The organism is Chitinophaga niastensis, assembly GCF_003014755.1.
Classification (GTDB): domain Bacteria; phylum Bacteroidota; class Bacteroidia; order Chitinophagales; family Chitinophagaceae; genus Chitinophaga; species Chitinophaga niastensis.
Map to the genome: position 1 here is coordinate 173,014 of NZ_PYAW01000006.1, position 57,671 is coordinate 230,684.

At 42.5% G+C, this 57,671-nt stretch carries 45 protein-coding genes (2 of these 45 only partly in view); 27 read left to right on the plus strand and 18 right to left on the minus strand.

All coding sequences use genetic code 11. The features are described 5' to 3' along the window. Together CLV51_RS23470 and CLV51_RS23475 are read left to right on the plus strand one after the other, a co-directional pair. On the plus strand, nt 1-587 hold the 3' end of the coding sequence (locus CLV51_RS23470; RefSeq protein WP_211302095.1) for an ABC transporter permease. Its footprint begins 676 nt before the window's first position; the window shows 587 of its 1,263 coding nt (coding positions 677-1,263); its start codon lies off the left edge, out of view; it ends in the stop codon at nt 585-587. A gap of 3 nt (nt 588-590) precedes the next feature. Next, nucleotides 591-1,268: an ABC transporter ATP-binding protein gene (locus CLV51_RS23475; protein ID WP_106530538.1), complete on the plus strand. Its 678-nt coding sequence runs from the start codon at nt 591-593 to the stop codon at nt 1,266-1,268. A gap of 55 nt (nt 1,269-1,323) precedes the next feature. Here the strand turns inward: CLV51_RS23475 and CLV51_RS23480 are convergent, their stop codons facing one another. Continuing rightward, the gene (locus CLV51_RS23480; RefSeq protein WP_106530539.1) at nt 1,324-1,602 is read right to left on the minus strand and encodes a hypothetical protein; all 279 of its coding nucleotides are present in this window, start codon (nt 1,600-1,602) and stop codon (nt 1,324-1,326) included. A 371-nt stretch (nt 1,603-1,973) separates the two neighbouring features. On the opposite strand from CLV51_RS23480, the gene CLV51_RS23485 reads away from it, so the two are divergent. Continuing rightward, nucleotides 1,974-3,359, plus strand: a complete 1,386-nt coding sequence (locus CLV51_RS23485) for a hypothetical protein (protein ID WP_146151363.1) — start codon at nt 1,974-1,976, stop codon at nt 3,357-3,359. A gap of 351 nt (nt 3,360-3,710) precedes the next feature. Next, nucleotides 3,711-4,817: a ligand-binding sensor domain-containing protein gene (locus CLV51_RS23490; RefSeq protein WP_106530541.1), complete on the plus strand. Its 1,107-nt coding sequence runs from the start codon at nt 3,711-3,713 to the stop codon at nt 4,815-4,817. A 324-nt stretch (nt 4,818-5,141) separates the two neighbouring features. Here the strand turns inward: CLV51_RS23490 and CLV51_RS23495 are convergent, their stop codons facing one another. Beyond that, entirely contained in the window at nt 5,142-5,582 is a 441-nt protein-coding gene (locus CLV51_RS23495; protein ID WP_106530542.1) for a dihydrofolate reductase family protein, read from the minus strand. A 282-nt stretch (nt 5,583-5,864) separates the two neighbouring features. Here CLV51_RS23495 and CLV51_RS23500 point away from each other — a divergent pair, with 282 nt between their 5' ends. From CLV51_RS23500 to CLV51_RS23535, 8 genes are all read left to right on the plus strand, one after another. Further along, nucleotides 5,865-7,592: a TonB-dependent receptor gene (locus CLV51_RS23500; protein WP_146151364.1), complete on the plus strand. Its 1,728-nt coding sequence runs from the start codon at nt 5,865-5,867 to the stop codon at nt 7,590-7,592. 18 nt (nt 7,593-7,610) lie between these two features. Beyond that, nucleotides 7,611-9,857, plus strand: a complete 2,247-nt coding sequence (locus CLV51_RS23505) for a fibronectin type III domain-containing protein (protein WP_106530544.1) — start codon at nt 7,611-7,613, stop codon at nt 9,855-9,857. Nucleotides 9,858-9,861: 4 nt separating this feature from the next. After that, a complete protein-coding gene (locus CLV51_RS23510) occupies nt 9,862-12,726 on the plus strand; it encodes a hypothetical protein (RefSeq protein WP_146151365.1) in 2,865 nt (954 codons plus the stop codon). A gap of 5 nt (nt 12,727-12,731) precedes the next feature. Next, nucleotides 12,732-13,688, plus strand: coding sequence for a riboflavin biosynthesis intermediates N-glycosidase (locus tag CLV51_RS23515; RefSeq protein WP_211302096.1), 957 nt, complete (start codon nt 12,732-12,734; stop codon nt 13,686-13,688). Between the two features lie 44 nt (nt 13,689-13,732). Then, entirely contained in the window at nt 13,733-18,211 is a 4,479-nt protein-coding gene (locus CLV51_RS23520) for a hypothetical protein (protein WP_106530546.1), read from the plus strand. Beyond that, nucleotides 18,195-20,330 carry a fibronectin type III domain-containing protein gene (locus CLV51_RS23525; RefSeq protein WP_146151366.1) on the plus strand — a complete coding sequence of 712 codons (2,136 nt, stop codon included), beginning with the start codon at nt 18,195-18,197 and terminating at the stop codon, nt 20,328-20,330. Before CLV51_RS23520 ends, CLV51_RS23525 begins: the two co-directional genes overlap by 17 nt. A 23-nt stretch (nt 20,331-20,353) precedes the next feature. Then, a complete protein-coding gene (locus CLV51_RS23530; RefSeq protein WP_106530548.1) occupies nt 20,354-26,023 on the plus strand; it encodes a hypothetical protein in 5,670 nt (1,889 codons plus the stop codon). Nucleotides 26,024-26,390: 367 nt separating this feature from the next. After that, nucleotides 26,391-26,861 (plus strand): RNase H family protein, encoded by a 471-nt coding sequence (locus CLV51_RS23535; RefSeq protein ID WP_106530549.1) that lies wholly within the window; start codon nt 26,391-26,393, stop codon nt 26,859-26,861. 32 nt (nt 26,862-26,893) lie between these two features. On the opposite strand, the gene CLV51_RS23540 is transcribed toward CLV51_RS23535, so the two are convergent. After that, nucleotides 26,894-27,745, minus strand: a complete 852-nt coding sequence (locus CLV51_RS23540; protein WP_106530550.1) for an SDR family oxidoreductase — start codon at nt 27,743-27,745, stop codon at nt 26,894-26,896. 60 nt (nt 27,746-27,805) lie between these two features. Between CLV51_RS23540 and CLV51_RS23545 the strand changes: the two genes are divergently transcribed. After that, complete coding sequence (locus CLV51_RS23545; RefSeq protein ID WP_106530551.1) at nt 27,806-28,267, plus strand: winged helix-turn-helix transcriptional regulator; 462 nt, start codon at nt 27,806-27,808, stop codon at nt 28,265-28,267. 165 nt (nt 28,268-28,432) lie between these two features. On the opposite strand, the gene CLV51_RS23550 is transcribed toward CLV51_RS23545, so the two are convergent. The 3 genes from CLV51_RS23550 to CLV51_RS23560 are packed head-to-tail and all read right to left on the minus strand — an operon-like array spanning nt 28,433 to nt 29,571. After that, the gene (locus tag CLV51_RS23550) at nt 28,433-28,798 is read right to left on the minus strand and encodes a SnoaL-like domain-containing protein (protein WP_106530552.1); all 366 of its coding nucleotides are present in this window, start codon (nt 28,796-28,798) and stop codon (nt 28,433-28,435) included. Nucleotides 28,799-28,814: 16 nt separating this feature from the next. Then, nucleotides 28,815-29,138 carry an ArsR/SmtB family transcription factor gene (locus CLV51_RS23555; RefSeq protein WP_106530553.1) on the minus strand — a complete coding sequence of 108 codons (324 nt, stop codon included), beginning with the start codon at nt 29,136-29,138 and terminating at the stop codon, nt 28,815-28,817. Continuing rightward, nucleotides 29,119-29,571, minus strand: coding sequence for an SRPBCC family protein (locus CLV51_RS23560; RefSeq protein WP_106530554.1), 453 nt, complete (start codon nt 29,569-29,571; stop codon nt 29,119-29,121). The genes CLV51_RS23555 and CLV51_RS23560 overlap by 20 nt, the downstream gene beginning before the upstream one ends. Before the next feature lie 452 nt (nt 29,572-30,023). Here CLV51_RS23560 and CLV51_RS29960 point away from each other — a divergent pair, with 452 nt between their 5' ends. Continuing rightward, nucleotides 30,024-30,203: a class I lanthipeptide gene (locus CLV51_RS29960; RefSeq protein WP_211302097.1), complete on the plus strand. Its 180-nt coding sequence runs from the start codon at nt 30,024-30,026 to the stop codon at nt 30,201-30,203. A gap of 193 nt (nt 30,204-30,396) precedes the next feature. Further along, on the plus strand, nt 30,397-30,774 hold the full coding sequence (locus CLV51_RS23565) for a DoxX family protein (protein ID WP_106530555.1): 378 nt from the start codon (nt 30,397-30,399) through the stop codon (nt 30,772-30,774). 172 nt (nt 30,775-30,946) lie between these two features. Here the strand turns inward: CLV51_RS23565 and CLV51_RS23570 are convergent, their stop codons facing one another. After that, entirely contained in the window at nt 30,947-32,554 is a 1,608-nt protein-coding gene (locus tag CLV51_RS23570; RefSeq protein WP_106530556.1) for an FAD-dependent oxidoreductase, read from the minus strand. A gap of 134 nt (nt 32,555-32,688) precedes the next feature. Here CLV51_RS23570 and CLV51_RS29965 point away from each other — a divergent pair, with 134 nt between their 5' ends. The 3 genes from CLV51_RS29965 to CLV51_RS23585 all read left to right on the plus strand — a co-directional run bounded on the left by CLV51_RS29965 (nt 32,689) and on the right by CLV51_RS23585 (nt 37,518). Then, nucleotides 32,689-33,021: a DUF6660 family protein gene (locus tag CLV51_RS29965; RefSeq protein WP_425430498.1), complete on the plus strand. Its 333-nt coding sequence runs from the start codon at nt 32,689-32,691 to the stop codon at nt 33,019-33,021. 67 nt (nt 33,022-33,088) lie between these two features. Next, a complete protein-coding gene (locus CLV51_RS23580) occupies nt 33,089-35,257 on the plus strand; it encodes a TonB-dependent receptor (protein WP_106530558.1) in 2,169 nt (722 codons plus the stop codon). 146 nt (nt 35,258-35,403) lie between these two features. Beyond that, nucleotides 35,404-37,518, plus strand: a complete 2,115-nt coding sequence (locus CLV51_RS23585; RefSeq protein WP_106530559.1) for a copper-translocating P-type ATPase — start codon at nt 35,404-35,406, stop codon at nt 37,516-37,518. A gap of 69 nt (nt 37,519-37,587) precedes the next feature. On the opposite strand, the gene CLV51_RS23590 is transcribed toward CLV51_RS23585, so the two are convergent. Then, on the minus strand, nt 37,588-37,986 hold the full coding sequence (locus tag CLV51_RS23590; RefSeq protein ID WP_106530560.1) for a winged helix-turn-helix transcriptional regulator: 399 nt from the start codon (nt 37,984-37,986) through the stop codon (nt 37,588-37,590). Nucleotides 37,987-38,038: 52 nt separating this feature from the next. Between CLV51_RS23590 and CLV51_RS23595 the strand changes: the two genes are divergently transcribed. Next, complete coding sequence (locus CLV51_RS23595; RefSeq protein WP_245898923.1) at nt 38,039-38,884, plus strand: SDR family NAD(P)-dependent oxidoreductase; 846 nt, start codon at nt 38,039-38,041, stop codon at nt 38,882-38,884. 114 nt (nt 38,885-38,998) lie between these two features. On the opposite strand, the gene CLV51_RS23600 is transcribed toward CLV51_RS23595, so the two are convergent. The 7 genes from CLV51_RS23600 to CLV51_RS23630 all read right to left on the minus strand — a co-directional run bounded on the left by CLV51_RS23600 (nt 38,999) and on the right by CLV51_RS23630 (nt 47,241). Next, nucleotides 38,999-39,754 (minus strand): DUF4397 domain-containing protein, encoded by a 756-nt coding sequence (locus tag CLV51_RS23600; protein WP_158267128.1) that lies wholly within the window; start codon nt 39,752-39,754, stop codon nt 38,999-39,001. A gap of 58 nt (nt 39,755-39,812) precedes the next feature. Continuing rightward, entirely contained in the window at nt 39,813-39,995 is a 183-nt protein-coding gene (locus CLV51_RS23605; protein WP_106530562.1) for a hypothetical protein, read from the minus strand. Nucleotides 39,996-40,125: 130 nt separating this feature from the next. Next, on the minus strand, nt 40,126-41,199 hold the full coding sequence (locus CLV51_RS23610) for a DUF4249 domain-containing protein (RefSeq protein WP_106530563.1): 1,074 nt from the start codon (nt 41,197-41,199) through the stop codon (nt 40,126-40,128). Nucleotides 41,200-41,209: 10 nt separating this feature from the next. Further along, nucleotides 41,210-43,786, minus strand: a complete 2,577-nt coding sequence (locus tag CLV51_RS23615) for a TonB-dependent receptor domain-containing protein (RefSeq protein WP_106530564.1) — start codon at nt 43,784-43,786, stop codon at nt 41,210-41,212. A 78-nt stretch (nt 43,787-43,864) separates the two neighbouring features. Next, nucleotides 43,865-44,842 carry a FecR family protein gene (locus CLV51_RS23620; RefSeq protein ID WP_158267129.1) on the minus strand — a complete coding sequence of 326 codons (978 nt, stop codon included), beginning with the start codon at nt 44,840-44,842 and terminating at the stop codon, nt 43,865-43,867. Between the two features lie 48 nt (nt 44,843-44,890). Then, entirely contained in the window at nt 44,891-45,442 is a 552-nt protein-coding gene (locus tag CLV51_RS23625) for an RNA polymerase sigma-70 factor (RefSeq protein WP_158267130.1), read from the minus strand. A gap of 35 nt (nt 45,443-45,477) precedes the next feature. After that, nucleotides 45,478-47,241: an endo-1,4-beta-xylanase gene (locus CLV51_RS23630; protein WP_158267131.1), complete on the minus strand. Its 1,764-nt coding sequence runs from the start codon at nt 47,239-47,241 to the stop codon at nt 45,478-45,480. A 353-nt stretch (nt 47,242-47,594) separates the two neighbouring features. Between CLV51_RS23630 and CLV51_RS23635 the strand changes: the two genes are divergently transcribed. The 6 genes from CLV51_RS23635 (at nt 47,595) to CLV51_RS23660 (ending at nt 51,745) form a co-directional block, all read left to right on the plus strand. Continuing rightward, nucleotides 47,595-48,029, plus strand: coding sequence for a thioredoxin family protein (locus CLV51_RS23635; RefSeq protein WP_106530568.1), 435 nt, complete (start codon nt 47,595-47,597; stop codon nt 48,027-48,029). Between the two features lie 5 nt (nt 48,030-48,034). Then, nucleotides 48,035-48,961: an FAD:protein FMN transferase gene (locus tag CLV51_RS23640; protein WP_106530569.1), complete on the plus strand. Its 927-nt coding sequence runs from the start codon at nt 48,035-48,037 to the stop codon at nt 48,959-48,961. Beyond that, nucleotides 48,948-49,181, plus strand: coding sequence for a DUF4266 domain-containing protein (locus tag CLV51_RS23645; RefSeq protein ID WP_106530570.1), 234 nt, complete (start codon nt 48,948-48,950; stop codon nt 49,179-49,181). The genes CLV51_RS23640 and CLV51_RS23645 overlap by 14 nt, the downstream gene beginning before the upstream one ends. Nucleotides 49,182-49,199: 18 nt before the next feature. Then, complete coding sequence (locus CLV51_RS23650; protein ID WP_106530571.1) at nt 49,200-50,417, plus strand: DUF3570 domain-containing protein; 1,218 nt, start codon at nt 49,200-49,202, stop codon at nt 50,415-50,417. 73 nt (nt 50,418-50,490) lie between these two features. Further along, entirely contained in the window at nt 50,491-50,850 is a 360-nt protein-coding gene (locus tag CLV51_RS23655) for a DUF4180 domain-containing protein (RefSeq protein WP_106530572.1), read from the plus strand. Nucleotides 50,851-51,010: 160 nt separating this feature from the next. Further along, a complete protein-coding gene (locus CLV51_RS23660) occupies nt 51,011-51,745 on the plus strand; it encodes a hypothetical protein (protein WP_146151367.1) in 735 nt (244 codons plus the stop codon). 36 nt (nt 51,746-51,781) lie between these two features. Here CLV51_RS23660 and CLV51_RS23665 read toward each other — a convergent pair whose 3' ends face one another. Then, a complete protein-coding gene (locus tag CLV51_RS23665) occupies nt 51,782-52,285 on the minus strand; it encodes a hypothetical protein (protein ID WP_106530574.1) in 504 nt (167 codons plus the stop codon). 163 nt (nt 52,286-52,448) lie between these two features. Then, a complete protein-coding gene (locus CLV51_RS23670; RefSeq protein WP_158267132.1) occupies nt 52,449-53,408 on the minus strand; it encodes a GlxA family transcriptional regulator in 960 nt (319 codons plus the stop codon). Nucleotides 53,409-53,545: 137 nt separating this feature from the next. On the opposite strand from CLV51_RS23670, the gene CLV51_RS23675 reads away from it, so the two are divergent. Further along, nucleotides 53,546-54,247: an NAD(P)-dependent oxidoreductase gene (locus tag CLV51_RS23675; RefSeq protein ID WP_106530576.1), complete on the plus strand. Its 702-nt coding sequence runs from the start codon at nt 53,546-53,548 to the stop codon at nt 54,245-54,247. 174 nt (nt 54,248-54,421) lie between these two features. On the opposite strand, the gene CLV51_RS23680 is transcribed toward CLV51_RS23675, so the two are convergent. Next, entirely contained in the window at nt 54,422-56,440 is a 2,019-nt protein-coding gene (locus tag CLV51_RS23680) for a KUP/HAK/KT family potassium transporter (protein ID WP_342748480.1), read from the minus strand. Nucleotides 56,441-56,909: 469 nt separating this feature from the next. On the opposite strand from CLV51_RS23680, the gene CLV51_RS23685 reads away from it, so the two are divergent. After that, on the plus strand, nt 56,910-57,671 hold the 5' end (the start) of the coding sequence (locus tag CLV51_RS23685) for an alpha/beta hydrolase-fold protein (RefSeq protein ID WP_106530577.1). The gene runs 894 nt beyond the window's last position; only the first 762 of its 1,656 coding nucleotides appear in the window; its start codon is at nt 56,910-56,912; its stop codon lies off the right edge, out of view.

Consider the following 57,671-nt stretch of genomic DNA (forward strand, 5'->3'; position numbering starts at 1 on the left):
TCAATACCGTACAGCGTTTCATGGAAGTACCCGCCGCGCATATCACGGACATTAAAATCAAATTGCATGATATGGAGCAGGCGCCGGCCTTCTGCCAGGAACTGCAAACGAAATACGGATTTCAGGGGTCAGACTGGAGACAGGACAACGCCACTATCGTCGACGGAGATTCGTTCCGCAACTTTATGGTATATGGCGTTTCCATCACCATCTTGCTGGTAGCCGGTTTTGGCACCTTCAATATCCTCACGATGATGATCTATGAGAAGATGAAAGATATTGCCATCCTCAAAGCCATGGGTTTTTCCAATGGAGATATCCGCCGGATTTTTCTGATACAGGCAATTATTATCGGCACCATCGGCGCATTGCTGGGACTTGTATTCGGCTTTCTGGCAACTTATGGCATCTCACAAATGCCCTATAAAAGTGATGTGATGATCACTATGGATCATTTCCCTGTCAACTATTCTATCGTTTACTATATTAGCGGTTTTTCTTTCGGAATCATCACCACCACACTCGCCGGCTACCTGCCCTCCCGCAAAGCATCCCGCCTGGATCCAATCACCATTTTAAGAGGCTAAATCATGAACCTGATAGAAGTAAGAAATATTAATAAATACTTTCAGCAACCGGCAAAAATGCAGGTACTGAGCGACGTAAGTTTTGATATTGAAAAAGGAAAACTCATCTCCATCACTGGCAAATCGGGCAGTGGAAAATCTACCTTGCTATACCTGTTATCCACCATGGATACGGATTTCGAAGGTAGTATCCGAATCAACCAGGATGAGATGAAAGGAAAAAGCAATCCCTGGCTGGCCGATTTCAGGAACCACCATATCGGCTTTGTATTCCAGTTTCATTACCTGTTGCCCGAATTCACCGTACTAAAAAATGTGATGCTCCCGGCGCTTAAACTGGCTAAATACAGCCGGGAAGAAACAGAACATCATGCCATTGATTTGCTGAAGCTGCTGGGCGTAGAAGACCAGGCCCACAAGCGGGCATCGCTGCTTTCCGGCGGCCAGCAGCAACGGGTAGCCATTGCCCGTGCGCTCATCAATGAACCGCTGATCATTATGGGAGATGAACCTACGGGGAATCTCGACAGCTATAATTCAGCCGTAGTATTCGACCTGTTTAAAAAACTGTCGGCAGAAAAAGGACAAACTGTCCTGATGGTAACGCACGATGAAGATATTGCCGGCAGATCAGATCAGACCATTCACCTGGTGGATGGGAAGATAGATCATGCGAACTAAAATCGTGATATCCAACCATTTTCCTGATTTTTGTAAATAGTATCAGGAGAGATGATCACGATAAATGATATCTATGAAAACAATTGATAAATTTCAAGCAGCTGGAAGATTTATCTCCAGCTGCTTGAAATTCATTTTCGAGTTGCCTTAGCTGACGATCACTGTTATCTTGTTCTGTCATATGCCTTTCGTTATCCTGCACCTGCAGGTGAACAAGAAAAATCTCCAGCTGCTCATCTTTCAGAATTTCCTTAAAAGTTGTCAGCTCAAAGTCCAATCCCTCCCAGATAGAAAAAGCGTGTTCCTCTGAATAAGCGTCTTTATCCTCTATCATTGATGGTTAAAATGATAACCTTTAAACTGAGTCCTGTTTTTTCTTTTCACCGCTGAAATGCGAAGGCAATTTAAGAAAATCGAACAGGCTGTTCTGCCACCAATTTACAAAGATTATATAGGCAGCTCCGCTATCCGTATGCGATGATAAACCGGTCGGCTTCGCTATCCGGTTTCGGAAGTTAAATGGATTTTCGCTTGCGGTTATTAGTAGTTTTAATCATCGGAAGTAATGAAATTTTATTTTTTTTACTATATATTTATGTATCGTTTTGGAACAAAGCTGATGAGCAATCATGTGAATTACCCCATTCTCAAAATAACTTTTTTAATCCCTCTTCACAAATTGATTTAACCAAAATTCTACATGCTATGAAAAAAAAATACAGTGTTACGGGTGTTGTATTTACCCTATTTGTAATAGTTGTATTTACATACAACTGTACAAGCAACAAGAAAACAGATACTGATACAAAATCTGCCCTGGATGGTGCATTTATGAACCATCGGGATTCAGTTCCTTCGAAAAAACAGTACCCCGATTCGTTATTTTTACTCAGCCATGATTATCCGGCAACGGTGACACCTGTAGTAGATCCTCCGTGGCATCGTGCATTAAACGGGCAGCCAATTTCCGCTTCGAATGTATTTGCTTATATGGATTCATTAAAAAACTACATTGCTCCCCGCGTATTGCCATTCTTTACCAATAACTCATCCTGGACAGCCGCAAAATATGGCTGGTTTCACGAGCCTTGGCTGGGATCTCAGAGAGAGGCCATCCTGGGAACGTATTTAGGCAACGGAAACCCGGCCAATATGTTCAAGACCTTAAAAGAAGATGAAGCCGGATATGTACTTGTTTTATATGATTCTACTGCAGCATATACTGTAGGACAAATTTGGGGTAAAACCGGCCAGAAAGTTAATCTGCTGAATGATGCAACACAGTTTAAAGAAGGTAGTGTCATTGTAAAGCTGGCTTTTTCAAACATCAATGATCCTGACTGGTCTGCAATGGATGGTGCACAAACCTTCCACGTGTATGATACCATTCCAACAAAGGCTGATCCCAGAGTAGGATACCATATGCGTAAAGTCAGCTTTTTTCAAATGGATGTAATTGTAAAAGATAGCACAACATCTCCTAAAACCGGATGGGTTTATTCCACCTTTGTGTATGACAAACATGGGCTTGCCTCATCACCATGGGGGAAAATGGTGCCTTTGGGAGCAATGTGGGGCAATGATCCGGATGTAAATAGTCCGCTAACTCCTCCTTATCCTAAGCTGAGCGAAACCGTAATTAACATGAAGGCACCTGAATATAGCAAGGAAACGTTAGGTTGGGGTGGCAGATTGAGTGGCCCGAATGATGGTGCTGTTGCCCAGGAAGCCTTTGATCTTTATACGGGCAGGAAGTATACAAACCTGGCATTGTCGTCATGTATGAGTTGCCATAGCCCTGCACAGGATACCTTTAAGTCATTCCTGTTACCTGGTCCATTCCCGAATGATACATTATTTGTTTACACCCCTGGCAGTCCTAAGTGGAAACTGTGGTTCAGGGACAATTATGGCAATGTTCCTTTTGACTCAGGTCAGGTAGCAATGGATTATGACATGGTGATGGCGTTCAAATCAGTGAGCGCATTTGAAGCCGCGAAGTCTTCCGACCAGAACAAACTGCTTAGAAAGAATTTCGAAGCAGTTAGAAAATTCAGAAGACATCATACCAACAGTCGATTCTGGCATTAAACAGCAACAGACAAATAATTTGATTTGGGATCACGAAGCGTGATACAATTCTTTAATTACGAATTGCGAATTACGGAGTTGTGGGAAGATTAATATTATCTCCCCAGTTATCTCCTTACTAATCCGAGTATTGCTCTTTAAAAAAGCTTCACAGCAATGTGAGGCTTTTTTGTGCCCTGAAGTATCGATTGGGTGCATCTTTTTTACGGCCATGCTTGATCCAACTCAGTGATCATTTGTTAAACTTCCTTAAATACCTAAAGAAATATTTTACAATTACGACAATTTTCGTAGATTAAGCTCATGACAATAAATACCAGCATATTAAAATATTAAAATACCCTTCGACAAATGAAGAAGCATTACACATACAAGCTATTCTCCACCTTCCTGTTTTTATTAATTTTTGCCACTTCCTGCAACGCGCAAGACAAAATAAAGCAAACCCAATCTGGCATAAACGAACCAAAAGCAATTACTACCGGACAATCGAAAATTATCAAGACCCAAGGCACAGACCAGTATCAAAATGTTCATTGTGGGTTGCAGGACAAAGCGGGCAACCTTTGGTTCGGCACTACGGGGGAAGGGGTCTATTGCTATGATGGGAAATCCTTCACTAATTTTACTACGAAAGATGGTCTGTGTAATAATACTGTTTGGTCTATTTTAGAAGATAAAGCTGGGAGCATTTGGTTCGGCACTGCTGCCGGAATCTGTCGTTACGATGGAAAAACCTTTACCAGTATTCCAATCGCTGTAACCAATGGCAGCAATTTATTCTATAATTCACCAAATAATAATCCTTCCGTAAAAAATGCAGTGTGGAGTATTTTTCAAGATAATAGCGGAAAAATTTGGTTCGGCACAGATGATGGTGTTTATTGCTACAGTGGAACATTCTTTACCCGTTTTTTAGATAACAATACTATCATAAATAAGAATGGTCTTCATCTTAAAATGGTACAATGTATCTTAGAAGATAAAAATAGAAATATTTGGTTCGGGTCTGGGCTTAGTGCAAGTGAGGGGTTGTGCCGTTATGATGGTAAATCCATCACTGGTTTTAAACCGAATGGCGATGGGTGGGTTCGTTCTATTTTAGAAGATAAAAACGGAAACTTATGGTTCACTTGCAGATTCCACGGCGTGTGCCGTTATGATGGAAAAACCTTTACCAAATTTGCACAGAAAGAAGAGTTTAGTAAGACTGGCACTGGATCTATTTTAGAAGATAAAATGGGAAACATTTGGTTCGCCTCACTGGGTAAGGATGAGGACGGAGGGGTGTGGTGCTTCGATGGAAAATCCTTTAAAAATTTTACCACGAAAGATGGGTTAAGTAATAATTCAGTTTTTTGTATTGTAGAAGACAAGGCCGGAAATATTTGGTTAGGCAGCAGGGGCATGGGCTTGTGCCGTTACGATGGAAAAACCTTTATCAGCTTTTCGGAATAGAGGTCTAAACAATAAAAGCTCTTTTTGTTCCTGAAATCCTTGATAATAGAGTCTCTTAAACATTAACGCCCTACTATTGGCAATACTATGTTAGCTGTTGTTTTTCTGTCTGCATTCAAGTATTTTGTTGGAAATAAGCATTTTGTCAGCTGTTGATTTTGCAAGCAATATTATTAATGTGTTCTGCAAAAGTGAGGGGGATATATCGTTTTTCTTCAGACACGGCTATTGAGTATTATAATTAATCGGCACGTTCATAATGCAGAATAACCACGCCTGATTGAAGAACCTTTGTAGATTTTAGTTTCAAAAATTGGGGCGCATTCAATTTGATTTTGTCGAACAGGCGGATACTACCGCCACCAGCTGTTTTTCGGTGAGAGCCGCAACCAATCCCAAACTCCCAAAGGTCGGTAAACCTTTTTGATCCGCGTGTTTAAACTGGTTAATCGCTTCAACATTAATTGCTCTTACAATCGCCGAATTGTTCCAGGTGGTGGAGTTTAATCCTGATGAATACACCTGCTTTGGTATATCAGTGAGCGCTTGCGCCATTCTTACCTGCCACTCGGGCGTATCATTGTTTTCAAGCCTTGCCGGCCATACCTGCTGGAACAATTCAAAAGTGTTGCGGCCATAAGCAACGGTTTGTGTCTCAGCTAAGAGATCATGAATAAATTCAAAATATTCGATATCCGGAGTTACGTATTGACTATCAACAAATCCGTCCGGGGTTGTGTTGATAAAACTGATAACTTTCCCCATTTGTTTGAAATTTTAATTGTTAAAAACTAATGACGATTGAGTTTTTATAATTGGACAAATTTTTGAAAATATTTTTTTCGTCTGTTATGTTGGAATTTTCACAACAACACCGAGCGCTCAGCCGAATTTAGAAGTGATTTACATACTGGAAACAATTTATTTGTAATAATTATAATATTATCAAATATTTCATATATTGCATATACTGTTTGTGAGCTTGGACAATTTATTTAATCGCCTAGATATTGATACCCTTCCCATTGTACTTAAAACCTAGATTATTTGAATAGAACTTTACAATCCCTATTAAAAAGCCTTGGATGTTTTTTACCCTGTGTTTGTGTGGTATTATCTGCAAAAGCACAACGTTTGGACGCCATTGGCAAGGAGCCGCCACTAAAAGTGAATGGTGGTGTTAGCCTGGAACAAGTTGCCTATTTTTCATCCGGATTGGCCGAAGGCCGCCGTGACCCTTATAATTTCTTTTTCAATGGTAACCTGAACATAAGTATCTATGGATGGTCTGTGCCTTTCAGCTTCAACTACTCTAATCAAAGCAGGGTAGCTTTTCAGCAACCCTTCAATCAATACGGTTTAACACCTACCTATAAATGGATCACCGGGCATATAGGATATACCAGCATGAATTTTTCCGGCTATACACTGAGTGGTCATCTTTTTAACGGTGTTGGGGTAGACCTGGCGCCACCGGGCCATTTCAGGTTCAGTGCCATGTATGGACGCCTGCAGAAAGCAGTGGAGGCAGATACTGTACACCACGATACAGAGCCAGCGTATAAGCGTATGGGTTATGGCTTTAAGGCGTCGTATACAATGCAAAAAAATAATATTGATCTGATAGTGTTCCGCGCAAAAGATGATGATGGTTCCATTGCACCGCTACCTGTTGGTGCGGGCTATACACTTACACCACAGGATAACCTGGTTATTGGGGTAAATGCAACCAAGCAATTGTTTTCCCACCTGCTGATCAATGCAGAAGTAGCCTGGAGCATGCTTACCCGCGATACCCGCGCAATTTCCGACAGCCTTTCGCATACTTATCTGCCCACCCTGGGTCTTCTGCAAAAGAACAGCTCCACCGCCTTGTATCATGCTTATAAAACAAGTATTGCGTACGGGGGTAAGCGTTATACACTGGGCATTGGCTATGAATGGGTGGCACCGGAATACAAAACGTTGGGAGCTTATTACTTTACCAATGATTTTGAAAACATTACCGGCAATCTGCAATTACGCCTGTTAAAGGACCGGCTTACCACTGGCATCAATGCAGGTGTGCAGCGCAATAACCTGAAGCATGATAAGCTCAGTACCATGCACCGCTGGGTAGGTGCCCTGAATATGACCTATGCTGCCAGTAAAAAGTTGAACGTTAACTTTTCCTACTCCAACTTCCAGTCGTTTGTAAATATCCGGTCTGATTTTAATTATATCAACCAGCTAACGCCTTATGATAACCTGGACACACTTAATTATACGCAGATATCCACCAACGCTACCCTCGGGATTAACTACCGCCTTTCTCAGAGCAAGGAAAAGATGCAAATGATCCTGTGCAATGTTTCCTATATGCAATCGGCAGATATGCAGGGTGGCGTTAAGCAGGCCTCCGGTGCTGTTTTTTATAACCTGAACACCGCCTATAGCCTGCAATTTGTACCCAAGGATTTATCTGTTACCCTGGGCTTTAATGCCAATACCAATAATTCGGTGAACCTGCGTACGGTAACGCTGGGCCCCACATTTGGGGTAAATAAATCCTTAATGCAAAAGAAACTGCGTACAGCCGGTACCGTATCATGGAATGGCAGCTATACAAATGGGAAGTCTACCTCGCGGGTATTGACTACCAGGGTATCCGGTGCCTACTCTATTAAGAAAGCACACAGCTTTAACCTGAGTGTGGTAGGGCTGAACCGTACCTCGCAACGGGTGGCTACCATGTCAGAAGTAACGACCACACTCGGATATAACTATAATTTTTAAAATAAACAGTTAATAACGTTGTTGTATACACGCATAAAACATATCGCCATTCTGATTGGTTGCTGCCTGTGCCTCACAACAGCGGTCCTGCAGGCGCAGGTGAATTACCCGGTAATGACCAGTGTTCAGCTGAATCCGCCTTACAGCCTGTATCTTTCAGATTATGCAGCGCCTGATCTGCAACGCATGCAGGTGAGCCTGCTCATGAAAGACCTGACTGAAATCAATTTTAAATGCCGTCTGCGTTTGAAAATAGAGGGTTTTGGTGTAACCCTGCAAAGCAAGGCAGGCTTTTATACGCCCCCCATATTGCTGACCGGAGGAGAGATGCTAACATTGAGTGGTGCAGACCTGGCGCCTTACCTGAACCCTCAGAATCTGTTTATACAGGGGCTGGATAATAGTCAGTTCACCCGCAATGGTGCCAAGTTGCCTGAGGGCATTTACAAGTTTACCATAGAAGTGCTGGATTATAAGCGCAACAATGTAATATCTAATGCAGCCAATGCGCTTATATCCACTTTCCTGAGCTATCCGCCTATTATTAATTTACCGATGGCCAATACGAAAGTGGATGCATTGAACCCGCAGAATGTGGTGTTTCAGTGGATGCCGCGCCATACTGCTTCTTTCAATGCTGCATTTAATGTTGTGTACAAGTTCCGGTTGGTAGAGCTGATGCCCGCCAACCGTGATCCCAATGACGCCTTGCGTACTACCCGTCCACTGCTGGAAACCATCACACCGCAAACCATGCTGGTATATGGCCCCGGAGAGCCTGCGCTTACCCCTGGCAACAACTATGCTGTGCAGGTACAGGCTATAGAAACAGAGGGCCGGGATATGTTTATAAACAACGGATACAGCGAAGCAGTGCCATTCACCTATGGAGAAAAATGCAGTGTGCCGCAAAATGTAATAGCTGCTGTAACCGGTCATAACAGCCTGAAACTAACCTGGACGGGCACATCATCTCAACAAACTTTTTCCGTTCGTTATCGCGAAGCGGGTGACCATCCTTCACAATGGTATGAAGAAGATGCCTATATACCACAACTGACGATCACCGGTCTGAAGGAATCAAAAAAATATGAATACCAGATAAAGGGCCAATGCATCTGGGGATACGGCGATTATACACCCTCGCAATTTTTTACTATGCCCGATGCGAAAATGCAGAAGGGTGATTTTGTATGTGGCAGCTCCGGTGGAATAAGCACTATTACCAACCATGAAAACATTCCTCAATTGCAGGTGGGAGATACTATTACTGCCGGCGATTTCAGCGTAGTGATCAGCAAGGTAAGCGGTGGACAGGGTAGCTTCAGCGGTACTGGGGAAGTACTGGTGCCTTTCCTGAATTTCCTGTCGTTAACAGTTACGTTCAACAACATACATGTTAACACCAGCCGGCAAATGTATGAAGGCATTATACAGATTATGCAGGACGACCCTGGTAAGGTTACTGCTGCCCTGAAGCAAACCTTAACGGATATGCTGGACAAAATAGATAATGCGCTGCAATCAAATGACCTGGTCAGTTTACAAAACCTGGACGTCGCAGGCCTGTTGCAACAGATCAGTAAAATGAAGGACTGGCGTGAATTGTCAGCTGCCACCAAAGAAGACCTGACCAACCTGCAAAGCAAGCTGCAGGAAGCACAACAGTTGCTGCAGGATAATAACATGTCGCCGGAAGAAAAGGCTTCACTGGCACAAAGGATCGGAAAGGATATTAAGGACGTGGCGAATAAGATGAAGCAGGATTTGAAAGAGATAGGTGAAGTATTGAAAGAGTTGCTGGGGATATTCAGAAAAGCGGTGAATCAATTGAAGAGTGATTATAACGACGACAGGATGCAGCAATTGAAAAAAGATTATGATCAGAAAAAGAATGCTGCTGATCTCTTAATCAAAGATAATAACGATGCTGTTGGTCTTACCAAAGGAAATGGGCAGACAATGGAAAATGCAGGTGATATAGAAGAACTGGCGGATAGTGAAAGCGCAGATATACCACTGGAGCTTAAAGCGTACAGTGAAGCATCAGACAGTTTGAAGCAGGGAATAATAGTACAGATACTGGCGGCTAATACGGATGCACAGGTCGATGAACAGGTGGTAAACAAGTTGCAGGTGAATCAGCAATCCCTGAAGGAATTTTTAGATCAACAGAAGAAAGATAAAAAAGAAGAAACAGGTACTGTGCAACAGGTAAAAATGTCTATCCTGGATTGGATTGAGTCTATAATTGAAAAATTATGATAGCATGAGAAAAAGAATAATACTGTTAATTATTGCATGTTGCTGTCATTTCACCTTGTCATATGCAAGGTCAGTTGCTGTATACAATGATTATCATGAGAAGATCATACAGGAAGGAGTAGCCGCTTTGAATAAGCTGATCCGGGAAAACCAGTTGCATACACTGCACGGGGAATCGTATAAAAATAAATATGTACTGGTACTGGATGGGAACGAAAAATATATAGAACAGAGAAATGTAAAAGTAGGGAACCTCGTATACAATTCAATACTGAATGCCTCCCAGGAAGATTCCATCAATCAACAGCTACAAGCCATCAATACAAAAAAAGATTTTGGCATTTATGTGCTGGTATTTAACAGCTGGGTAATTGATCTGAAAAAAGAGATTCCTGAAAAAGCCGGATTGAAAGAGGTAATGGCATTACAGCCTTATACTAATGAGGATGTTAAAACAAAAGTATGGAATGAGGTAGATCGTTTGGGAGAAGATATATTATTACGGTCAGAGCTGTCTTCATTTGCTGCGCGTATTGGTATTGTATACGGCAGGGAGATCTGCTATCTTGGAAAGGGGATACACAAAGCATATGCTACCACTAACGCATATGCATCGGGTTTGGGGGAAGGAGAACTGAACAAAATAAACAATTCCCTCAAAGGTAAGCTACCCGCGTTGTCAAATACTTTTGCGTATTTAATGAACTTCCCGCAGGAGTTGTATAAAGCGTATCTGAAAAAGGATACCAGGAATCACATAAAACTGCAGTATAAGTTTAAACCCAGCCCTGGCGGTTATTTTGATAAGTTACAGAACAGGTTAGGAACCACAAAGTGTGATAATTGCCCTCCGCCTAATGATGCCTCCAACCTGGTATTTGACTATTCAAGCATTTTAACGCCCGAAGAAAAAGCAAAAATATTCAGCAAGCTTGGTTTTATTTCCAGGGAAAGTAAACGGTATAAACAAAAACTTTATATCACAGATTACCAGAATCCGCAACCCGTTTTGCAGGCCGTGCAGGACTATCTGGCCAATCCGGATGCCAAGGATATTATTGTATGGGTACATTTTAATGAGAACAAGGAAGTAGAGTTTAATTCCGCTTATGGTAAAGATGTGCCCAACCAGTCGGAAGCCAATGCTTTTGTAAAGTTTCTGGCAAACATATTACCTGACATAGGATTGGATTTTGATCCGCTCACAGCTATGCTGGATGGGTTGACTACCATGGTCAATGCACTGGAGATACCGGAAAGATATTACAATCCGGAACATATAGATATGACCACTGGTGAGGCGGATTACAATCCGCTTTTATACAGGGTATACCAGGTTTCCAGTGTCATAACCCTTAATCCTGTATTGCTGAATAATTTTATAACAATTGACGGCAAATACTCCCCGTTGCAGATTGAATTTGCCGCGACATGCGGCTTTTGGAACGGGTTGGTGCACACGGCTAGCGGGCTTCCTGCTTTTGTAAGCTGGGGTATAAAAATGATTGTAAATGAAAACAATACCCGGGCTGATTTTGTGCAGGCGATGCAAGGAATGTATGCACAGTGTGCACAGCAGCACATTGAAATAGCTATCCCCTTGCCGGAATTTCAGATGGCAGGATTGGGCAAATGTGCATGGGATAAGATTAGTCATCACTTTACCACCGGTAATGCCTGTGTGATTGCTGCAAAAACAGGAGAAGCCGTATTTAATGTAATAACACTTGTAATTGCTTTTACAAAAGTAGGTGCTCTGGCTAAGATCAGCGAGTTGATGGAGATGCTGGATCCTATTAACCTGATGATGAAAGGTGCAGGCGCAATTATCAGGACTGTTGTGCTGCCGGGTGGAAAAATAGCTTACCGGTGTGGTAAAGGAGCTATTGAAGCTGTATTGAAGGAAGGGAAATATTATCTGAGGATATATAACGAGGCCCTGAATGTTGTTGCAGAAATAGACTGGAGCAAGGTACTCAGTTGGGCAGAGATGGTAGACCAATACGGAAATAAATACCGGGTAGGTCTGTTAATGAGTGCTGATGAATTTAAGAATGCCGGTTATAAAATAAAGAAGATCGTTGCCGACGCCAGTGGTAAAGAGTTTGTTGATGGGAGCGGCCGTAAATTTGCGGTGTTGGGTAAGGAAGGAGATGAGGCATCCAATGTGGCTGCAGTGGTGGAGGATGCTGCCAAAAACTTAGATGCATTGGCGGAATATCTTTTGCAACAACAACCCATTCAGGAATCATTACAAATATTGAAGGAAAGTGATTTGTTATCTAAGGTTCCTGATCTGAAAGAATATGAGGCAGCAGCTATTCACAGGTATACCAGGAGTTCTATGGCCATGAACGGGAAACTATACACTGGTAAAGCTCTGAGTGAATATGAGCAGAAGTGGTTGCAGGCCATTAAAGAAGGATTGGCAGATCTTAGAAAAACTAAACTTTATGAAGGACGTCTGTTCAGAGGACAAAGCTTGCCGGAAGAACTTATTTTAGATAAATATGTAACACCTTTCCAAAAGGCTAAAGCACTGGGTGGGCCTGCCTTAGTAGAGGAAAAAGCATTGCTGAGCACCTCAAAGAGCGAAGGGATTGCTGATGAGTTCATAGGGAATAGCACAAATTGGAAAAATAATAATGTACCTACAGCTCGTCCGGCGAAATTTGTAATCGAATCGAAAAGAGGAGTGGATATTGATGATATATCTGATTACGGGCAGTATCTTGGCCCCAAAAACCATCCCGAGAGACTGGTACAACAGGAAGTGCTATTGGAAAATGGTACTTTTAAAATAAATGATGTAAAGATCATTGATAAAGGAGCATATAAGGAATATATTATTTTCTTGGAAGAATTTTAGGACTCATGAAACAAATTAAATATAACGAACTACCGGAAGTACTTACAGCAGAAATAGTTGCCATCCTGATGGATATGGAAAAGCAGCAGACATCTGAATGGCGTGAGCTATATCGTAGCATGTCCTTTGATGAAAAAAATAAATATTATGAATTGAAAAATATTCGTGAAAAAGAATTGCTGCAAAAAGAAAAAGCGGAAAAAGAAAAAAACATAACACAAGAGGATAGCGATAACGCATTCCGGAGTTTTTGGGTGCGTTACGTAAACCTTGATAAGCATCACTCAGATATAACATTTGAAGAGGAGTTGGAAGTTACAATGGACAAGGCTTTTTATACACCAGAGAAGATAAAAGAGTTATATAGCAATAAAGTGGTCAATAGGATATTGTTCAGGAGGGAATACCTGAATAATGAGGAACTGTTTACGTTCTTCTGGGCTACAAAATCTCCTTTCTCACAGTGGCATTCAGCACATTTTAAAGCCACCACTTTTATTGGAGCAGCAAATGAGGAAGCTGTAGAAAAATTATTAGCTGGTGCTTTCCCGGTCAGTGAGCAGCGATATTCGTCTGCAGAACAGTTTATGATGTATCATAAGGCAATGTTGTTTTTAGATAGAACAACAGCGAAACAAATTATGAGTACTAATGATGTTCGCAACATTAAAGAATTAGGCAGACAGGTGAAACATTTTGATGAGAATGTATGGAAATATCACCGCAGCAACATTGTTTACGAAGGCAATAAAGCAAAGTTTACCCAAAATGAAGCGTTGAAGGAAGCGCTGCTTGCAACCCAGGGCACAACGCTTGTAGAAGCGGCGCCTAATGATACTATCTGGGGAATAGGACTGACACAGGATGATGTGGGGGCTCAACGAAGGGAAACATGGTCAGGGAAAAATCTTTTAGGAGAAATTTTAACACAGATACGAGTGGAATTGATGGGGGAATATTAAAACAGAATGAATACATAGCCCAATAATCTATACCTGAAAATTCTATGCACAGATCCCTATACCGTCTTTTACTCTTACTCCTCCTATGTTTCTACACGCTGAGCACCACCGCTCAGGTTGCGGAAACTCCATTGGAGCAGCATATCCGTGCCGTATATAAATTACTCCAGGAGCGCAGGGCCAACCACAAGCTGCAGGGACAGGACCTATACGATCAGTTGAAAGATACTGCGAACTTTAAACTGCCTGTCGGTATCGGTGGCAACGATAATGGGCAGCCACCGGTGATCATAGATAGTATCCGCTTTTTGCCGGATCATGCAGAGGTGACGGCTTACCTGGTAGTACAGCTCCCTGGTACAGACCGGGAGCTGATGTTTGCCGCCAGCAGCATTCCCATTACACGCAAAGGCGGACTGGTAGGTACTGCAAGGCTGGAGCTGGTGAACGATCAGCCCCTGAACTTGTTTGGCGATAGCACGGCTGTGATCATTCAGCATGGAAAAACTTTTGCGGAGTTTGATTGTAACGGTTTCAAACGCCTGGGTATAGGTGCAGAAATACAGTTAAGCCCGAAATTGGTAAAGGGAAATGCAGATGGTACACAAAACCTGGATGAAAGGGTAAAAGGTTATTTTGAAACACAGGCAAGCGATCTGAATGATATTATAGCTACCGTAAATATAGAGCCTTTCCAGATAAGAGGTGCAAAGGGCGTTACTTTTACTGTGCAGGATGCAGTGATAGATCTGAGTGATTATCATAACAGCGCTGGTATGGTGTTCCCTGCTGAATACAACAAATTGTACAGCACAGCAGACCTGCCGCTGTGGAGAGGATTCTGCCTGCGCAACTTTACTGTTACCCTCCCTGATGAAATAAAAGATAATAAGCAAAAAGGTCAGCGTAAATCTTTCAGCGTGCGCAATGCGCTGATAGATGAAAGAGGATTCAGTGGCGAATTACTGGCCCGTAACCTGATACCGCTTGAAAGCGGCGATATGGGCGGATGGGCCTTTTCAATAGAAGAGTTTAGATTGGGTTTTGTGGCCAACCAGTTCAAATACGGTAGCCTGGCTGGCGGCATCAATGTGCCTATTACCGGCGACACTACACAGTTTGCCTACACTGCTCTTTTCCATCCGGGTGTGGAATATGTGTTTACTATTCAACCTTCAAAAGAGGTTAGCTTTGAAATATTCCAGGCAGCTCATGTAACATTGGAAAAATCTTCTTTCCTGGAAGTGGCGGTCAAAAATAAAGCGTTCCAGGTAGCGGCTAATCTTACCGGCACATTGTCTATTGGCGGCAGTGTGAAAGGGGATGATTCAACAGGCAGTGCGCAAGGCAGCAGCAATAATTTAGCAATACCTGATATCCGGTTTGAACAGTTGGTGATTTCCACGCAGGCGCCTTTTATTCATAGTGGTACCTTCTCGCTTAGTGGTAACACTAATCTGCCTAAGCTGGGTGGTTACACGTTAAGTGTAGATGCTATACAGTTTGTAAAAGATGGAGAAGAACGCGGTCTTGGTTTTGATGTGCATCTCAATTTGATGGGTGGTAACAGCGCGTTTGCAGCAGATGCTTCTCTTGCTATCCTGGGCAAAGTGAATAACAGTGATGGTCGTTATCATTTCCGGTATAGCCGTATCTGGCTAAGCCGTATAGCTATTGATGTTGATCAGGGGCCATTTGCGCTGAGGGGTAGCCTGCTGTTCTTTAATGAGAACAAGATCTATGGCAATGGTTTCCGCGGTGATATTGATGCCCGTATAAGAATTGGTAAAAGTTCCGGTGGCATCAGGGTGGGAGTTACTGCTTTGTTTGGCAGTGTAAATGACTCCCGGTACTGGTATGCAGATGCGCTGGCAGAGTTTCCCGGTGCTATACCTATACTCCCGCCGGTGATGGCCAAAGGATTTGGCGGCGGTTTGTATTATGGGGTAAAACAGATCTCTGTTAAGGAGATGCAGGCGGGAACAGCTGGTTATGAGATAGGTACAACACGCACTGGTGTTACCTACAAACCAGATCCAGGTGCTGGCTTGGGTATAAAGGCTTCCATGAATTTTGTATTGTCCAACGAAAAAGTACTGAATGGCATTGTAGGTTTTGAAATGGCCTTCAATAGAAGTGGTGGCGTAAGCCGTATCACTTTCCGTGGTCAGTGTAATGTGCTCACAGCACCTATACCTAATGTGTTGGACAAAATAAAAACAAAGTATGCTAAAGTGCTGGAACATGTGGATGGTAATGTATCACAAACATTGAACGACAATACAGATGCAAATGGTCAGATAGCTGTAGACTTGCTGGTAGACGCAGATTTCGAGAACGGTACTTTATACTCCGATTTCAAAGCCTATATAAATATTGCAGGTGGTGTGATACGTGGTGTAGGACCCAATGGACTGGCAGGAGAGGGTGTCATGTATGCGGGGCCTGATGGCTGGTACCTGCATGTTGGTAGTCCATCCAACCCGATAGGGATTGAGCTGCTGGGATTGGCCCGGTCGCATGCCTATTTTATGGTAGGTAAGGATTTGCCGGGAAGCCCGCCGCCACCGCCCAATGTACAGGATATATTGGGAGGCATGAATCTGGATTACATGCGTGACCTGAATGCCCTGGCCAAAGGGAATGGTTTTGCATTTGGTGCCGGATTGGATTTTGATACGGGCGATATGACCTTCCTCATATTCTACGCACGCCTGGCTGCAGGTATTGGTTTTGATATTATGCTGAAGAATTACGGAGAAGGCGTGCATTGTGAAGGTGGCAATGGTCCTATAGGTATTAACGGCTGGTATGCCAACGGACAGGTATATGCTTATTTCCAGGGCAAAATAGGCATCAAGGTAAATCTCTTCCTTATAAAAGGACGCTTTGATATCATCGATCTGGGTGCAGCAGTGGTATTGCAGGGTAAGCTGCCTAACCCCACCTGGATGCGTGGCGTGGTTGGTGGTCACTTCAGCATATTGGGCGGGCTTGTATCAGGCGATTGTCGTTTTGAGGTAACATTAGGTAAGGAATGCCGTATTGTTGGTAATAATTTGTTTGCAGAGGCGGGCGTGCAGGTGATTGCAGATGCTACTCCCCACGCTGATGAAGGCGATGTAAATGTGTTCAATACTCCCCAGCTGGTGTTCAATATGCCTATAGGGAAGACATTTAATATTACGGATGGCGACAACAAGGTACATAGCTTCCGTGCACGCATGGAATATTTTAATCTGAGAGATGGCGGAACAAATATTGATGCGACACAGGAATGGAATGCAGATAATACCACGGTTGTATTAAATACACCGGAAGTGTTGCCATCGCAGAAAAAGTTAAGACTTACCGCCAGAGTTACCTTTGAAGAAAATGTAAACGGCAGTTGGAGTCCTTACCTCATCAACAACCAGCCCTATGCTGAAGCAGTAGATAATGAATTTGCTACTGGTGTTGCCCCGGATGTGATAGTGCCATCCAATGTGGCATATGCTTATCCTGTACAGCAGCAGTTGAACTATTATAAAGATGAATCACACCAGGGATATATCATACTTAAAAAAGGACAGGGTTACCTGTTCAATGCCGGTACAGACTTTAAACAAATAGGCCGGATAGCCATTGACGGGGCACAGCCGCTGGAGTTTGACCTGCAATATAACAGTGGAAAAATAAACTTTACGGTACCGGATGGTATCCGGAATGACAAGGCTTACAGCCTGTCATTGGTAAATACGCCGGTAACTTCCAATACCGCTATCGACAGGAATGTGAGTAAACAGGATACACAGGTGGCCAGTGGTGATGCAGGCACCGTTACCTTGCAAACCAAAAAAACAACAGGTGGAATCAATAGCCTGCAGGAAAAAGTGATGTACAATTATTTGTTCCGTAGTAGCCGGTACAGCACTTTCAGTGAAAAAATAGATCATTCCCCGCTTTATTCTATGTTCACCTGGCCTATCCGCAATGCGGTATATGAGTTTGGCTACGTGATCAATAACCAGGAATTGTTTGATGAACAGGAAGTAGATGCAAGTGGTAACAGTAAGGTGTTGCAGTTTGAAGCCCTGCTGGATGATAACGTTTGGTATCAGCAATACATATATCCTTATGTATATGCCGACTATGGCACTTCTCCTTATATCTATATCAGTTGGAGGAATATAGCAGATATAGGTGCTCCTCCGGTAAAAGGCATTTACCTGCGTCAATCTCCTAATGCATTGCAGTTGCAGCAAGGCGGTCAAACAGCATATAACGGCCTTTCCGGGTTTATTTACAACCTACCGCATTATATAGAAAGGGATTATGTAGAAACACAAAGTGCTATAGCCAACGCTTATATACACCAGTGGATTCCTGTGCTTTCAGATAAACAGGCACATATGATATCTACACCTTTTACACCTGCCGGAAAAGGCAACTATCGGTTCCGGATCAAATATGTGTTGCCGGGAATTAATACAGTTACTTCTGTTAAAGAATTAACCATTCAAAATAATGTCGATAATCATTAACATGAATAACCGAAGGAATACACGGAGAGGGATATACGTTTTACTGGTGGTGTATAGCTTGCTTTTTACCGGCAGGGCTATAGCACAGAAAAGAGCTACTGCAGGAGCAAAACCACAGGTGGTGGTAATAGCCAGTCCATATAAGAACGCTATTTTGTTGCGCTGGGCTCCGGTAAATGAAGTGTTATGGAATAAAGCCAACGTTAACGGGTATACGATAAGGAGATATAAGGTCCTTCGTAATGGTGTGCTGCAAAGTCAGCCAGAAGGAGTATTACTTACAAAACAGCCCTTGCATCCTTTACCTTTAAAAGACTGGGAACAGGTGTTAAAGGCAAATGAGAAATATGCCGCCATAGAGGCGCAGGCTTTGTATGGAGAAAGTTTCCAGGTAGAAATGCCCAACAACCATACCCCCGGAGATATTATGTCTGTTTATCACCGGGCACAGGAACTACGATCCCGTTATAGTTTTGCGCTGTTTTCGGCAGACCAGTCCTTCACCGTGGCACGTGCTGCTGCATTGGGATTTGTGGATAGCACTGTCAATCCCGGGGAAAAATACCTGTACCAGGTATCTATTGCCGCTGGCGCTGCCGGCCCTGCATCCGATACAGGGTTTGTATTTACCGGCTATGCAGATTATAAGCCTGTGCCCAAGCCACATGATCTACGGGCAGAGAACATGCAGCAATCGGTGTTGTTAAGCTGGAACAAAAATCTGTATGAGCATGTATTCACTGCATACCTGGTAGAACGTTCAGATGATGAAGGCAAAACCTTTCAAAACCTCACGGAGGCACCTGTTGTGAATACAGAGGAAAAAACTGGTGCAACCGGCCATCAGCAAAAGTTTTTCCGGATAGATACTGTAAAACAACTGGAACACCGTTATGTATATCGCATAAAAGGGATCACACCATTTGGAGAGATCAGTCCTCCATCAGATACAGCGCAGGTATTCGTAACAGCGATGCTGACTGTGCGGCCCAGTATCACAGGCGCTACGGAACTGGATAATAACCGGATAAGTCTGCAATGGCATATGCCTTCCAGCGGTGTACGTGTAAAGGCATTTTATCTGGAAAGAGCCTCCGCTATCAATAAAGACTTTATAAAGATCAGTCAAAATGCGCTTACAGCTGCTGATTCTGTTTTTGTAGATGAATCACCGCTCCCTGCCAATTATTACCGGGTAAAGGTGGTAACAATGAATGGACAAACAGCTTATTCATTACCACATTTTGTGCAGCTCACAGATAGTACGCCCCCGCTGGCCCCCGCGGGACTCACCGGGCGTATATCAGATAAAGGTGTTGTACAGCTTTCCTGGACCGCGAATAAAGAAAAGGACCTTTATGCTTACCGCGTATTCAGGGCAAATGTGGCTGCAGCGGAATTTGTGCAGGTAACAAAGGAGCCGCTGTTAAAGAACAGCTTTACAGATACGATTAATATAAACACGCTTACGAAATATGTTTACTACAAAGTAGTAGCGTTGGACGGGCATTACAATCCTTCTGACTTTTCAACGCCGTTGCAGTTGAAACGCCCGGACATTATACCTCCGGTACCACCTGTTTTTACAGATCTGCAGGCAAGGGAAAATGGTATTTTCCTGCAATGGCAGCGTAGTACCAGCGAAGATGTCGTACGGCATGAATTGTTGCGGTCAAAGGACACTACCTGGGAGTTGATACACGTTTTTGCAGTAACAGATACTATCAATAGTTATACAGATACCAGCGCCTTGCCCGGCGTGTCTTACCATTATGCTGTAACAGCAGTAGATGATAGTCACCTGCGTTCCTTATCCAAAACGGTAAGCGCCGCGCGTATCAACATGGGCACAACTGCCAGACAACCGTTGTATGCAGCTATCGACAGGGAGCACAAACGCATTGTGCTACGCTGGCCATCGACGGGTGCAATAACAAAATACTGGTTGTATCGTGCAGAGCAGGGTAAGCCTTACCGGCTGCATAGCACATTGCCTGGTAGCGGTACAGCATTCGCAGATGAAGCGCTGTTCATCAATACCATCTACCGGTATAAATTAAAAAGCTTTGATCAACAACAAAATAGTGCTATGAGCGAAGAGGTGGAGGTGAAATATTAATATAACAAGTTATCCCTTATACTATGAAAAAGGCGTACCTCTTTTTACTGGTGCTCTTATCAGCCCTTATGATGGGCTTGATAAGCCATGCGCAGCAGTATAAGTTGACCTATATGATAGAGTCAGATTTTCTCTATACCTGGCAGGACCAGGTATGGGACGATCTCTCTCAGCAATATGTTACTGTGCAGAAAAACCAATACTATACTACTGACCAGTTTAGAATATTCAGCTACACTTTCCGGGTAGAATATGTATCCGGCGCCGTACAGGATATTACTATTACACCGGCTGTTGTCAGGAGTACAAGTAATCAACTGTTGACTTATGCAGGATCGGTGATCCTGAATGGCACTCCTAAGCAGATACGTTTTAAATCAGTAGTGGGCCTCAATAGCGGCAATATACAAATAGCGTCTAATCATGATGAGATTGTGTATAGTTATCCGGCCAATAAAAGCTGCCCCATGTCGGCTACAAATTATGGGAACAGTTATTATCACAACATAACCAGTGATTATTACACCCGCTGTATCTTAAGTCCGCAAATCTACCCGGTTATAGAAGACAAGCCTTCTAATGTTTCCGGGTTATATACCGCCTGTGGCGGCCAGACTATTACCCTGAAAGCGCCTTGCGTATATGATGCCAATGGTTATAGGTTTGTGGCGCCTGTAGGTGCTCCTGTAAACTCCTTTTATGATGTGCTTACCTGGGAGGTAAGCGAAGACCTGGTATCCTGGAAAGCCCTGAATAAATATAGGAGCCAGATAACAATAGATGAGAATGACTACAACGATATCAATAAGAAATATAATACACCCCGCTATTACCGGGTGAAGATGGGCCCTATTACCAGCGATGTTGCAGATGCGCTTGTTTTCAAACGGCCGGCCCCTTCGCCAAATGCAAAGAGCCCTCAGTCACCTCAATGCTTTGGTGCAAAAGGGAAAATGATATTGTCTGATTTCCGTTATCCGGATGGATCTGTTTATACAGGGCAGGAAACATTGAACTATACCCTGAAGCCTAAAAATGGTTTCCCCGGCAATAGCATACCCAGTACAGGTACTTCCTTTACTTTTGATAACCTGGATCCGGGAGACTATGATGTGTCTATTATTAACGCAGACGGATGTACGCAGATCATATCTTTCACTATCGCCTCTCCGCCTGCCGCTATACAGGTAAGCGCTGTGCAAAGCTGTTCCGGTGGTAATCCGGCTCTTACTGTTAATGCAAGCGGAGGAATAGCACCCTACCAGTATTCAATAGATAACGGGAATACTTTTGGCACAACTGCTTTATTTACCAACCTGTCCCCCGGAACTAATTATCAATTGGTGATCAAGGACAACAATAGCTGTACTACGCCATTGGCGGTACAAATGTTGTCTGCGTTAACGCTGCAGGCAGCATCTCAGGACCCTTCCAATCCAGGTGCGTCAGACGGCAGTATTACGCTTACTCCGGGCGGCGGAGCTGGAGCGCCTTATACCTATAGCCTCGATAATGTGAACTGGCAAAGTAGCAACACATTCAGCGGATTAAAACAGGGTACATATAATAGCTGGATAAAAGACAATAATGGCTGTACCAATGCTACTGCATTGTCTGTTACATTAAAAGATCCTCAACCGGTAATAGTAACACCGGCAGTAACACAAATATCCTGTAATGGCCAGGCAGATGGCAGTATGACCGTGAGCGTTGGTGGCGGCAGACCGCCGTTCACCTATTCCATGGATGGAACCAACTACCTGCCTGTCAACAGCTTTGCCAACCTGTCTGCAGGTACCTATACTATATGGGCCAAAGACAGCAAAGGCAATACAGGCAGCGCCGGTTTTAATATTGTTATGCCACCTGCATTGAATGTCACTGTCAGCAACCGGCAGGACGCACTATGTATAGGAGCAGCCAACGGACAGATTGCCGTTGCAGTTACTGGTGGTACCGGCGCTTATCAGTATGCTTTGAATGCCGGTGCTTACCAGCCGCAATCTACCTTTACCGTAGCCGCAGGTCAATATACAGTTACCGTAATGGATGCCAATGGTTGCCGTGCCGTGAGCCCGCAGGTAAACATTGCAGAACCGGCCCTGGCAGTAGCAGTGACCGCTGCTCCCGGTGCAGCTAACTGTAACGGAGAGGCCAGCGGTAATATATCCGTTGGCGTTAGTAATGGCGTAGCACCTTATCAATACCAGTTGAACAATGGCGCATGGCAAGCAGGTACAGTATTTAACGGCTTGCGTGCGGGTACCTATACCGTAAATGTAAAAGATAATAACGGATGCCCGGGCAACCAGTCAAACATAAACGTAACCGAGCCGCCGGTGCTTACTATAGCATTGGATGCTTACACAGATGCTACCTGTTTTAATATAGCAGATGGCAGCATCAGGGTATCAGCAGTAGGAGGTACAGGTAATGTGTTGTACTATATCAGTACAGCTCCGGCAGTGCCTAATACGAATGGCGTTTTCAACGGGTTAGCGGCAGGGGATTATACTGTTACAGCTAAAGATGATCATAGCTGCACAACCAGTGTTAATGCACATATTGCACAGCCCACAGTATTGCAGCTCACTGCGAATATTTTCCATGTTACCTGTTATGGCATAGCCAATGGTAAAATAACACTGCAGCCAGCCGGAGGTACAGCACCTTATACATATTCAGCAGATGGTATTACATTCATCAGCAACAATATATTTGATAACCTGTCTGCAGGTAATTATACTTTGTATATAAAAGATAGCCATACTTGCAGTACCAGTATATCCGTTACCGTTACACAACCACCGCTGTTATCTTTTTCCACTGCCATCAGCAGCGCTTTGTGCCAGGGCACTGCTACCGGCACTGTTATGGTAACTGCTACCGGCGGTACAGGTGCTTATAAGTACAATCTGGATGGCAATCCTTTCCGGAACGGAAATGTGTTAGGCAATATAGCAGCAGGTACTCACCTGGTAAGTGTAATGGATATCAACGGATGCATAAAAAGCAATAATGTATTTGTAGGAGAACCAACAGTACTTACCCTGCAGATGCAAAACCAGCAACCGGCCAGTTGTTTTGGCAGCAGTAACGGTGCCTTGACGGTGCAGGCTGGTGGTGGCACAGCTCCCTACCAGTATGCGATTAACGGTGGTGCTTACCAGGCAACGCCTGTATTCAGTGCCCTGGCGGCAGGTACTTATACTGTTACTGTAAAGGATGCTAATACCTGTACTTTTAATATATCCGTTACCGTTACCCAGCCGTCTCAATTGTCATTACAAGTGCCAGGCAAAACAGATATTCTATGTGCCGGTGCAGCCACTGGTCATATGCAGCTCCAGGCAGCAGGTGGTATGGGTGCTTACCTGTACAGCCTGAATGGAGGGGCTTCCCAGACCAGTGGGGATTACGGGCAATTGCCGGCAGGTAATTACAACATCATCGTAAAAGATAACAACCAGTGTACTGCTAACTTCAGTGTGCTGCTGGTGGATCTGTATCCGCCGCTTACGGCTTCGCTGAATGGGGTGGCACCGGCTACCTGTGATGATAAAGGCACTATTACCGTTATCAATGTACAGGGCGGACTGCCACCTTACGGCTACAGCCTGGATAATACCAGTTATACCACAAATCCTTTGTTTAGTAATTTGCATAATGGCGATTATACTGTATACACGAGGGATGCCAATGGCTGTATCATTACCCGCTCTATTTCACCTTACGGGCCGGTAAGTTTGCATGGTACCCTGCAGATGCAGCCAGTGTTGTGTAATGCGCAAAGCAATGGCAGTATAAAAGTCATAAACGTAACAGGAGGCAATAAGCAATACGAATATTCACTGGACGGCATCAGTTACCAGGCATCTCCTGAATTCCTGAACCTGCGCGCCGGCGTTTACCAGGTGCATGTGCGGGATGTGCCCAACAGTTGCCATATAGTGTTGACAGGAACAGTGAAAGAACCTGTAGCACTGGCATTACAGCTGATCAATAATACACCGGTAAGCTGCTTTAATGACAACAACGGGGCACTGGCGGTGCAGGCAGCAGGTGGTGCAGGCAGCTATAGATTTTCATTGAATGGCGGCGCTTATAATAATGCCTCCGGCTTCAGTAGCTTAACTGCAGGTAACTATACGATCCGCGTGCAGGATGCCAATGGCTGCGTAAGTCAGCTGCCAGCTACCGTTACACAGCCTCCGCTGCTTACAGCAACCATAGCAGCCAGCCGGGATATATCCTGCTTTGGTAATGGCAACGGGCAAATAACCATCAGTGCAGGTGGAGGTACTGTCCCGTACCTTTATACTATAGACAATATAAATTACCAGAGCAGCACAGCATTTGACAATCTCCCAAAAGGCAGTTATAGTATACGGGTAAAGGATAACAATGGTTGTATGCAGTCTGTAAAAGATAGTATTGCAGAACCGGATGCCTTGCATATGCAGGTAGTACAAAAAACGGACATCGCATGTTTTGGTGCTGCGACCGGCCGGATTGCCCTGGCGGCGACTGGTGGTAAAGGAGCCTATGCTTTTGCGCTAAACAATTTGCCGGCGCAGAATAACAACGTCTTTACCAACTTAACGGCAGATAGTTACCTGTTGTCTATGAGTGATGCCAACGGCTGCGTATCCCGCCAGTCTGTTATCCTGCAACAGCCGGCGCAGCTGCAGCTTTCCAGGAAAGTGCAGCAACCTGCCTGCAGCTATACATCAGATGGCAGCATAGCAGTTACTGTAAGCGGGGGCGTAATGCCTTATGCGTACAACTGGAGCAATGTGGGTAGTAATAACAATGCTATCAGTAATCTGAACGGCGGCTTATATAAGGTAACTATAACAGATGCCAACGGCTGCCGGTTGAAGGACAGCGCATTGCTGGTACAGCCGGCAGCTATACCGCTCAATATTGGATTCAGAGATACGGTGCTTTGTGTGGGACAATCCATTATAGTGGATGCGGGCAATCCCGGCGCGGGCTATTCCTGGGAGTCTGACGCAGGTTTCAGTGACAACAGGCAGGCGGTACAATTAAATAAGGATGGGCATTATAAGATAACCGTTACCGCACCATCCGGTTGTGTGGCAAAAGATTCCTTTAATTTGAAAACATCCCTCTCTGCACTGACAGCCGATTTCCTCCTGTCTAGCTATGGTATCGTAGGCGACACTGTAGTAGTGATAGATGTGTCTAAACCCAAGCCTCTTACCAATGACTGGACATTACCCAACGGTGCCAGGGATGCAGGTAATGCTGCCCAGGGAACCATTCGCCAGTTGTTGTTTGATAAAACAGGGAATTACACCATTAAGCTGCGCGTAACATTGGGAGAATGTACGGACGTGATCAGTAAAAACATTACCATATTGCCGAAGGAGCAAAGCGTGGTAGCAGATAGCCTGCTGGGTTACCGGGAGCGGTTGATAAAAGAAATAACCGCTTATCCTAATCCAAACGACGGGCCTTTCAAAGTAAGGGTGAGATTATCTAAAGTGACCGATATCCAGTTAAGGCTCATCAGCTTTAACAGCGGTGATGTAATAACGGTTAAAACCGCCGGTGGATCAGATAATTATGAAATACCGTTTGATGAGCAACAGTTGCCGCAAGGTATTTACCTGGTAGCAGTACAGGTAGGGAAGGAGTACCAGGTAATAAGAGTATTGAAATTGTAGATCTTTTGTCCCGGCATACCTGGCAAATAAAGACACTGTTGCTGCCAATGATATTATATTACCCAATATTCTTACCACAAGGTTACCACAATGTCAGCCCTTAGTTAGCACAATGTCAGGAACAGGATTTACTGGTTAAAATAATATTATCAGGCTTAAGTCTTTAAGGAGAAATGTAAGGTGAGTATTGAATTGCGAGAATAAGTGATTTTTTATTATTGAGGTAAAAAATATTTAGATAAGTAAAGAGCAACTAAGCATTTTAGGTTGTTCAATATAAATTACCAGCACAGGTATAAGCGCCCGGATGTTTCTTAACTTGCAAAACACCACCAGGGATTCGTAATTTTACTAAAAAGAATGGAGCATGACACAGTTCAATGCGGTGGTTTATACAGATGGCAGTTGTCATACACAACTCAGAACAGGCGCCTGGGTGGCTATTCTGCTGATAGGGACGGAAAAAATAATATTGTCGGAAACAGTAACTGATACCACACATAACCGGATGGAACTGACGGCTGTCATAGCAGCCATACAACATGTGCTGCTGCATTATCCGCATGTTACGCAGGTGCAGGTATTTTCAGACAGTCAGTATGTGATCAATCTGCCTGATCGTGAAGCGCAGCTAATGACACGGCATTTTATCACTAAAAAAGGAAATGAATTACAGAACAGTGCATTGGTGAAAACATTCTTACAGTTGCTGACCCGTATCTCTGTGGAATTAGTGAAGATAAAAGCGCATCAGAAAAAAAGTGAGGCCGTGAATTATAATATAGAAGCAGATATGTTATCGCGAAAACTGGTGCGCGAAAAAACAAACGGAATATAGGTAGATAAATGGAAAGGCCGGAGCCCTTCCATTTATGACCAATCTGCGGTGAGTACTGTTTTTAAAGATGCCGGCTTTTTGCCGGTGATCTTTTCTACGGTATCGGTGGTGAAGTTGACCTTGTTACCCGCCACAACATCATACACGGCTACCATATACGTTCCGATGAAATCGGGAGCCCCTGCTGCTTTCAGCGCAGCTTTGTAAGTGGCTGCATCCGGGCTGGGATAAGTAATGGTTTTGCCGGTTACTTCGGATAACAAATTAGCAGCATCATAATAGGATAATATTTCGGGACCGGTCAGTTCATAGGTTTGCTGGCTATGACCTGCCGTCGTTAATACCGTAGCGGCTACATTGGCAATATCTGCGGCATCAATAAACGCCACCTTCCCATTTCCTGCCGGTGCAAAAGTGATAGACCGCTCCGTGATATTTTCCCATTCATAGTTTTTGAAATTCTGTGCAAAAAAGGAAGGTCTTAAAACAGTATAATCAAAACCATCCTGTGCCAGTTTCTGCTCCATAACAGCGTGAAAACCCAGTATGCTGTCCGGGTCTATCTTCAAGGCAGACAGGTACACAATACGCCGGATACCTTTTGATGGCAAGTATTCCAGGAAAGGCGTCAGTAATACATTCAGATCCGGCACCATGGGCGGGCCCAGTAAAAAAACGCTATCTACTCCGGCGGTAGCATTCTCAAAAGTAGCGGGATCATCAAAGGAGAATTGCACGATATTATCAGCCAGACCCAGCTTGTCTTTTGCCTGTTCAACATTTCGGCTACCCACTACAAATGAAGCCTGACGCGCTTCCAGGTTCTTTACCAATATTTTGCCAATGGTGCCGGTCGCCCCGGTTACTAAGATTTTATTACTCATTTTTACAGCTATTTAATTGTCAATAGTTACTTTTGGTAATGCAATACTAAATAGTAACTAATGAGCAAACAAGAAGGCACACCGGCATTACCAGGTAACACGGAAGTAACTAACAGGGCCCCGCAAGCGTTTGCCGGAGAAAAAAAATATCAGGAAATTTTCCGGGTCGCCAATACTACCCGCAACCAACTTTGTCCGGTAAGGGATATTGTTGCCCGGATCAGTGATAAATGGAGCATGCTGGCCATTTTTGCCCTGGGTGGTTATGGCAAACTGCGTTTCAATGAAATGAAATATAAAATAGGAGATATTTCCCAACGTATGCTCACCGTCACTCTCCGCAACCTGGAAGCTGACAGCCTAGTCACCAGAACTGTTTTTCCGGAGATCCCACCACGCGTAGAATACGAATTAACCCCACTGGGCTATAGCCTCATGGAGCAATTCGTCTTGCTGGTGGATTGGGCAGAATTGAATGAAGAACAGATTATGAAGTTTCGGAAATTACAAATCAGGAATTAGGATATTTTTCGAGTTGATGAGTGGGCACAGGATGCCCAATGAAAAGCCTCCAGATCAATGATCTGGAGGCTTTTTAGTTCGAAATCATTGTACAAACAGATAATGGTATTGATGCTTTGCGGTTGAACGGTGTAAGTAACAACGCCCGGCTTAAGAAAAGCTTTCCTAATAGAAGAATTGCTCTAATACAATCTGACCGTCTTTCACTTCATATAACATTATCTCATCAATTTTTATTCTTCCAAAACCTTCTACAGTAATATCCATGCCACGTCCTACCGAAAAATGATTACCGCCTATAACGGAGTGGGTTGTATAAGTTCCATGAACCTCCTGAATCTTCGCTACCCAGTCCTTGCCTTTTTTGCGAACAGCAACTTTGCCTTTCGCATACCCAAAATACGGAGAATTTGGAGGGTCTACGCTTCTTACATTATCTGCAAAAAACTCGTCCTGGATTTCAAACCACATTTCTTGCCGGGCAAGCTCGTCAAATCGTGTTGCAACTTCCTGAGTTGTCATTGCTGTCATAAAAGTTTGATTTATTTTATTTAGACAATTTGTTGTTTAATAGCGTTTCTAACTTTTTCAGTTTAGATATCCAGAACTTATCAAAGTAAGAGATCCATTCCTGCAACTCATTGAATCCATCTTGTTTCAACGTGCAATATCTTTCTCTGCCAATGTCCTGGATAGAAATAAATCCCGCGGTGTACAATATTTTAATATGCTTTGAAACAGCGGGACGGCTCATGTCGAAATTTTCTGCCAGGCTGTTAATGGTTAAACTGTCCTTTGAGAGTAGCCTTAGCATCTTCCTTCTGCTCGGGTCGCCGATTACCTGGAATGCATCAAGCGTTGGTTGTGCCATGTTTTGCAGCGTTTATACGTTCAGCGATTTTATGTATATTTTTAAGCCAGCCATCATTCAGCGCATTGTACATAGTGAAGTTTTCCATTTCCGAAAAACCGCTATGCTCCAGGAAAAGTTCCGTGCCATTATCCTTTGGTTGCAATTTCCATACAACAACAGAATCAATCGTGATCTTGCCATCTCCGGGCCCGCTCTTCCATGAATAAGAAAGCTTTTTAAATGGAACGATCTCTAATACCCTGCAATAGACAATTCCGTCGAAATTGAGACCTGGTATCGGGTTTGTCCTGAATTGAAAGTCATACCTTATAATTGGCTGAAAATCATTTTTCATCAACCATTGTTCCATCAATTCAACATTCGTCAGGTATTCCCAAACCGCCTCAGGAGGATGAGGGAAGAAAAACTGGTGATTAATGCTTGTTGCCATAATATGTAACTTTTAAGTTACCCAAAAGTATATGTAACTTTTGGATTACGCAAATATTTTTTAAAAAACAGGGAAATTATTATGGCCTAATACTGATTATTCATTTTGATGCTTTCATTATACATACTGAGTGTGCCTTTGGTGCTATCTTTTTCCGGGATTTTAAGTCTGTTTTCATATCTTTGGTTTCACCAAATTCCAGCCCTCATTTGTTCAGCCTTGTATAAAATAGTGTGCTGCCTGCTGGGCATACCTATGCATTTTGATAAGTAGAATTCCCCGTTTTTCTTAACCTTCAAAATTATATAATTATGAAAAGCAAACAACGAAGAAGCTCCGCCTAAACAAGATCAAAATTGCCGCTCTTTATAACGGCGATCATAAGATAAGGAAACGGGAAGATGCGTCTTTAAAATTTATTTTTAACCAGTATTTCTAAACCTCGAAACTTTATGAAAAAGAAGATCAATTTGCCAAAACTTGTTCTGAACAAAATAACGATTGCTCATTTGAGTATCGATCAGCAACAGGCCGTTGCAGGAGGGAAAAGGTTCTCCGACCCGCTGACTGAAAACCCTTGTGACCCTCCCGCCAGTATACTCTATTGCTCCCGCAGAAGTTTTTGTTGCTGATCGCAGCAAGAACACATTTGATTCAAATGATGAATACGGCTTATAACAGATTTAGACCTGTTATAAGCTGGTTCGACTTTCGCATCACGCTGACATATATTAGTCTGTAAAATAGAATAGCCTAACTCGTTATAGTTTAGTAAATTTGATAACATTATAAAAAAAATGATTTATATCTTTACAAAAAAATACTATGAAAAAGAAAGTTCTATTTGTACTAAGTCTATTATTTGGATTGATGTTCATTAATGCCGGACTCAATAAGTTTTTCAATTACATGCCTATGCCCAAAGATTTGCCGGCAAGCATGATGAAAGTAATGACAGCGTTTATGGAAATAAGCTGGCTGATGCCACTTGTTGGCGCTGCAGAAGTTGTAGGTGGTGTACTTTTTATCACAAATAAATACAGGGCACTTGGTGCAATAATTATTTTCCCGGTTATGATAGGAATACTTTTAACTAACATCATATCTGCACCATCTGGTCTACCAATCGCACTTGTGCTGCTGTTAATCAACCTTTGGGTAATTTTCGAGAATCGCAAAAAGTACCTGCCGATGATCAGCTGATAAAAAGCTTGAGCGCCGCTATAAAGTGGTTCGACTTTGGGATCACGAAGCGTGATACAATTTAATTGTATCACGCTTTTTTTATACCTGCAATCAATCTTCACTGCTTTTAAAAGAAGATTTCCAGGGAGATAAAAAAGGATTTGCCTTGCATCTGCAATAAATACGGGATTCAGGGCTGCGTCTGAATCCTGCAATTTGATAAAATAGCATTAAGATAATTCTCGAAATGTTTTTCATTAAATCCTATGCTGCGATAGGCAATGTGGAAATCAGGTCTTATAAGATAGCATCCTGTGCGTTTTATACCTAAAGATTTGTAAAGAATTTCATTACCGGAAATCAAAGAAATATATTCAATGGTTATGGCTTCTTTAAACCTTTGAGCAATGTTACTCAACAGATGCACATTAATTTTATTATCGCTGCCTGAAAAAATGAAAAGGTGCAATGTCAGGCCATTTACCTTTTGTTGCATACCAAAAGTTTTACCGGAAGCATCTTTAAATGCTAAGTAGGGAAGGCGCTCACCGGGTTTCGGAGCCTTTGATACAAATGAACCATATGATGCGTTTTTTGAAAGTAAGCTATCAGGATAATTCATGCCAATCTGAGAGATGTTTTTGAATATATACCGGGTAATGAAATTGACTTTAAGAATGAGTGCTAGTATTTTTGGAGCAACATACATTCGCATGATTTTTATGAATGGATTTTTACTTACTGTAATCCCAAATGCGTTGTCTGTAGTTTTTACTAATTGCCTGGCAAAAGGAAGTCGTTCCTGCTGATAAGTGGCCAGCAAATTTTCTTTTGCCTGGTTTCGTATGACCAGAGCCAATTTCCAGGCTATATTATTGGCGTCCTGCAATCCGGTATTCATTCCCTGTGCACCCACAGGAGAATGTATATGAGCTGCATCTCCAGCCAGAAAACATCTCCCTGTCCTGAATTGTGACACATACCGGTGATGGGAGTGATACATTGAAATCCACTTAGGGTCAGAAAGTTCTACCTTCATTTGCATTCGTTCTGCGAAACCTTTCTTTATATCCTCAAAACTTATATTCTCTTTTTCTCCAATATCCTTGGGCACAAATCCAATTATTCTACACCGATTTTCCGGCATTGGAAAAAAGCCTGCAAAAGAATAATTTGAAAAAGCAATATATATTTCATCATCCTGTAATTGCCAATTCACTTTGCAATCGAGCACAAACAAATTAATGGGATAGGTTTCTCCGCCAAAAGGAATATTGAGTATGCGTCTTACAATGCTTTTTGCGCCATCAGCACCTATTAGCCAACTTGCTTTAATAGTTTCTTCATTCCTTTCATTATGTTTTACAGTTACATACACAGCATTAGTATCCTGAGTGAAAGCAATCAATTCCGTTTCCCATTCAACTTCATACCCTTGCTTCTCAAGGAAGTTAACCAATAATCGCTCTGTCCTGGATTGTTCCAGCATAAGAAGAAAGGGGAAGGCTGTTAATCCCTTTCCAAATGCTGACAGCGGTATGTGTTCTGTAACCTTGCCTTTTACGAGGTAGTTTATTGCTTTTGTTTGTTTACCAAGCGCAATAAATTCGTCAGAAATACCCATTTGCGAAAATATTTCCATGGAAGCAGCGTGGATGGCTAAAGCACGGGATTGAGTAGTAGGTTCTTTATTCTTATCTATAATACGAAATTTTATTCCCAGGCGGGCGAGCTGGCAGGCTGCCATTAAACCTGTAGGACCTGCTCCTACAATTAAAACTGCTGTACTTTCCTGCATAGCTTTTATTTGAAAGTGCTTATTCCAATCTATACTAATTTACAATTTTATTTGAGCGGTTTTTTGAATTTAATACAATTTGTGAAGAATCTGTTGATGATGAAATAATCCTTGGGAATTGTATATTTACACCCATGAAGTGGGTTGTTTATATATTTTCATTTTATGTACTGGTGTTGTCCGGCATTCCTTGTAATGCGGATGATGGCTGCTGTACAGATGAAATTAGCGCAACAACCACATCAAACAGGGAATCCGGCAATGCTGACCATAAGCCAGCATGCCCATGTTCTCCTTTCTTTGCGTGTAGTGCTTGCCATGGAGTTGTGATACCAGATAACAGGATTGAATTTTTCAAGGCATTACCACCTGTTGCAAAGCTGCATTTTTTCTACTCGAAACAATCTCTTTCCGATTTTCCCGCTGCTATCTGGCAGCCTCCAAAAACAATCTGGTATACTTCTTAATTTTATTGTGAATGATACTACCTGCTGGTAGTGTTGTTGATCTATTCCGTACATATTTCATATTCAAATGAGAAAAGTTTTAGGCTTAATGCTATTGCTTTGCATGGGTAACCTGTGCATGGCTCAAAATATATTAACCGCTGTAATAAAGGATGCTGATTCCAAAGAACCGCTGGCAGGCGCTACTGTACTATTAACGGGAACAAACAAAGGGGCTAAAGCAGATGAAAATGGTGTTGTTACTTTTTCCGGTATATTTAATGGTAAGCAGGTTTTTACCTTTCGATTTGTAGGCTATAAGGAACATACAGCAATATTAACTTTTCCCCGTCCTGTTGATACATTAGTGATATTTTTAGCAGCAGCCGGGGAAGGCCTGGGGGAAGTGGTGATCTCTTCTACCCGCAGTACCCGCACTATACAGAATATTCCTACCCGCGTGGAATTGATAGGAGGTGAGGAGCTGGAAGAGAAAGGGAATATGAAACCAGGCGATATACGTATGATGCTGAATGAAAGCACCGGTATACAAACGCAGCAGGTATCTGCTACCTCTGCAAATTCAAGTATTCGTATTCAGGGCCTTGATGGACGTTACACTCAAATGCTGAAAGATGGATTTCCCATGTATGCAGGGTTTTCCGGCGGATTAGGTTTGCTGCAAACACCACCGCTGGATTTAAAGCAGGTGGAAGTCATAAAAGGGGCTTCGTCTACTTTGTACGGTGGTGGCGCGATTGCCGGACTTGTTAATCTGATTTCCAAAGTACCAACAGCAGAAAGAGCGTTGAATTTTTTAGTCAATGGTACTTCTGCCGGCGGGCTGGATATAAACGGATACTATGGACAGAAATTTGAAAAGGTAGGTTTCACTTTGTTTGCCGCACGTAATGGTAATAAACCTTATGATCCGTCCACAACAGGCTTTACCGCCATCCCGAAAACAGAACGGTACGTATTTAATCCTAAACTGTTTATCTATTTCAGCCCTAAAACAAAAATGAATATTGGGGTTAATACGACCTTTGAAGATCGTACCGGTGGCGATATTCAGTACATTAAAGGAAAGGGGGACAGCACTCATAGTTATTTTGAAAAGAATAAGAGCAGCCGGTTTTCTACACAATTTTCGCTGGACCACCAATTTAATGAGCATAGCAGCCTGTCGGTAAAAAATTCAGTTAACAACTTCAATAGAACTATCACCATACCGGATTATACATTTGATGGGAAGCAATGGTCTACCTATTCGGAAATTACTTATGCCAACCAACGGAAGAAAACAGATTGGGTGGCTGGTTTGAATGTATACACAGATGATTTTAAAGAATATCCGAAAGACAGTTTCCCTAAAAGAAATTATAATCAGCATACAATAGGTGGGTTTATTCAACACACCTGGAAAGCCACTGACTGGCTGCAAACGGAAGCCGGTGTGCGAGGCGACTATGTGATAGATTACGGTTTTGTGTTTCTTCCACGTATTTCCGCCCTCTTCAAAATATCTCCGAAATTTACTTCCCGGTTGGGTGGTGGTTTTGGCTATAAAACACCGACCATCTTTACTGAAGAAACAGAACGGATACAATTCAGGTCAGTATTGCCGGTCAGCTCCGGCACAAATAAACTGGAAAAGTCCTACGGCGCTAACTTCGATGTGAACTATCGCACTTCTTTATTTGATAAATTGAGTGTCAGTATCAACCAGCTTTTCTTTTATACCCGCATCAACGATCCGCTATTACTGGAGAATGTACCGGGAAATATCTATCAACTTGTAAATGCAGATGGATATTTGGATACCAAAGGATGGGAAACCAATGTCAAATTGGGGTATGAAGATTTTAAATTGTTCATAGGATATACTTTCACGGATGCTCAATTGAACGAAGGAGGCAGGAAGAGAGAAAACCCGCTGACAGCAAAGCATCGACTGAATAATGTGTTGATGTATGAAATAGAGGACAAATGGAAAATAGGACTGGAAGCATATTATTACAGCAGTCAGCCACTGAATGATGGCACCACCGGAAAGCCTTACTGGACGTTTGGTTTCATGGCGGAGAAAATATGGGAACGGTTTTCATTATTTGTAAATTTTGAAAACTTTACAGATACCCGCCAGACAAGGTTTGACAGCATTTACACCGGAACTGTTACGCATCCTGTATTCAGGGACATTTACGCTCCACTGGATGGTTTTGTAGTGAATGGAGGATTGAAATTAAAACTTTGATAATAAGAAGTTTTACATTTTCTTATCCCTTTATAGCAATCATAAACCGGTAGATTACATTATTAAAATGTAAAATAAATACAAAATTATATAATAGTGGACTATAGGATTGCCGCTATTTTTGTGCTGAAATCAAAATAATTACTATGGAAAACCAGCATAGCCATCACGAACATGAGCATGGGCAACATACAGCACATGATGTTAATAAAGATTTGCCGATGTCACATAAACACGAACATACCGGGCATGATCACAGTGCTATGGATACAGGCAAACACGATCACCATAAAGAACATGACAGCACAGGCGGACACGATGAACATGCCGGGCATCATACAGCAGACTTTTTAAAAAGATTTTGGTTATGTCTGGTTATTACCGTTCCTGTTCTACTGTTATCTCACATGATACAGCAATGGATAGGAATGGAGCTTACTTTTCCGGGTGATAAATATGTGTTGCTGACACTGAGCAGCTTTATTTACTTCTATGGAGGATGGCCTTTCCTGGCAGGTTTGGTAAGGGAGTTGAAATTTTGGAATCCGGGAATGATGACACTGGTAGCAGTGGCCATTACTACAGCGTACATTTATAGTGTAGCTGTTGTTTTTGGGCTTCCGGGAATGGACTTCTTCTGGGAACTGGCTACTTTGATTGATATCATGCTGATGGGTCACTGGTTAGAAATGAAATCACAAATGGCGGCTTCCCGCGCATTGGAATCGCTGGTAGAACTTCTCCCTGCTGTGGTGCATGTGGAACGTAATGGTCAGGTATCCGACATTCCTTTAAAGGAATTGCAGAATAATGATGTGATCCTTATTAAACCAGGTGAAAAAGTTCCGGCAGATGGGCTTATCCTGGAGGGTAGTTCTGATGTAAATGAAAGTATGCTTACCGGTGAAAGCGTACCAGTGAAGAAAGCAAAAGATGCTAAGGTGATCGGTGGTGCTGTAAATGGAGACGGCGCGTTGAAAGTGCAGGTCACGGGTGCTGGTAATGATAGTTATTTGAACAAGGTAATTGGTATGGTGCAATCTGCACAGCGAGCCAAATCCAATACCCAAAACCTGGCTAATAAGGTGGCTAAATGGCTCACCATTGTTTCCATTAGTGTTGGGATAGTTACCTTTATTGTATGGCTTTCTGCCGGCAGAGAGTTGTCTTTTGCACTGGAAAGAATGGTGACAGTGATGGTAACTTCCTGTCCACATGCATTAGGTGTTGCTATTCCATTGGTGGTTGCTACTTCTACAACACTGTCAGCCGTACATGGCTTGCTGATCCGTAACCGTACTGCATTTGAAAATGCAAGAAAGCTCACTACTATTATTTTCGATAAAACAGGAACGCTGACGAAAGGAGCACATGAAGTGCAACAAATCATCCCTTTGAATGACCAGTTTAATGCTGACCAAATACTGCAATATGCTGCCGCTGTTCAACAGAACTCTGAACACCATATTGCACATGGCATCATGCGGAAATTAAAGAATAATAATCTTGAATTGTGGAAGATTGCTGATTTCCAGTACATGCAGGGCATTGGCGTAACAGGTATTGTAAATGGGAAAAGGGTTGTTGCTGCCGGCCCTAACTACTTTAAGCAGGAAAAGAAAGATGCCCCTGTTATTCCAGCAGAAGTGGATCAGGCAACGGATACCGTAACTTTCGTATTGATAGATAATGTACCTGTAGGTATTATCACTTTAGCTGACGCAATCCGGGAAACAGCGGCGGAAGCGATAGCTGCTTTAAAGAAAATGAATATAAAATCCTTCCTGTTGACCGGTGATAATGAGCAGGTAGCTGCGGCTGTGGCGAAGAAACTCAATATGGACGGTTATCTGGCCAATGTTTTACCGCATGAAAAACAAAATAAGGTAAAGGAGTTCCAGGATAAGGGTGAAATTGTTGCCATGACTGGTGACGGTGTAAATGATGCACCTGCGCTGGCGCAGGCTGATGTGGGTATCGCTATAGGGTCTGGTACTGACGTTGCCGCAGAAACAGCAGATATTATTCTTGTAAACAGCGATCCGGGAGATGTAGTTCAAATGATTACTTTCGGTAAGGCCACTTATCGTAAAATGATCCAGAATTTAATATGGGCTGTAGGTTACAACGTAATAGCTATTCCACTTGCAGCAGGGATATTGTATCCTCACTTTATGTTAAGCCCTGCTATGGGAGCAGTTTTAATGAGTATTAGTACAATAGTAGTGGCGATTAATGCTAAACTATTAAGGGTTAAATAAGACAATTAATAATTCAATACCAGCTTACACTAACGTGCTTGTTGCTATAATAACAAGCACGTTTTTTATTTATAATTTGCCCCTTGCTTCCGATGGGGAAATTTTACTGTCCTGCTTTGTTAAATTCCGGTGTTTGCCACCCCAATCACTTAATTGTTTAAAAATAGGCCCGAACGCTAATGCCATCTCAGTGAGTTCATATTCTACCCTTGGGGGAACTTCCGCATAGACTGTTCGCTTAACCAGGCCATCCTGCTCTAATGCCCGCAATTGTAAAGTTAGCATGCGTTCTGTAATAAAAGAAAATTCCTTCTTTAGTTCACTGAACCTGAATTTTTTGCTTTCCAGCTTACTTAGTATCAGTATTTTCCATCTACCCCCAATCTTATTAACAGCATAGGTAAGATCACATTCAATGATACATTTTTCGTTACGGGTATAAGTCGAGTTTTCCTTCCTGGTTGCCATTAGTTACATATTTGTAAGTACCGTACAATTGATTGTACAACCCGTAAATTAGATGCTACCAGCTACTTTTGCAAAGAAATTTTCAAAGCCGGATATATCCGCTAAAAAAATTATCATTTCATTAATCATCATTAAAAGAGAAATTATGGATCTGTATTTAAAAGGAAAAACTGCGGTGGTGACAGGCGCCAGCCAGGGACTTGGCCGGGCAATCGCAAAAGAATTGGCGATAGAGGGCGTGAAAGTCTTTGCTGTTGCAAGAAACGAAGATTTGCTGAATAGCCTCAAAGCTGAAGTCGCCGCTGCAGGCGGCGTGGAACCCGTTACGCTCATCCAGGATTTTGTTGCACCCGACGGGCCGCAAAAGATTGCGGCTGCGGGGCTTTCCAGCCTGGGACACATCGATATTCTCATTAACAATGCGGGCCGTAGTCGTCCATTGGATGTCATCGGTGCGGAAGAGGCGTGGGCCGAGTCCATGACGCTGGACTTCGACCGTCACCGGCAACTGACACAACAGCTTTTGCCCCATTTTATGGCGCGTAAGCAGGGCGCCATCCTGAACATCACCAGCACTTATGAGTTACGCACGATCAATGTTTCGGCGGTTGCCAAAGCGTCCATCGTTGTGTGGTCCAAGCAGCTCTCCGGACAACTGGGGCAGTATGGTATTACAGTCAACTGCCTGCAGCCGGGCCTCATAGATACTGAGAATGTCCGCCGTTTCTTCCCTGGTGACGAACGCAGGAAATTTGCCGAGCATGAGATCCCACTGGGTGATTTCGGTGAGCCGCAGGACATAGCCAACATGGCCACTTTCCTGGTATCGCCTCGTGCGCGATACATCACCGGCACCGTCGCCGTTGTCGATGGCGGACTGCGTCATCACCCGTTCTGATGGTTGCGTTCAGCCGCCTGTTCCTGTAAACTGCATCTTAAACAGGCTTTACAGGCCTGTTTAAGATGCAGTTTGTATTATTTAGCATTATCGTCCTTTAGTGAGAAGGGGATGTTATTTATGCTGTATTAGTTGTATGCCGGGCGCATTGATGCCACTTTCTCCTGCAATTCCTTTCAGGTAAATAGTAAAAACATTTTTGGCGGTAAGCGCTACAACAGGTATTTCCAGTATGGTTTTTACCTTAGTGCCATCTTTTGTTTTTACCTTTAGCTTATAACTACCACTGCTGATGGTTTTGAATTTTGCCAGGTCTGCTGTAATGGGCGAGGCGGCAATATACGCTGTGGAGGCCGTTGTCAGGGTTAGACTATCAGTGCCTTTATAAATAACAATATCCACCGCAGGCATGTTGGGAGACAAGTGAAGAAAACGTACATTGGCTTTGCCATCAACCGGAACGGACAGGTCATCTTCCAGTAAAACGTATTTCACCTTTGGTGCACCTGTTTTAGGTAAGGTATCGTAAGCTATCAATGAATAATTTTTGTTAGCCTTCAATGTAAGTTTGTCTTCAGCAATAACTGAAGCGGGATCAACTACCAGCTTAAAAGTATTAACATCGGAGGCTACAGACAGGTAAGGTGTACCTGGTGCGCCAGTATGACTGGCATAAGCAACTTTTTGAGATACTTTTTTCCCGGCTACAAATACATCAAACGCAGCAACTTTAGGTGCAGCATGTATAATAGCGAGATTAGCGGATGGAGGAGCTGTTTGTTCCTTATCGTTTTTTTTACAGGACGTAAATACTATCATGGCTGCTGCCAGGAACAATAGGCTACTATTGAGCACAATACCTCTTTTCATAATTTTCATTTTATAGTATTTGTTTGGTGATTTTTTTAAATATATGGATGTCATCTGCTTACATCTTTCCTGATGCCGGAAAAGAGATTTTCTTTTTAGCAAATGTTTTCCTGTTTACATAGTATCCCGTTAATGCTTGTGTGGATAGCGCAGCACCAGCTTCCACCTTTATTAACTGCGCGCGTAATGGAGCGTAAATAAATACGCTGCATAACAGCAATAGAAGTTTACTTATTTCCATGTTAACCTTTAGTCGTGGATTATTTATAACACGCTATTGATTATAAAACACGAAAAGATTGAAAACCCCTACGCTGAACTTTTTATTGGAAGAATAATTAGCTGGAGAAGATCACCATCAGTGACCAGATTTAAAAGGTATCAAAATAATAGGTCAGCTGATTTTTGTATACCCCTCCTAATATTCCGAGGCCATTAGTGATATTTCCTGACGGGGTAACTGAATGACTGGAGGGAAGTGTGCCGAAATCTATTTTATTTTTTTCGTATTGAAAGAGATAGTCATAATAACCCCTGCTTACAGATTTTACCATAAACAATACGCTACCTTGCATCATGGTATTATCGGATGTGAAATATTGGGTATTAACAGATACGGTTGTTCTGTATGCCTCCCCGTCGAAACTGGCATCCGACAGGAATATTCTGTGAAATGAATCCCCGTTATAATTGATAGCACTATTATCTGTTAGCATATCCCGGTTAAACATATTTAACCTGATGAATGTATTTGTAGGGATCGTATCTTTTAACAAAGGCAGTGGATATTGGTCCTTTAGGCGGTCGTAGAGGGCTTTTCCGTCCGGGGTGTCATAGTTGTAAGTGATGTTCTGCCAGGTAAAATGCCGGTATATTTTAACGACCTGTTTCAACGCTTCTATAATGTAAAAATCTTCTTCGCCGGGTACATCATTAATAGTAAAATTGAATGTTAACACAGGCTGATCAGTGTACATTTCCCGTAGGGTATCTACTTCCGTGATCGTAAATGCAGCCGGGATATGTGTGGTAGCCTTCACTGCTTCCAGGTCAGGCTGACTTATATCAATTGTATATGTTTGGTCAGCTATGATTTTTTGCGGATAAGAGTAAATGCTGGTTGGCCCATTGGAATACTCAGGAGAAGCATTAAAGGGCAACAGCCAGAAATGGCCCAGCGCATCCTGTAGATGAACACTGGCATTTGTTATCTTTTCAAAATTAATAGTGCTGCCATTTTCTATCAGTGTACTCTTCCCGACAGGTATTTTAATAGTATCTCCGGCTGTTAACTCTGCCAGTATAACGAGTTTATTGGTTAAATGCGTGGAAGGGGTATAGGTCTTTTTACATGCGGTGCATTGTAACATACCTGCTATCATGAACAGCCACCAGGATAGTCCTGTTGATTGTTTGTATCTGTATTTAAGAAAGGGTACGTACATAATATCTTACTTAAAAATTGATCGTGTATGATAGAAAAGGGGATACGCCAAACAGCTTATTCTTTGACAGGACTACATTGAATTTTCCATCTATTGAAGCCTGCAGGTCGTAGTTATATTTACTGGCAGACCCTAATAAATTATAGATACCAGCAGTGAACTTATGCTGCCATCTCTTTTTTGTTGTTAAATAATAATTGGCGGCTATATCCATTCGGTAATAAGGTAATGTGCGGAACTGGTTTAGTGCCGAATTGTAGTATATGAACCGATACGTTTGTACCGGGTCTTCAGGATCAATAATGTGCTGGGAATTGTCGAAATCGGGATAGATCTTTTCCGGCATCGTAAATACATCACCTGATGAAATACTACCTGCTGCAGAAATATCCCAGTTTTTATTTGGTTTGTACGCAACAGCTAAGTTTACCACATGTCGCCTGTCATATTTGTAAGGAAATTTTCTGCCGTTGTTGAGGTCATCAAACTGGCGCCAGTTCCATGATAACGTGTAAGACAGTGTAAACAGCCACTTGCGCAGCTTCTTTTCTGTAAGTAGTTCCAGCCCATAGCTCCACCCTTTGCCGGTAAGGATATTTTCTTCCCAGGTAGAATCATTGGAAAAAATATTTCCACCATCTACATAGTTGGTAATATTGTACATTTTCTTCCAATACACTTCAGCAGACACTGTTGTGTTGGTTTTATCCTTGTAGGTATAACCAACACTTGCAGAGGTGCTTTCTTCCGGCTTCAGCAACCGGGTACTGGGCACCCACACCATATTGTTCATGCCCAGAAAAGGATTGTTGAGCAGGTGGAGGTATTGGGTAAGCTTATTGTAAGCAACGTAAAATTGCTGCGTTGCATTAATTTTGTAAGCCGCAAAAAATCGTGGCTGGAAAGAGCTGAAGTGATAATCCCTGAACTTATAGGTAGTAAAATGAATGCCGGGCCGTATTAATAAACGATGATTAATATTGATTTCGTTTTCATAATAAAGCGTGTAATCCATGAAGGGCAGGGGTGTTATCGCCTTGAAATCGCCTATATCTTCCTGGAATTCTTTAGATATATCTATACTAAAAGGTTTGATTTTAGTATAAGCAGCTTTAGCACCAAAATTGAATTTGATATTATTATTAGCGTATACTTCGAACTGCGTTTTGAGATTGTAATGCGCTATGGATGAATAAGTGCTATAAACACGGTTTGCTACAGGGAAGCTGGTAGAATCATCATATATCGTATACTGAAATCCTGCCAGGTTATTATAATGACTTAGATTAAAGGAGGTATTAACAAATGAACGTGGCCCCAGTACATGATTCCAGCCTAATGATGCCAGCTTATTACCCCATTTCTGAAGGTTGTTATTGTAATCTTCTTTAACACTTATACGGTCGTTTCCGTTATAAATGTTCAGCATCAGCTTATTATTATTATTTAGTAAATGGGTAATCTTAAAATGAAAATCGTAAAAGCGCGTACTAAAGCTTTCCTGGTCCAGCTTTAACCTGGGGCTCATCCAGTTGTGCCGGAAGGAGACCATTACAGCCGTTTTATTTTTTATTAATGGGCCTTCAATGGTCGCTGATCCTGCCAGGAAGCCCAGGTTGGCTTCGCCTTTCCATTGAGACATATTTCCGTCTTTCGTATATACATCTGTTACAGAAGATATTAGTCCTCCGAAGCGGGAGGGGAAATCTGATTTGTAAAACATCATGGATTTGAAAGATGTTTTATTAACGATGGAGAGCGCCCCCAGCAGATGTGTAGGATTAAACACCTCGTTGCCATCCAGTAAAAACAAATTCTGATCCGGATTTCCGCCCCTTACTAACACGCCATCTGTAGATTCCTGTATATTTATAACACCCGGTTGGAGATCCCGGGAGCGCACGGGATCGTTTTCACCAATGAGATTATTGTTAGCCTCATATTCATCTGTTCTGATATTGGCACCTGTGCCTTTTTTCAGGCTGTTGCCGGCAGTAACGATTATTTCCTGTACAATACCATTAAGTGAAAGCGGGATGTCTGTTCTCGTATTGCCGGATAGCTTTACGTCCACTGTTTTTGTAGTATATCCTATATATGAAACAAGCAAAGTATGATTGCCTGCTGTCAATGGTAATGAGAAATAGCCATAGGTATTGGTAATAGTTCCTTTTCCGGTTGCAGACTCCCGTATGGTGGCATTAATTAAGGGTTCTTTACTTCCATCTTCTTTAATAAAACCATATAAAGCATATACAGGCTGTGGGGAAGTGCCGTTTGCACGAACGATAATGAGTTTATTATTTATTTCCACCGCTTTGACTTCCTGGTTCACCAGTAGTTGCCGTAACAGATCCGCTACGGTAGCTTCTTTTCCGTTGAGTGTAATTACTTTCTTTATTTCAAGGAAAGTGGAAGAATATTCCACATCGATGCCACCCTGTTTTGCAAGGTCCTCCAGGAATTCCCGTATGCTACCTTTTTTAAGAGAAGGGTGAAACGGACGGGAAAGAATACTGGTATCCTGTGCTTTTACCTGTGTGGCCACCAGCATAATAAGCACTGCTATCATTGTTACTCTTCTCATTCAGGTATCCGCCATAAGCCGCTGCGTATTTTTTTAATGTTTATTTAAGATGCGCGCTAAATTATTATGCCTGTTTATTCAGGGACGATATAGTATAATACGCTGATGCTCCTTTTTGATACCAAGCCCGGTGGTGAGTTTTATTTCCTCCAGTGCTTCTTCCAGTGGCTGATGTACAAAACGGACATTTATGCGCAACTGTGACTGTACATCTTTTACTTCATCTGATAAAACAATATTTACGTGGTAATAATCGCTTAGTTTATTTACCACCTCCTGCAGTAAGGTGTTTCTGAATTCCAGGATACCCGTTTGCCAGGACTGGTCATTAGCATCAGTAACATTCCCTTCTGTAAATTGTTTACCGGATAATGTGGCTGTTTGCCCTGCAGAAAGGATAATGTGGTGCTGCCTGTTGTTTTTTTCTGCAAACATCACTTTCCCGCTGGATACAGTTATTTTGTCTGTTGATGCAGCTGTATTTACAAAAAAGGAGGTTCCCAGCACTTCCACCATCGCAAGGGGAGTACTAATACGGAAAGGAGCGGCGGCCCGGGCGGCTACTTCAAAAAATCCTTCCCCTTCAAGGCTTATTAAGCGCTCTTTTGTATCAAAGGAACGGGGATAGCTAAGCATGGTACCTTTGCGTAAATGCACCAGGGTACCATCCGGTAGTACCACCTGCTGATTATCATACCTGGCAGAAAGATGTTGTATGGCAGCCGGGCCGTACATGCGCTGAAACCCCCAGGCCACCATAGCAATAATGGTGATAACAGCAGCAGCAGCCCCGAGTTTTTTCCAGGTATGCATGTTAAAGATCCTGCCAGAGGTATGTATCCTGGTATTTATCTTAGTCCAGGCCTGCTGTATGTCGAACATTTTGTTGGTCAGCAGCATGTCGCTGTTCTGCCATATGCTTTGATAGGCAGCATATTCCTCCTGGTTCACCGGATCTGCCATCAGCCATTCCTGGAGACAGGCATTTTCTTCCGCTGAGGCTTCGTGATTTAGATGTTTCCCTATAATATTGGCTATATGTATATCAGGTTCCATAAATGTCATACTGTTTGAATAACGCAGAAAAGAGGAATCACCTCTATTCTACCAGTTTATAAGAGCAAAAATTTCCAGTAACATCCAAAAATGAATGCTTTTAGCGAATGCGCGCAGCATTTTAAGTGCCTTACCTATTTGATTTTCTACCGTTTTAATGGATATTCCCTGACTGGTGGCTATTTGCTGGTAGCTGAGCTTACTTACACGGCTCATGATAAAAACATCCCTGCATTTTGGCGGCAGGGTGCTGATAGCATTGTTTAATGCAGCCCTGTAATCCACCTCTTTGATCACTTCCCCGGAAAACAGGAGCTGTTCTTCCACTACGTCCTCGTCAGTGAGCGCAACAACCGGATGTTTGCCTGCTTTCCGTAAATAGGTAAGACTGTTGTTGCGTACGGCGGTAAACAAGTAATACCTGATGCCATCTGCGCGGATTATATTTTCCCCGTTTTCCCATATCTTCATGAAAACTTCCTGTACAATGTCCTCACTGGCCTGTTCTGATTTCACGAACGTTAAGGCATAATTACAAAGCGGATTGTAATGCTGTTCAAAGATGATGTGAAATTGTTCGTATAGCGTGTTTTTGCGCAAGCAGTGTATTTTTATAATATTATGGTTGCAATGACCTACCGGGATCCTTTTAATTGAGAGAGCAGGGCATAATATGCTTCTTTAGGCTGCGATCTTTCATCGAATGGTAATCCATTTCCGTAGTTTACTTTTCCGGTTTCATTATCGCGCCACCCCAGCGAGGAGTATCGATCGGTGAAGCCCCATGTACTGAAACCTGAACATTTCGGGTTGGCCATACAAACAGCAAGAATGGCTTTATAATACGCCGCCTGCCTGGATAATAACGGCGCTGTTTCCGTTCCATGGAGGCTAACATCCATTTCAGATACCCGTACTTCCAGTCCTAAGTCAGTGAATTTTTTCATGGTGCGCGCCAGTGCGTCAGGAGTTACAGGTGTTTTACCTTTTCCCATATCTTCATGCACCTGAAAAGCGATACCATGTATAGGAACATGGCGTTTTTGTAATCTTTTTACCAATCGATATAAAACATTGCATTTATTATCAGGATCAGTTTCATCCAGTTCTTCTACGCCATACTCATTGATATAGAGTTTTGCAGCAGGATCGATGTTATGCACCAGGTTAAAGGCAATATCTATGTATTCTTCTCCCATAGCCTTAAACCATGGAGAAGAGCCTCTGAGGCCTGCATTTTCATCCATGTTTAAATCACGGACAGGTTCATTTACAACATCCCATTCTGTAATCTTTCCTTTGTAGTGTGAGGTTACTGTTATTATATGATCTCTGAATATTGCTGTTATTTTCGCCGGATCATTTTCCATGGCACTTACCCATTGAGGTATTGCCTCATGCCAGGCAAGTGTATGTCCATGCACCGCTATTTTATTTTGCCTGGCAAAATCTACTATAGCATCTGCTTCTGCAAAGGCGTAGATATTGGGTTGCGGATGAATGAACTGAAATTTCATATCATTTTCCGGTGTCACCATGCTATATTGGCTGGCCACTGTTCTGGCATAAAGGGTGTCAGTCATCAGCGGGTTTACAGCAACTGCGGTACCTATGTGTATGGGTCTTGGCAGTAGATTGGCAGTAGAACGAAGCGTATTGGACAACGCAGATATTGTACAGATTTTATTATCTACTACTTCTACTTTACTTAATAAGTTAACAGGCTTTACTACCAGTGCATTGAGCAGGAAACTGCTGCCTGCTTCAGCCTCCGCACCAAAATATATTTTCCCTTCCCCAAAAATGTTATAGGTATCTTCGAAATTACCGGCAAAAATATTGTTGACATACCATTCAATTTTATTGCCACTTCTTTTTATGGCAAGTTGTACATTTTGTAAACTACCAATAAAGGCTGCTGTTTTAGGTATGATGGAGGTACCGTCATGGATGATCAGCTGAAGTAATTGGTTTTTTATGCCGATAGCAATTGATTTACCTTCCTGTTTCCATTCGTCATATATATCCGGGAGTTGACCGCAAAAATAAATAAGCGCTCCTTTTTCTGATGGCGGAGTAACGGTAGCGACCAGTAAAAAATCACCCTGCACCTTTAAATAGGGGCCCTGAAGATTATAAGGGGGATTTTTTGTTAGTGGTTCCTTTTCCTGTTCAATGGCAGTTTCGCCGGGAACCCTTATTTTAGGGACAATACCCCTGTTTAAAGCCTGAATAAGGATGCCTTCGGGCTTTACGGTAGCTCCTGAAAAATGTTGCCAGTCATGACCGTTAATCAGATCAGTAAAGGGGATGTCATCTTTATAAAAATTATCTGCATTGCCATAGCTTTGTTTTTTACATCCAAATGAAATGGTGAAGAGCAAAAAAGTTGTCAGCAATATAATCTTTAGGTTTTTTCCAGCACAGAAATTAGACATAGTACAGCTTCTTAGTAAGGTTTTGAGGAGAAAGCAACCTGATGTTAACAGCCTCCGCTTTATGTATTTATATTTAGCCATGCTACCTGGCTAAATATTGCCTTCTTATCATCAAAACGCAGAAATCGGAAAAACCCCTACTCCTTTAAAATATTCTTAACAGATGTTTAACCAGTTATTATTCACCTGAACATGTCTGAATAAGGCTCATAACAGCGATGCTTACAATTGAACCCGAAAGATGAAAAACTCATTTTCGCAAAACTATTCCTTACTTTTGCCAGGTAACCATGCTAACAATAATCCATTAAAACATGTACAGATATATACTGTTAATGTTAGCATGCGTAGTATTGTCTTGTGAACCTGTCCATGCACAGGTAATCAATAATCCCGTTATTGCCTTTGATCAGGCGCAGCAAACGGGAAAGAAAATACTACTGATATTCTCCGGTTCCGACTGGTGTATTCCCTGTATACGATTTCATAAAAAGATACTTTCCGACAGCACTTTTCAACATTTTGCCAGTGAATACCTGGTATTGCTGGAAGCAGATTTCCCACAACACAAAAAGATACCGGAGCCACTTCGCTCACAATATGATGTTCTTGCAGAACAATTCAACCCCGATGGCGAGTTTCCACAGGTAGTATTATTAAGTCCGGAAAAAAAGCTGATAGCGAAAGTACCTTTTGATCAACAAACACCAGCAGCATTTATTACAGCCGTGAGCGCGCTCCTAAAATAGCACATATGCACAGCAGTAAAATCAATACACGTTTGATGGGTTCTGAATTTGAGCTCATAGCAGTGGGTGAAAATGAGGAAGTATTACGGGAACGGTTAAACGAAGGTATTACAGAAATACGGCGTATCGAAACACTGCTGACAGAATTCAGCGATGACTCTCAAACGGCGCAGTTAAATCAGCATGCGGGTATAGCGCCGGTACAGGTAGCCACCGAAGTGTATCAGCTGATACAGCGTTGTATAAAACTCTCCCGGCTAACACAGGGCGCCTTTGATATTTCCGCCGGGGCATTAAAACGGCTTTATAACTTCAAACAACAAAATTTCCGGATGCCGGATTCCGCCACCCTTGCCGCTACCTTGCAGCAAACCGGGTACCGGCATATTGCATTACTGGAAAACAATTACGTGTACCTGCAGCAGAAAAGGATGCATATCGGCTTTGGCGCCATTGGTAAAGGGTATGCGGCCGATCGTGTAAAGGTGTTATGGAAAGCAAAAGGTGCCGGCAGTGGCGTGATCAATGCCAGCGGGGACCTTACCGCCTGGGGTACTCAGCCTGACGGCACTCCCTGGAAAATAGGCATTGCCCATCCGGATGATATTTCCCAAATACTATTATGGCTGCCGGTAGAAAATGCATCAGTAGCTACTTCAGGTAATTATGAACAATATTTTGAGTGGAAAGGGATACGTTATTCGCATAACATTGACCCCCGGAAAGGATTACCGGTGCCCTATATCAAAAGCGTTACAGTGATCAGCTCCAGCGCGGAATTGTCGGATGCATTGGCTACTGCAGTTACTGTGATGGGAAAAGAGGTAGGACTGGACCTGATCAACCAGTTGCCGGATGTGCATTGTATCATCATTGATGAAAAGAATCAAATTTTTCAATCAGAAAAAATTCACATTCATGCCAAAGCATAATATCAACCGTATACCTGCTTTCTGCGTATGCATTGCCGTAACCTCCCTGCTTGCCGCATGCGCTACTGTAAAGCCTTACCAGCGGATATACCTCAATGATGCAAATATGAAACTGGGAAAAGCAGATATTGAAAAATTTGATGAGAGCGTACATACTTATCGCGAAGGGGCCAGTGGCGGAGGTAACGGGAAAGGCAGCGGCGGATGTGGTTGTAACTAAACCGGTAAACTAAAAAAGGTGAAAAGGAGATTTATTGCAACCAGCCTAATAGCAGCCTATTTATCGGCATGCGGACAAAAAACGGATGATAGCACGGTGTATAAAAAGCAACGGCTCTCAAAAACAGATATCCAGGTATTGTTCTCTTACTATACACAGGATGGTAATCACTCTGCCGTTACCGGAGGCATCGGTACGGAGGCATTACAGGTATATGCGCCCGGCTTCACGATCACGCATCAACGTGATTCTCTTGATGCTATACAATTCAATGCAGGAGTAGATGTGATCACTTCTGCCTCTAAAGACAGGATAGATTTTGTTTTATCTTCTGCCTCCCGGGTAGACAGCAGGATATATATGAACCTGGGTTACAGCCGCCTGCTGAAAAGAAGCCGTATCCGCGCCGGGATCAATACCGGTTTTTCTATAGAATCCGCCTATCTGTCGCTACCATTAGGCATATCCATCTCGCATGTCAATATTACCCGCACAAGGGAAATCAGCGCTTCTCTGCAATGTTTCTTCGACGATCTGCGCTGGGGGCGCCTGGGCGGGAGATCCGGTGAAACGCTTATGTTGATATATCCCGATGAACTGCGCTACAAACAATGGTTTGATATATACCTCAGACGATCCTTTAATCTCAGCTTCGCTTTTTACCAGGTGATCAACAAAAGAATGCAACTGGCTATATTCCCGGAACTCGTATATCAGAGAGGGTTATTATCCACTCCGTATCACCGGGTGTATTTTAATGATAATGATCATACACTGAAAGTGGAAAATCTCCCGCGTGAAAGGTGGAAGATACCGCTGGGTATTCAACTGAACGTTTTTACCGGTAACAACGTGATTATCCGCTCCTATTACCGTTTTTACCGGGATAATTTTGGTATTACCGCACATACCCTGCAGGTGGAAACACCGGTAAAGATCAGTCCTGCATTTACCCTATCACCACTGGCGCGTTTTTATACGCAAACGGCTGTACGATATTTCAGACCGTACAAACAACATGATATACAGGAATCATTTTATACCTCTGATTATGACCTGAGCCATTTTAATAGCTACAAACTGGCGCTGACCGCAAGATATTCTCTTTTCAAACCGTTATTTGGTAAATACAGTTTTCAGGATATGGAGTTAAGATATGCATTTTATAAACGTTCCGACCAATTGACCGCACACATTATTTCACTGCTCCTGGATTTTAATCATACGCGAAAGTGAAGAATTTATTTCCCCGGGAGATCGATTTTGTTTTATTTTTGCAGATAATATTTTTGTCCTTATTTAACTCACAATGAACATAGCAACACACGAGACCGGTGATATCAAAATAGCAGAAGTGATTTCAGAAGAAATACTGATTAAAAATCCGGAAGAAGCGCTTCAATTAATAGTTGACCTCTATTACCAGGACTTTAGCAAAATAATTATCCGTGAAAAAAATATCACACCCGATTTCTTTGACCTGAAAACCGGTGTAGCAGGAGAAATCCTGCAGAAATTCTCCAATTACAGAGCACAACTGGTTATCATCGGCGAATTCACAAAATATCCGGGCAAGAGCATCAAAGATTTTATTTACGAAAGCAATAAAGGAAGGCAGGTCAATTTCCTGGGTTCGCTGGAGCTGGCTGTTGAAAAATTGTCAAAATGATCCCGGGATAATTGAAAGAAATCTTAGTTTTGCATCAGGTACGAACAACTGTCACCCCGATTACGTTAGAAGAATAAAGCGTCATTATATTTTATCTTCCTTTCAGCAATTTCATGGCCGGCCCCAACGGCTTTATAATAACCTTTAAACTACATGTTATATGAACCCCTTTAAATTGCCTGTATTTCTTCTTTGCCTGATTTGCATGTTTGGTTGTCAGGGAACTAAAAATCCGCCCACTACTTTGATCCGGAAAGATAGCGTGGTAGATGTGTTACCAGTTTTTGACGGAGCTACCTGCCTGATCTGTATTGATATCTTCAGCATCTCGAACAAAGTCAATACCGATTGGGCTGTAAAAGCCAATAGAAACCCTGCTATCCCGAATTTTAACGATACCCTGATTACGCATGCGGTATTTGCAGAGATAGATTCTCAAAAAGTAAAATGCCCTAAGGGCGCCAGGATAAAATTGCAGTTTCTTTACCACCACGATCCTAAGCCAATATGGATAAGGAAAGGGACAAAGATCGTGCAGGGGCCACGGGAGGAATCTGATTTTGTGGACTCCGTTTTAATTCATTTAAAGGATCCGGCTTACGGGGATGTGGCCAAAATATACCTGGCCTGCTGTGAAGCTGATTCGAAGAAAAGTAACATCGATAATTCTTTGAAGCTGGATTCAGTGACCCATGTCATCACCAACGACCATACTATTCACCTCATCTGCGGATCTATTGAAGGGTCTGAAGATTGCGATGCGGGTGGCCCTGATAAAGTGAAAATATTTGTCTATGAAAAAAAGAAAGATACCGTAACCAAATATATTCCGATAAATGATGTGCCTAAGGATAAGCATTTTGATATTAACACTAATACCGTCAAAAAGAAATAGTATTGAGCATTAAATGCAGCGCTAATTATTCTTGTCTTACTTCCGGTTCATGCATTCACAGGAGATTTGAGTATGGTAGATATAAAGACTGTCTTTATGATCAGCTGAACGGATGGTATCTGTTCCGATATCCCGGTTTTGCTGGATACAGGAATCGGTAGCTACAGGACAAGTGTTGAACGCGGTGCAGTCTGCCGTTTGAACGATCCTGCCATCAAAATTATAAGTGTATAAAACTACATCGCATGCTTGTGGAATTGTATCTCCATTGCAACCGCACCATTGTTTTTTAATTAATCCGTTCTTTAATGGTGGATTATAAGTGATCGTAATTTTTTCACAGCTGTCTTTGCCCGGGCAATGGCCAGTACAAAGCAATTTATATTTAGTGGACAGTTCCTTATGATTTTTATCATGGATAGTCTCCCGTTGAATAAAGGTCTGACAGTAAACTTTATCTTTGCCTCCATTCTTACAACCAGTGGCAAAAAGAATAGATAAAAGAATAAGTAATTGGGGTATAAAAACTTTGTATCGCATAAAAAAAGATTTAACCAGGAATATGTGCTGCAGGTGATTCGCGAAAATATTTGCCTGCCAGGATAAACTTCTCGTAATGCCTTTGTAAAAGGGGATTATACACGTAAAGGTAGACTATTTGTGATTAAAAAACATACTGCCCTTGCATGGCTATTTTACCGTTTTAATTTGACTGAAGCTCTTTACGAAAAGCGCCAGGAGGCATACCTGTTGTTTTTGAGAAGAGGCGTGAAAATGAGGCAATATCCTGATAACCTACCTGGTAGCAGATTTCAGCAATGCTTAATGTAGTTTGTTCCAGTAAGGTTCTTGCGGTTTCGAGGCGTCTGTGCTGTATCCACTTTCCCGGGCTCATGCGCATTTCATTCGTAAACTTCCTTGACAGGGTGCGTGGTGAAATACATAGTTTGCGGGCTATCATCTCAATATTTAATTCTTCCGGAGGTATTTTTTTTAGTTGTTTTTCAAAAGCACCTTTTTCTGTTTCCGGCAGTGGCATTTCATAAGGACTCTGCAATTGACGAACAGGAGGTAATGCCATGACTTTTCTCACCTGCCTTTCTTCTGTGGCCATGCCTATATCAAGCAATATGATTGACAGCAGATCGATGCCGGCATAAACGGCTCCCGAAGTATAAATTTTTCCCTGTTTTATTACCATTCTGGAGGGCTCCCAGCGAACCTGGGGAAAAAGACGGGCTGCTTCATTTTTGGCCCACCAGGCAATCGTTGCTTTCCTGTTATTAAGGATGCCGAGTTTTGCCATTAGTAGCCCTGCCCCGCATGTTCCGGCGATGATAGCTCCTTGTTTGATGGCCAGATTTACCAGTGGGGCAGCAAATTTGCTTTCCCGTGTTAATATTTTAGGAATATCTGTGGTGTCCAGACTGATGCCTGCCAAGAGAATCAGCAGATCCATCTTTTCAGAAGGCTTTTTCCTGGTAGGAAAAGTAATGCCAGACCGTGAAACGGCATTGGCGTGCTGTGAAACAAATTCTATTGAAAACATTTTTCTTCCGGAGATCTCATTAATAGCCGAAAGTGTTTCCGCAACAGAGGAGGCTATCGCTGAATAGAAATTAGGAGGCAGGTAAATAACAGTGTGAATACACTTCTTTGACATAGTGAAATAAATATGGAAAGTCAAATATACATCTTGTGCTGATAGGTTGTCCGTTTTTGCATATAAATTGTCAATTATGCCAACCTGCTGTGGCATAAAACTTTACGAATTTTGTATGAATTTTAAAACACGATAACATGAATATTGGAATCATTGGCGCAACCGGAAATATCGGTCAGCGCGTTCTTGCAGAAGCAATTAGCCGCGGGCATAACGTTACGGCATTCACCCGTAACACATCAACTGTAACAGATAAAGGTAGTGATGTCAGCTGGAAGAACATGGACGTATTTGACACCAACACCATTACGACAGCCCTGAGAGGACTTGATGTGCTGATCAGTTTATATCAGCCTGGCAATGCTTCAAAAGATATGAGCGATACAATTGCGCAATCTATCCGTCATCCGGAAGTATATGCCACCGTGGCTACCAACCTGTTAAAAGCTATGGAATCATATCCTGCATTAAGGTTGATTGTGGTAGGTGGTGCAGGTAGCCTGGAAGTGAGGCCAGGATATACACGCGCGGATTTATCGGATGAACTGCGGGCTACACTCAGGGAGCTGGGTCTTCCTGAAGCCTATGAGGCTGCGGTACGTGGGCATCGGGATGCCTTAAATACCTACCGGCTTTCAAACCGGCTATGGACGTATCTTAGCCCTGCTGAACAGATTTATGCGGGAGAACGTACAGGACGTTTCCGGTTGGGAGGTGATCAGCCTGTGCTGGATGGGGAAGGTAAAAGCCGCATCAGTTTTGAAGACTGCGCTGTAGCACTTATCAACGAAGCTGAATTACCTGCTTTTGTTCAGAGAAGATTTACGATAGGTTACTAATTCCCAGGCCACCCTTTGTTGTTATATAGCAGTAAAGGGTGGCTTCAACGTACAAAATAGCTTTCGCACTTATAGCAACGCCGGCAGATATCTGCCGGCGTTGCTATAAGTGCATCAGAGACATTTGATCATTATTACATCTGCCCTGAAAATAGCTGTTATGAAGGGATCTGTTTATTCCTGCCGTTTTTTATAAAAAACCTGTTTAAGACCGTCACAGGATTTGGGTGTTACTACGAGCGGTATTTTTTCTACCAGTATTTGACTGCTGTCCAGTCCAAATGCTTTACTATCCGAGGTAGCTAATTTATTGATCGAAAAATAACTGTTGAGGATGAATCCTTCCCGTACTGAAAATTCATTATCGTATGACAACACATTTTCAAAAATAACAAACTTATAATTACTCAGATTTTCAGCGTCCAGCGCAGGAAAACGTTTTAATGCATCCAATTCCTTATTGTGGACCATATCTTTAACCACATTCCTGAACATCAGGCCTATTCTCGGTTGCACACGGAAACCCAGCATAAAGTCTATCCGGATCACCTTACCATCGTTCATTTCTTCCACCCCGTATTCCATTGTAAAGGGTTCATCGGTACGTTCAATATGTATCAGCCAGTACATATCTGCCCGCTTGGGATGATGCTGGAAGATAGAGGTGAGTACCCTTTTTTCAATCTGGTTGGAATGATCGGCTTTTGTCAGATAGATCAGGTGGGAAGTGGTCTTTTGAATACTGGTGTCATTACTCAGCGCTTCTATTTTATCTAAATATTTATTTAAGTTAACGAAACTGAGGAAACGGTTGGTGATCTTACGGGCATTAAACCAGATGTACATGGTAGAAATCAGTCCTATTTCAAACACCAGGAAGAATAATCGTTTTACGATCTTTACAGCATTAGCCACAAAGAAAGAAGATTCAACAGCAATGAATAATACCATTATCAATGACACGATCCATAAAGGATAATGCTTTACATAGCGGAGGAAATAGAACATGAGGATGGTTGTCATCAACATGGCAATGGTAATGGAAAAGCCATAGGCTGCCGTCATTGATTCACTGGTGCGGAAATATAGTACCACCAGGAAGCAGCCTGTACACAATATCCAGTTAATGCTCGGGATATAGATCTGTCCGCGGATGTTGGTAGGGAATTTCACTGTAACCTTGGGCCAGAAGTTCAGACTGATGGCTTCACTGATCAAAGTAAAAGAGCCGCTGATCAATGCCTGGCTGGCAATGATGGACGCGCAGGTAGCAATGAGGATAGAAGGTAGCAGGAACCAGTGAGGCACAATTGCGAAAAACGGATTAGCTCCTCCCAGCGTACTTTTATGTTGTGCCAGTGTCCAGGCACCCTGTCCCAGATAATTGAGCACCAGCGTGGTTTTTACAAATATCCAGGTTGCCTGTATATTCTTTTTACCACAATGCCCCAGGTCAGAATACAAAGCTTCGGCACCGGTTGTACAAAGGAATACCGCACCGAGCAGCCAGAACCCTTTAGGGTGCTCAGTGAGCAATGAAAGACCATACTTAGGGTTAAGTGCCTGGAAAATATAGGGGTAGTGAATGATCTGGCTGACACCCAGTACGCCCAGCATCATAAACCACAGAAACATCACCGGTCCGAATGCGGCACCAACTACTTTGGTACCAAAACGTTGGAAAATAAAGAGTAATAAGATGATCACCAGCACAATTTCCACCACCAGATTGTTACCCGGCACGATCACATTTTCCAGTCCCTTCACCATGTTTAACCCTTCTATAGCGGAAGAGACCGTGATAGGGGGCGTAATAATCCCGTCGGCTAATAAGGTACCTGCGCCTATGATGGCGGGGAATACGAGCTTAGGACCAAATCGCCTTACCAGCGCATAAAGTGAAAATACACCACCCTCACCCTTGTTATCGGCCTGGAGGGTAATGATTACGTACTTAAAAGTCGTTTGCAGCGTGAGTGTCCAGAAGATACAGGAAATGGCACCAAATACCAGGTGCTCATCAATAAAACCACCATCATTCATGATGGTTTGAAATGTGTACAGTGGCGAAGTTCCGATATCGCCATAAATAATTCCGAGGGCAATTAACAGACCTGCAGTAGTGATCCGTTTAAAATGATGGTGATGCGCATCCATGTAGCTGGTTGTAAGTATGGGAATATGCCAGCCCAAACGCTGACTATCCGGTATTTTAAAAACAGGGTTTGATCCCCCTGGTGTAAATCAGCCGCGAAAGTACGATAAGCAGCGTACCTCTGTCAAAATGGTAGGGTTAAATTACTTATTTTAATGGAATTTTAAGGTGGGACTTATCATTTTACCATTTAGTCCATACTTTAGGTTACTTAACTGCACTATGCTGCCGGGGTGCATAAGTCTTGTGATAGCTTGCTATTGTACCTATTTTATTTTTTCTCATCAGTATTTATGCCACAATTAGAAATGTTTTATGCTAATTATAAAAGGGAGCATAAAGTAGTGCTTCATTATACTTCATATTAAATATATTTTGAACAACTTTAACTTTCTTTTTGCAGCTATAAGGTTAATTTCACTTACCTGCATCACAAAATTTACAACATACACTCTCTTAATCAAGGGCTTTGCAGGACGCCTCCTTATCCTTTTTAAAATTACGCTCATGCTCAGGTATGGATTGTTAACTACAACTTTACTCGTCTTCATTGCAGGTTCTGCTGCATTTAGTCAGATTACCATAAAAGGGACTACCATTGATGCAGTTAGTAAAAAAGCACTTCCTTACGTAAATATAGGTATCAGGCATAAAAGTATCGGGACCATTTCGCATAGCGACGGTGCTTTCTCTGTTAATATTCCGCAACAAAATGAAAGTGATACACTGACTTTTTCAATGGTTGGGTATACAGCGTTAAATATCGCGATAAATAATATTGGGGCGGTTAACGAATTTGAATTGAGGGAAAAAACAAGCCAATTGAACACAGTTATTGTCCCCGGTAAAAAATTGGTTGAAGAGAAATTTGGTATAGTAAAGTATCACCCACTTGTTCATTTCATCGATGGGAGCACAAATCAAAATGATATTTTTGAGATTGCCCAATTAATAAAACTAGATACTACTCTTTCTAAAATAACTTCAGTTAATCTGTACATAGGTGCGGCCAGAAAAGACAGTGGTGTTTTCAGGATCAATTTTTATGGTTTTGACGGCAGGCATCCTACGAACAGCATTTTTGAGAAAAGTATTATACAAACTCATCTGATTAATAAAGGCTGGTTAAAGTTTGATTTGAAAAAATATGGTATTTACTTAAAAGGCGACTTTGTTGTAGCGATAGAGTTTCTTCCCTCAGAGAAAAAAGCGGAATCAATTTCTTATGAAGTAAAGTTAGGTGGGTCTGCCAAAAGCTTTTCGAGGTCC

Bases quoted from the DNA above. Each gene is read 5' to 3' on its own strand.
- CLV51_RS23535 (WP_106530549.1), top strand. From the start codon at position 26,391: ATGACACAGTTCAATGCGGTGGTTTATACAGATGGCAGTTGTCATACA.
- CLV51_RS23610 (WP_106530563.1), bottom strand. From the start codon at position 41,199: ATGTACGTACCCTTTCTTAAATACAGATACAAACAATCAACAGGACTA.
- CLV51_RS23580 (WP_106530558.1), top strand. From the start codon at position 33,089: ATGAGAAAAGTTTTAGGCTTAATGCTATTGCTTTGCATGGGTAACCTG.
- CLV51_RS23640 (WP_106530569.1), top strand. From the start codon at position 48,035: ATGCACAGCAGTAAAATCAATACACGTTTGATGGGTTCTGAATTTGAG.
- CLV51_RS23540 (WP_106530550.1), bottom strand. From the start codon at position 27,745: ATGAGTAATAAAATCTTAGTAACCGGGGCGACCGGCACCATTGGCAAA.
- CLV51_RS23565 (WP_106530555.1), top strand. From the start codon at position 30,397: ATGAAAAAGAAAGTTCTATTTGTACTAAGTCTATTATTTGGATTGATG.
- CLV51_RS23670 (WP_158267132.1), bottom strand. From the start codon at position 53,408: ATGTCAAAGAAGTGTATTCACACTGTTATTTACCTGCCTCCTAATTTC.
- CLV51_RS23545 (WP_106530551.1), top strand. From the start codon at position 27,806: ATGAGCAAACAAGAAGGCACACCGGCATTACCAGGTAACACGGAAGTA.
- CLV51_RS23655 (WP_106530572.1), top strand. From the start codon at position 50,491: ATGAACATAGCAACACACGAGACCGGTGATATCAAAATAGCAGAAGTG.
- CLV51_RS23570 (WP_106530556.1), bottom strand. From the start codon at position 32,554: ATGCAGGAAAGTACAGCAGTTTTAATTGTAGGAGCAGGTCCTACAGGT.
- CLV51_RS23550 (WP_106530552.1), bottom strand. From the start codon at position 28,798: ATGACAGCAATGACAACTCAGGAAGTTGCAACACGATTTGACGAGCTT.
- CLV51_RS23515 (WP_211302096.1), top strand. From the start codon at position 12,732: ATGAAACAAATTAAATATAACGAACTACCGGAAGTACTTACAGCAGAA.
- CLV51_RS23615 (WP_106530564.1), bottom strand. From the start codon at position 43,786: ATGAGAAGAGTAACAATGATAGCAGTGCTTATTATGCTGGTGGCCACA.
- CLV51_RS23485 (WP_146151363.1), top strand. From the start codon at position 1,974: ATGAAAAAAAAATACAGTGTTACGGGTGTTGTATTTACCCTATTTGTA.
- CLV51_RS23645 (WP_106530570.1), top strand. From the start codon at position 48,948: ATGCCAAAGCATAATATCAACCGTATACCTGCTTTCTGCGTATGCATT.
- CLV51_RS23600 (WP_158267128.1), bottom strand. From the start codon at position 39,754: ATGAAAAGAGGTATTGTGCTCAATAGTAGCCTATTGTTCCTGGCAGCA.
- CLV51_RS23490 (WP_106530541.1), top strand. From the start codon at position 3,711: ATGAAGAAGCATTACACATACAAGCTATTCTCCACCTTCCTGTTTTTA.
- CLV51_RS23590 (WP_106530560.1), bottom strand. From the start codon at position 37,986: ATGGCAACCAGGAAGGAAAACTCGACTTATACCCGTAACGAAAAATGT.
- CLV51_RS23475 (WP_106530538.1), top strand. From the start codon at position 591: ATGAACCTGATAGAAGTAAGAAATATTAATAAATACTTTCAGCAACCG.
- CLV51_RS23620 (WP_158267129.1), bottom strand. From the start codon at position 44,842: ATGGAACCTGATATACATATAGCCAATATTATAGGGAAACATCTAAAT.
- CLV51_RS23595 (WP_245898923.1), top strand. From the start codon at position 38,039: ATGCTACCAGCTACTTTTGCAAAGAAATTTTCAAAGCCGGATATATCC.
- CLV51_RS23510 (WP_146151365.1), top strand. From the start codon at position 9,862: ATGAGAAAAAGAATAATACTGTTAATTATTGCATGTTGCTGTCATTTC.
- CLV51_RS23660 (WP_146151367.1), top strand. From the start codon at position 51,011: ATGAACCCCTTTAAATTGCCTGTATTTCTTCTTTGCCTGATTTGCATG.
- CLV51_RS23585 (WP_106530559.1), top strand. From the start codon at position 35,404: ATGGAAAACCAGCATAGCCATCACGAACATGAGCATGGGCAACATACA.
- CLV51_RS23520 (WP_106530546.1), top strand. From the start codon at position 13,733: ATGCACAGATCCCTATACCGTCTTTTACTCTTACTCCTCCTATGTTTC.
- CLV51_RS23525 (WP_146151366.1), top strand. From the start codon at position 18,195: ATGTCGATAATCATTAACATGAATAACCGAAGGAATACACGGAGAGGG.
- CLV51_RS23530 (WP_106530548.1), top strand. From the start codon at position 20,354: ATGAAAAAGGCGTACCTCTTTTTACTGGTGCTCTTATCAGCCCTTATG.
- CLV51_RS23560 (WP_106530554.1), bottom strand. From the start codon at position 29,571: ATGGCAACAAGCATTAATCACCAGTTTTTCTTCCCTCATCCTCCTGAG.
- CLV51_RS29960 (WP_211302097.1), top strand. From the start codon at position 30,024: ATGAAAAAGAAGATCAATTTGCCAAAACTTGTTCTGAACAAAATAACG.
- CLV51_RS23635 (WP_106530568.1), top strand. From the start codon at position 47,595: ATGTACAGATATATACTGTTAATGTTAGCATGCGTAGTATTGTCTTGT.
- CLV51_RS23495 (WP_106530542.1), bottom strand. From the start codon at position 5,582: ATGGGGAAAGTTATCAGTTTTATCAACACAACCCCGGACGGATTTGTT.
- CLV51_RS23480 (WP_106530539.1), bottom strand. From the start codon at position 1,602: ATGATAGAGGATAAAGACGCTTATTCAGAGGAACACGCTTTTTCTATC.
- CLV51_RS23555 (WP_106530553.1), bottom strand. From the start codon at position 29,138: ATGGCACAACCAACGCTTGATGCATTCCAGGTAATCGGCGACCCGAGC.
- CLV51_RS29965 (WP_425430498.1), top strand. From the start codon at position 32,689: ATGAAGTGGGTTGTTTATATATTTTCATTTTATGTACTGGTGTTGTCC.
- CLV51_RS23665 (WP_106530574.1), bottom strand. From the start codon at position 52,285: ATGCGATACAAAGTTTTTATACCCCAATTACTTATTCTTTTATCTATT.
- CLV51_RS23605 (WP_106530562.1), bottom strand. From the start codon at position 39,995: ATGGAAATAAGTAAACTTCTATTGCTGTTATGCAGCGTATTTATTTAC.
- CLV51_RS23675 (WP_106530576.1), top strand. From the start codon at position 53,546: ATGAATATTGGAATCATTGGCGCAACCGGAAATATCGGTCAGCGCGTT.